Source organism: Collinsella sp. Sow4_E3, from assembly GCF_052116285.1.
Taxonomy (GTDB): Bacteria; Actinomycetota; Coriobacteriia; order Coriobacteriales; family Coriobacteriaceae; genus Collinsella.
This window is the reverse complement of the sequence record NZ_JBQKLJ010000016.1, coordinates 1-41,078: the sequence shown is the minus strand read 5'-3', so window position 1 is coordinate 41,078 and position 41,078 is coordinate 1. Positions and strand designations below refer to the sequence as shown.

The window sequence follows — 41,078 nt, the reverse complement described above, 5'->3', positions numbered from 1 at the left end:
CGACGCCGTGAACGGGGCCGCCGTGAACTTGGGCAGGTTGCCGTAGGACTCGGGGGTCTTCCGGGCCACCAGCTTCAGTTCCTTAGCCGTGGCGGTGTAGTCCGCGAACAGCGCGCGCTGTTCGGCCTTCGACACGGCTTCGGACGCGTCCCACGTCAGCGTGTCGGGCTGCTCGCACACACAGGACACGTGGGACTTGACGGTGCAGCGGGGCGGCACGATGGTGGCCTTGAAGCTGCGGGGGCCGGTGATGGTGGTGCTCATGGTGAGCGCTCCTTTCAACGGGGGGCCCAGCCCGTTGCCGGGCCCCCGGGGGGTTGGGGTCTTACAGTGTGATGATCTTGCGGAAGGGGAAGACGACCAGCCAGTCTTCGGTGTTGTACGCCTTGCGGGCCAGGTCCGCGGTGCGGGCGCTGCTCATCACGCCCCAGTTCTCGCCGTCCTTGCTGGCAAGCTGAATCGCGGTGAACTCGCGCTTGCTGGCCTTGTGGATGATGTGCTCGGTGCCGTCGGCCAGAACGAGGGCGTAGCGCGTGGTGCCGTTGGCGTTGGGGGTGGCAACGTACTTGGCTGTGGTGACCTGAGCTGTGGTGATCCACATTTCGGTTTCCCTTCGTCGGTGCCCCTTGTTGGGCTGATAGGTAAACCTTAGCACACTTTCATTGCAAGGTGTCAAACCGGGCCCGGATTCCGTTACCAAACCGTGATACTTACCAACTTGCCACGGGTTCGTTGTGTCGTGCTATGGTGGAACCGCTCCACCCCAACCGACGAAAGGAAGCACACCGTGGAAGACTTCTACACCCACGCCGTACCCATGGACGCCGCTGTTGCCCAACTGGCCGCTGCGTACGAAGACGCCAAGGCCGCGGTCAGGGCCGCTGAAGAACGCAAAGACTCACTTGCAAACCAACTCAAGGCCCACGCTGAGGCCGCCGCCTTGCAGTCGGGGCACCCGCTGGGCACAACTCGCGTCGTGCTCGAATCCGACACGCTCACCGTGCGTGTCACCCCCGTTGAGACATGGCGGCTTGATTCCACACGCATGAAGAAGGAAGCGCCGGAAACCTACGTGCGTTGGGCCAAGAAGTCTGTCAGCAACCGCCTTGAGGTTGCGGCGTCGTGAACCGCGACCCTAACGAAGGATGCCCTATGACTGACCTCCACCGATACCTGACCGACGAGGTGCGCGAGCGAGCCGCCGAGGCCATCGCGAGCCACAACTTTGATGTTCATGTGCCGAGCTGGTCGATCCGCTGCGAGGGATGTGACTGGTCCGAGCTGGGCGGCGTGGCCGAGCTTCACGATCAACACCTGGCCGACCTCGCCCTCTCCGCCGTCCTGCCCGGCATCATCCGACAGGCCAAGGCCGAGGGCTGGGACGAGGGTTACAACGCAGGCCACGAGGATGCTCGGGCCGTGCAGCCCACCTACCCACAGCCGACGCTCAACCCGCACGAGCAGGGAGGACAGCCGTGAGCCGACACAACCCGCCACGGCTCGAAGTCGGGCGCACCTACCAACTGGACGGGCGAAAGCGCCGTTGGCAGCTCGACGCCGTGGACGCTGAGACGGGCAAGCTCGTCCTGTCGTCGGGCACCACGCACCACGTGTTCTTGAGCCCGCCCGAAGCCCTCAAGCGACTTCGTGAGGTATGGACATGACGAGCCAAGCGCCCAGCGTGGCCGCGTTCATGGCGTCGGTCAACCCGTCGGCGGTCAGCCACTCGGGCAACGACGCCGAAGCCGTCAAGATTGCCGCTGAGCTTCGGGAAGTCGTGCGCAACGCGGCCAACAACGCCCCGCGCTCGCTACAGGTACACCTTGGGCCCTCAGAACTTGGCGTTGAGTGCGACAGGCAGGTCGTCCACAAGCTCACGGGCCAGCCCGACACCAACCACGTGGTAGACCCGTGGCCGTCGGTCGTGGGTACCGCCGTGCATGCGTGGCTGGCCGACGCCCTCACCGCGGCCGACCCGGCGCGTTGGATCGCTGAGAACCGCGTTACGCCGTTTGAGGGGCACGCCGGTACGGCCGACCTGTACGACGCGCGTAACCAACGGGTGATCGACCACAAGTGTTTGGGCTCAACGACGCACGACAAGTTGCGTACGCAAGGCCCCCCGCGGCACTACTACGTACAGTTGCTTCTCTACGCGCTCGGCTATATCCGCGCGGGCTACGTGGTCAACTCGATTGCCATTGCCGCGTGGCCCCGCACGGGGTCCAGCTTGGCCGGGCTGTATGTGTGGCATCACACCATTACGCCCGAGGATTGGGTGCTCATTGACCAAGTGCTGACGGAAACGAACCGACGCAAGGACTACGCCGCGTTGGTACAAGCGGGACAACTGGGGCTTGACCAAGTGCCGCGCACGCCCTCGGGCGGGTGCTATTTCTGCCCGGCGTACCGGCCTGAGTCCGCCCACGACGGGGGCCCCGGCTGCCCCGGTCAGAACACACCTAAGTAACAAGGGGACCAAACGTATGAACAACAAACCGTGGCAGCTACACACGGGTGACTGTGTGGACATTATGGCAGGACTCGACGCCGCCAGCGTAGACGCCGTGGTCACATCACCGCCCTACGCCATGCAACGCAAGGACAGCTACGGGGGGGTACCGGAAGCGGACTACCCAGCGTGGACGACTGCATGGGCCGAACAGGCGCGACGTGTGCTGAAACCGACGGGCTCGGTGCTTATCAACATCAGCCCCCACAAGCGCGGGGGACAACTCAGCGATTACGTGTTGCGGACAAGGTTGTCCTTGCGTGATGCCGGATGGTTCGAGTTGGCCGAGCTCGTGTGGCACAAGCCCAATGCGATGCCGACGGGGGCACGCAACAGGCCCCGGAGGTCGTGGGAGTCGGTGCATTGGTTCGGTGTGAGCCCACGGGCGTATGGCAACCCGCAAGCCAATGGGAAACCCAACACGTACCCTACGCGCGTCAATAAATCAGGCCAGCACATCAAGCACGGATGGAAGCACTACGAGGGTGGGTCAGGCGTGACGCCCGTCGTCTCACGTTGTACGGACGTACTCACACAATCCACAAGCAAAGAACAGACGGGCCACCCCGCGCCGTTTCCCGTGGGCTTGGCCGCTTGGTTGGCGCGGTTGGCATGCCCGCCGGGGGGTGTCGTACTCGACCCGTTCAGTGGTAGCGCGTCTACGGGCGTGGCGTGTCTCAACAACGGCATGCACTACATCGGCATTGACGCCGTGGGTGCGTACAACGAACGCGCAGAACGGCGCTTACAGGATACCTATGACGCCGTTACCGAACCGTTATCTTTGCCGAGTTGACACGGGCCGACGGGCGCGTGCTCGCCTGACCTACCCGGGCGGGGCTCACTCGTTGGGCCCCGCCCACCGTTATCAAACCGTTACACCTTCCAGCTTGACACCTACCAACGAAACCGTGATATGGTTTAACCACTCCACCGACGGAGTACCGACGAGAAGGACAAGAACATGAGCACCACCACGCTTGACCACAAGGCCCTTGTAGCGGAGAACAAGGCCGCTGGCCGTGAGCTTCCTCAGTACACGCCCGTTCGCCCCCTTGAGTACAAGCTCAAGACCGACGCCAAGGGCACCACGCGGGCACGCTTCTACTCCTTCCGCGCTCACCGCTCGTTCGGTATCTCGTTGGCCGTCGTCCGTCAGCTTGAGGCTGAGGGTCGGGCCGTCGAAGTTCCGTTCTTGGTCACTGATCCCATGGTTCTGTGATCTTGTCAGGGCCCGGCGCTAGCCTTGCTCGGGTCGGGCCCTTCCTTCAACACTTCCACCTTCCAACCCGACGCTGAGCCCCAATCCCGGGGCCAGCACAACCCCGTCCACGAAAGGACAACCACCATGAGTCAGTACCCCTACAACCCGGGCTTCCCGGGCCAGCAGGCCCCGGGCATGCCCCCGGCCTACACGCCGCCCGCTGCCCCTCAGGCACCGGCCTATGCCCCCCAGCAGGGCTACCCCGCTCAGGTTCCCCAGCAGGCCCACGCGTACGCCCCTCAGGGCTTCCCGGGCCAGCAGGCAGGCGGCATGGGCTGGCAGCCCCAGCAGGGCTACCCCGCCGCCCAGCCCGCGCCCCAGGGCCCCCCGCCCGCTCAGGGCACGTTGGACGCCTTCAACTCCCAGCCGACGGGTAGCCGCCCGCCCGGCCTGTCGTGGAAGGGCGTTGAGCCCGGCCAGCCGGGTAGTGTCTTCACGGGCACCGTGACCACCGACGTGACCGACCGCGACGTTTCCCAGGACACCGACCCCAACACCAAACAACTGAAGTTCTACCGCGACGGCCGGCCCATGTTCCATATGGCCGTCACGTTGCAGCTTGACCCCGGCACCTACGACGAAGCCACCTACACCAACGGGCTGGCAACGCTGTACGTACGTGGGCGGATGGCTGACGCGCTGAGCGCGGGCATGCAGCAGGCGGGCGTTTCCGGCGCTCCCAAGGCTGGTGACAGGCTCAGTGTCGCGCTCGTTGAGCGCCGCCCGGGCCGCGGCACCATCCCCGCCAACATCTACACCGTGGCGTATCAGCCCGGCGCGGGCTGGCAGGCCCCGGCTCAGGCCCCGGCTCAGGCCCCGGCTCAGGCCCCGGCTCAGGCCCCGGCTCAGGCCCCGGCTCAGGCCCCGGCTCAGGCCCCGGCTCAGGCCCCGGCTCAGGCCCCGGCCATGAGCGCCGAACAGGCCGCGTTGCTCGCCCGTATCCAGGGCGGACAGGCGTAGCCGACCAAAGACGAACGGGGGCCCCGCGCCGTGTGGGGAAGCACGCCGGGGCCCCCGTTCCCCCAACCGACGACAGACAAGGACAACCACCATGAACAACAACGTCAGCCACCCCGCCCACTACACGCAAGGCCCCGTTCACCCGGCTTGCGGCGAGGTCGTGGAGTGCATCACGATCACTGAGCACCACAATTACAACGTGGGCAACGCGATCAAGTACCTTTGGCGGGCCGACCACAAGGCCGACGCGCTCGAAGACTTAGCCAAGGCTGCTCAGTACATTCAGTTCGAGATTGACCGTCGCAAGTACGAAGCGGCTCGGCGTGAGCCTACGCTGTTCAGCGACGACAAGACCGAAACGGTAACCAACTCTCACGTGTGCATGGACGGCACCCGTGTACCGGGCACGTTCTGCGCTGGCCGGGCGCTGGCCGACATGCTCGGGCTTGAGGTCAGCACCGACTACCCGGGCCGGGCGGGCAACTGACCATGGCGCACGTGATCGAATACAACCCGGAAACTGGGGAATGGCTGGCACTCGTTGACCCGGCAGCTACCCCGCCCACGCGGGCCCCGCTAACGCCCGCGTCCAAGCAACTGAACAAGGCCCCGGCGGTGTTCAGTCTGCCCGCTACGTGGACAGGGCTCGTGCAGTTGCTCGCAACGCTGCCCGGCGCGGTGCTCGGTGACGACGCCGCCAAGCTGGCCGCTTCGCTGAAAGGTCACGTGCTCGAAGCTTGGGCGGGGGGCTTGACCTACAACCACCCGCCCGGGCTCACCCCCTACCCGTGGCAGGTAGCCGCCGCCGTGCAGTACGCGCGCACCGGGCGGCTCATGCTCAACGACGAGCCGGGCACCGGCAAGACCGCTTCAAGCGTGCTGGCCGTGGCCGAAGTCGGGGCCGCCGCGCTGCCCGTCGTCGTAGTCTGCCCGGCGTCGGTCGTGACCGCGTGGGTTGAGGCGTGGGCCACATGGGCCCCACACGTCAGCGTTGGGCGCTACATGGGCCCGAAGCGGGCCAAGCTACTAGCCGACGGGCTAGACGTGCTCGTGACGAGCTACGACACTATGGCCCGTGACGTGGACAAGCTCACGCACGCGCTGGCCGTCGAACGCGGGCACGTCGGCACCGTGATTCTTGACGAGCACCACCTCATCAAGAACCCCAAGGCGGCGCGATCCAAGGCGGCGCGCAAGCTGGCCGGCCACGCTCGCGGCACCATCGTTCTGAGCGGCACGCCGATTACCCATCACCCCGGCGACTTGTGGCCCGCGCTTGACGCTCTCGAACCGGGCGCGTGGCCGTCGCGTACCCGCTACCAAGCCCGCTACCTTGACGTGGTGCAAGGCGACTACGGCGACGAAGTAGTTGGCTTCCTGCCCCACCGTCGTGATGAGTTCGACCTATGCCTCATGCCGTTCCAACGCCGCGTGAGCAAGGCCGACGCGCTGCCGTGGTTGCCGCCCAAGGTGTACCAAGTGCGCGAAGTGGAGTTGCCCGCCGAATGGCGCAAGCTGTACAACTCCATGCGTGACGAACTGGTTGCCGCTCTGCCGGACAATGACGAGCCCCTGAACGCCATGAGCGTACTTGCTCAGTTGTCCTACCTACAGGCCCTAGCCGCTTCCCCGTGCGACGTGGAAGTCTCCACCACCGTGGACGATGACGGGCTAGAAACGAAGCACTACCACGCAAAGATGAAACCTGAGTCGTGGAAGGTCGCTGAACTGCTAGCCGTGCTGGAGGAACGCGAAGGCGAATCGGTGGTGGTGTTCAGCCCCAGCCGCCAACTGGTGGAACTGGCCGGCGCCGCGCTGGAAGACGCCGGGGTGTCACACGCCTACGTCGTCGGGGGCCAGTCCACGAAGGACCGTGACGAAGCCGTGCGCGCGTTCCAGGCCGGTGAAGTTAGGGTCATTCTGGTGACCACGGCAGCCGGCGGCGTTGGCATCACGCTGACCCGGGCACGGTGCGCCGTGTTCCTGTCGCGTCCGTGGTCGCTAGTCGAAGCCCTCCAGGCTGAGGACCGGGTGCACCGTATCGGGTCCGAGATTCACGACAGCGTGGATATAATAGATATTACAAGTCGTGATACTGTAGACGAGGCCATTAGGCAAGCGCTCGTGGGCAAGGCCGAACAGTTGGGTGACGTGCTGCGCGACCCCCGCGTGCTGCGCGAAGTGCTCGGGGGGAAACGATGAGCGCGCTCGGCTGGATGTTCTTGACGATGGGCCAACATGCACGTATCCGTGATCGGGTAAAGGCCCATTACGTAGTCACAGCCGCGGGCGAACTAGTGAAAACAGCCTGTGGCCGTGCCGATAAGCATGGCTGGTTTGGCACCCCCGGTAGGTGGCGCTTTGACGTACACCCCGATGATCGGTGCCACTGGTGCGCCGTTGTAGTGCTCGGGGGGAAACGATGAGTGAACGCGGCACAACCAACGGCAACGCCCGGGGCTCAAGCTACGAACGCCGACGCCGCCGCGCGTGGATCATGGAGGCATGGGCCAGCGACAAGCCCGGGCTGACCCGGTGCTACCGGTGCGGGTGCTTGCTGTTCAACCCGGACGACTACCCCGGCACCGACGGTGTGTTGTGGTGGCCCGTGGGTGAGTCGCTGAGAATCGCGGCCAACCCGCTGACCATTGACCGAATCGTGCCCGGTTGTCAAGGGGGCACGTACCGGCGCAACAACATACGCCCGGCGTGCGGGGTGTGCAACAGCGAGACAGGCGGGGCCACCCGTCGGAAGGGCACACCATGACACCCCCGGAAGTGGCCATCGTCGGCATTGACCCGGGGCCTGAGCCGGGCGTGGTGGTGCTGTGGTGCTCGGGCGGGTCCGTGGTCCGCGTGGACACCTACACGGACCCGTGGGCAGCGCTTCAGGCTGTCCAGGCCGCTACGGCCAGCCCTGAGCCCCACAACCGCCCGTGGGTGGCCGTGGAACGGTTCGTGGTGGGCCGCGGCACGGCGCGTAAGACTCGGGCGGGATCAATGGAGACGATCACGCAAGCCGAAACCGTGCGAGATGCCGTGGCCGCCCGTGGCTGGCCGTTGCAGTTCCTCCCGGCTGGCAGCGTGAAGCCGATTGTGACCGACGCCCGGCTACGACGCTTCGGCGTATGGGACGCGCTCGGTACACGCCACCAGCGCGACGCTGCCCGGCACGCGGTCTACATGGGCCTGAGACACGGCGCGTTAGACCCGGTGAGCTGACGTGCAGTATCTAGGTGGGAAGTCCCGATTGGTCGAACAACTAGCCGATGCCATGCTGGCCCCGTTGAACAGCCGGGCGCGTTACGTAGAGCCCTTCGTCGGTGGTGCATCGGTGTTCACCGCAATGGCCCCCCACTTCGCCCGGGCTGAGGCTGGCGACGTACACGAAGACCTGATGCTCATGTATCGGGCCCTGCTAGATGGGCGGGAACCTCCCGACACCGTTACCGAGGATGAGTACCGAGCGCTGCGGAAAGCTGAACCGTCGGCGTTGCGCGCTTTCGCGGGGTTTGGGTGCTCGTTCGGCGGTAAATGGTTCGGGGGCTACGCGCGTGATCGTAAGGGCGACCGCTCGCACCCCGCAGAGGCACAGCGGTTAGTGCTTCGTAGGGCCGTTGTGTTGCGTACCTTACCGGCGGTGAGCTTCCACCATCGGACCTACGACGCTTGGGACATTGGGCCCGGCGATGTGGTGTACTGCGACCCCCCGTACACCGGGACGACAGGATACAAGGGCACGCCGACCTTCGACCATGACCAGTTTTGGGACACGTGCCGTCGTTGGCACGAGCTAGGCGCGTCGGTGTTCGTCTCGGAGTTCACAGCGCCGGACGACTGGCGGGCGGTGTGGTCCTTGGAACGCGCCATCGCGGTGGACGGGCAGCGCGGCAAGGCGCATACTCGGGTGGATCGGCTTTACATGCACGCCAGCGTCTAAGTTGACACCATGCAAGCTATGTGTGCTAAGGTGGTCACACACCCCGACGAAAGGACACCACCATGGCACGCCATGACCGCGAACTGTGCGGCCTGTTTGCAGGCCACGCCAACACCGAACTGACCGACGAACTGCAGGCCCTGGAACCCAGCGCCGAACTTCTCGGCTTCGCCACGCACGCCCGGCCCGGGGCCGAAGGCTTCGACTACCACCACGCCGACACCCACGGGTGTGCCCTGTGCGCGCTGGTGGCCTTCCGTAAGGCCCACCCCCGCCGCCGGAAGGCGTGGGCCGTCTACATCGAAGCCACGGGCGCGCGCCGGATGTTCAGCCGGAAGGTGGCGCTACTAGACCCAAAGTTGACACCACACAACAGAATCGTGCTAAGCTAGGCGAAGCCGATAAGGCAACCGACGAAGGGACAAAGACCATGACCACCAACACCACCACCGCCCAGCTTGACAACGTGGCGTTCGGCTTCGCTGAGGGCACGCTGAGCCCGGACGGGGCCAAGGCGTACACGTGGCACGCCGCCAACGCCATGCTGGCGGGCATCCAGGCCGCTAACCCCGAAACCATCATTGCCGGGGCCTACACCAAGGTTGACGTGGTGGTTACGTGGGAAGACGGCGAAACCTACGCATTGCGCTACGACGTTGACCACAACGCCGTGAACCTCGGGCAGCGCATCGTTGACGGCGCGCGCGGGCTGGCTGACTTCTACCGCGAAAGCGGGGGCCGCGCCGAAGACGTGGAGGAGTTCCTGACCAACCGCGACTTCAACGGGGCCAACTGACGCCCCACCAACCGCACGGGCCCCGCTCAGCCGGGCGGGGCCCACCGACGAAAGGACAAAGAACCATGAGCAAGCTTGAGCCGACGATCACCATTCAGCCGGGCCAGCCGGGCGAAGGGATGAATTACAACGTCCACAAGCCGTTGCCGTACCCCTTCCACGTGAACACCGAAACCGGCGACGTGATGCCCGGCCCCCACACGGGCAACGAGTCGTGGCGGCTCGTGGGCTTCCAGCCCGACGCCGATACCCAAACCGTGACGTTGTGGCGGGAAGACTTCACCGAAGCCCCCGCGCGCGCCGTCGGCTTGTGCCCGGTCTTCGTGGACGAGCACGGCGGCATGTTCAACCCGACCGAACCCATTACCCGGGTCACGGACAACCGCTAGGGGGCTACCCCTAAGGAAGGGAAACACAACCATGAAGACCAACGAACGAATCCGGCGACTGTTAGACAACACCGAACTGAGCAACCCCCACGACGTGGCGGGCGCGTTGCTCAACGAGCTTGACAACACCCTGCCTATTGCCGCGCGCGCCGACCTGTACCGGGCCACGCTGGCCGAAGTGCTGCCCACCTACGTTGGGGTGGAGTTCTCCCGTACCCGCATGCTCAACCCTGTGGCCGTCGTCGTGGACGACGTGACCCCGGTACGTGAGCCCGCGGGGTCCGCGAAGGTGGCCGCGTGCCGCAACGATTGGAACGCGCGCAAGAACACCCCCGTGTGGCTGCCGAACGGCTGGAAGCGGCTGGCCGACTGCACGGCGGACGACCTTCTGGCGCTGGCCGCGACGCTTCGGGACCGCGCCGAGAAGGTGGCCGCGAAGGCCGCATGGTACGAAGCGCTGGCCGACGCGCTGCCCGAAGGGGCTACCGTCGCCGCGCTGGATACCGACCCCACGGCGGTGACCCGATGACCGCCACCCTAGAGACTTCCCCACGGGCCATGAACCCGGCGACACCCATTCTCCGCGCGCCCGTGGGGGGCAACACTTCCGACCGGGGCCAGCCTCATCGCGATGCCCATACAGCGATCGCCCCGGTCGGGCACAACTTCCCCGGGGGCCAGCAGGCAGTCGATACCCAAATTTTGACCGCCCCCGGGGAACCACAAGCCGCCAACACTTCCGACCGGGGCCACTGGCCCGGCGACACCCAAACAGCTCCCGCCCCGGTCGGGCACAACTTCCCCGGGGGCCAAGCTCCGCTCGCCACCCATACGACGTGCGCCCCCGGGGAACCACAAGCTACCAACACGGGCCAGGCAGAGCTCGATGCCCAGAAGGGCCCCGCCCGTGTTGGTTCAGACTCAGTGACGGGCGGGGCCCACACAGGCTCGGCACCCAATAACCGCGCGCCCCGCCCGTCGCTGTTCGATCCGACCCTGTACACGCTGGCTCAGTACCTGGACGACGTGGAGGGGCTGCGTAAGGCCCAAGCCAACCGCGCCCGAATCCTGACGGCCACTGAGCCCGACGAAGACGGCGTTGTGCGGGGCTTCGGCTACGACGAAACACACCCCGTGGTTGCCGTGGTCACGGCTCAGCTTGAGCAACTGGCCGGGCTTGAACACGCCGCGATTCTCGAACTGCAGCGGGTCATGCGCAGGCACCCCTTGAACGCGTGGCGCAAGACCGCCAAGGGGGTAGGGGAGAAGCAACTAGCCCGCCTACTGGCCGCCGTCGGTGACCCGTACCTCAGGGCCGACACGGGCCAGCCGCGCACCGTGTCACAACTGTGGGCGTACTGTGGCCTGCACACGCTGCCCGGGGACGGGGGCAACGAAGCCGCCCGGCGTCGCAAGGGCCAACAAGCCAACTGGTCCACCGACGCCAAGACGCGGGCCTACCTCATCGCCATGTCTTGCGTGAAGCAGACCGGTAGCGAGTACCGCGCCGTGTACGACGCCCGACGGGCACACACGGCCACCACGCGCCCGGACTGGACGCCTGGCCACTCCCACAACGACGCGCTACGGATCGTCAGCAAGCGGGTTCTTCGTGACCTGTGGCGGGCAGCGCGCGACCACTACAAGGAAGGAAACAACCATGATGAACAAGATTGACCCGACCAAGGGCCGACAGTTGTCCACGCACGACGTGGCGGCGCGGCTGGGCATCAAGCCCGCCACGGTCAGCGGCTACCGATTCCGGGGCACCATGCCCCCGCCCGACGGCAAGTTGGGCAAGACTGTGTGGTGGTGGGAAACCACCATTTCCGAATGGCGCAAGACCCGCCCCGGGCAGGGTTGGCGCAAGGGCGTTGAGGGGGCCCGCAATGGCTAAGGGAAGCGCTGCGGCGTCGTCGGCGCATGACTGGCTAGCCGCCCTTGTGGCCACGCGCCCGGGCGGGTGGGGCAGGCCCAAGGCGTACCCGTCGGCCCACCTGTTCGGCGCTGGCGACATGCTCAGCGTGTGCGGCCGCGCGCTGTACTTCGGTGAGACGACGGCGGAACCGGGACGCACCAAGAAGTGCCCAGCATGTTGGCGGGCCGAACTGGAAGGGGCCAACCATGGCCAAGTATGACGACAAGCCCACCGCCCGTGACCGCGTGGACGACAACGCGCAAGCCGTAAACGCCCGGCGCGACTGGCTGAATGCCCCAACCGCCTACGGGCTGTTGGCGGTAGCTGAGGCTGTGCTGGACTTGGCCGACGCCATACGCACGCACCGGGGCCCCGTGGTGGGGTCCACGCGCCCGCTGCCGCCCGCCAAGCCCACGGGCATTACGCCGTGCGAATGTGGACACGTACGCGACATGCACCACGACGACGGCGGGGAGGTGTACACGGCGTGCCGTGCGTCGTCATGCCCGTGTACCTACTACGTACCGGTGGTGCGCGGTGGCTAGTGAGTACACAACGCACGCCGCCGACAAGGCAGGCTTCACGCTGCGGGAGCTTGACGACTTCGTTGCCCAGGCCACAGCGGCCGGGGTGTCGTGGGACAGCCGCGTCTATGTACGCAACACGCGCTTCCCCAAGTCGCTTGGCGCGCCGGGCGTGCCGTTCGGCCAACTGAGCGCGGCACCCGACAAGTGACCGTTATCAAACTGTTATCTTTCTGGAGTTGACACCTAGCAATGTAAGTGTGCTAAGCTCTACACATAGCCACAAGGGCTACCGACGAAAGGACAAGAACATGACCGCCACCTACAGCACCAAGAACGAAGCCATCGCCGCGGAGATTGTCGCCGTCATCAACAGCGGCATGGCCGACGCCGACGACTACGACGTGGACGCCATCGCGGATGAGGTTCTGGGCGACTACGGCGACGGGTACGCCGTCCAGGTCGAAGACGACGACTTCTGGGCCATCGTGGCCAAGCACGCCAGGAACTGAGTCCTCCGCGCGAAACACCCCCCGGGCCGAAGCTCGGGGGGTGTTTCTGCACCTTGTCGGGTATCTCCAACCGGCGGTGTAACCGGGTGGTCTTAGAACGTGCCCGCGTTCAGCTTCTCTTGCAACTTGCGGGTAGTGGCGGGACCCCACTTGCCATCCAGCGTCGCGCCGACGTACCACTGCAAGCGCTTCACCCAATGGCTGTTGAAGACACCATTAGCAGCCCACCTAGCCCAACCCTTGGGGGCCCGGTACTGCAAGACCCGCTGCAACGCCGCGTACGTCTGCTTACCCAACACGCCATCGACCGGGAGAAGTCGCTTGCCGTCCATGGTGCGCGTCCCGTAGCGCGACCCCAAAACGGTCTGCAACGCCCGGATCGTCTGCGGGCCAAGCTGACCGTCCACCACCACCACCCGCGGCTTCGGCGCGGCACCCGTGGCCGGTACCGACGGCTTGGGCGCGGGCTTCGGGGCGGCCTTCTTCGCCGCCAGGTAGTCCCACCAGGTGCGCAGCCGATACGTCGAAACATGCCCCGGGCCCACGTCCGGCCCGTTGCCGACCAGCCCGTCGCGTCCGTTGCGGTAGCCGTGCTTCACGCCCTTGGCGTCGATGTAGGCAATCTGACGACGGGCCCCGGCCGACGGCGCGCCCCAACCGTTGGGCACACCGTGCAGGTGGTAGCTGGGGAAACCTTGAGCGCGCACGCCCCACTTGCCCACGTTGGTTGTGCGGAACGACAGGAATATGCCCACCTTGCGCCCAGCCTCAATAACCTTGGCCACTTGTTCGCGCGTCAGACCACGAACCGAGAAGTCCACGGCGTCGCCCGCATGAGTGCCCGCGCTGGCCGCTACCGCCGTGCCGTTGTAGCCGCCCTGTGTCACCACAAGGGGAACGTCAGGGGTCAGACGGTCAAGCTCAACAAGCGCGTCGCGGAACTCGGGCGAAAACTTGCCGCCCTTGTACCAGACATACCCGGTGTTGGCCAGCGTCGCCAGCGCGTACGTAGCCCCGCCCGTAGCGGGTGGTGTGTACAACGGGCGGCGCGTGGACCCCAGCCATGGGATCGACGGCGCGACGCGCTCAAGCCACTTCGCCAGCAGGTAGTACAGACCGCCCAGCACGACGGGCAGCGCCCCCTCTAGCCACGTGTTGAACGACGGCGGCACACTCACACCAAGGGGAGTGAGCGCCCACACGACGACCGAGACTACCCAGCCCACCAACATGGGCGTGAGCGTGCGGATGATCGCCGTAACCTGGCTGGGCACCACGGCCGGGTCGGTGTCGTCGGGAATGGGCTCAGGTAATAGCACCGTGTCATTCTCAGTGGTGCCCGGTTCCGGCGCGTCGTCGTGGTCGTCGGGAAACTCCACGCTCAACTCGTCGCCGGGGTCTAGCTTGTTGTTGTCGTCGTCCATGGGATCAACCCTTTCTAATTGTTCCTAGGCGGTTCGATGATGGATGAGGGGGTCGGGGCGTGCTCGGGGTGATCCAGCCACGACGGCGCGGGGCGTGGGATCGGCAACCCAAAAGGGCGCTCAGCCAACAACCGCCGGATATAGTTCCGGTCCTCGTGGCGCTCGCGGAACAACTGCCCTACCTGTTCTTCGAGGTGGTCAACCCGCCGGGCAAGCTCGCTGTACGGCGCGGCTTCGGACTCCACGCGCTTCGACCGCAGTACCTGAGCGCGGCCCACGAGCGCAACGAGCACGCCAGCCGCGGCGGTGATGGCGGTAAGGATAATCTGCGTGACCGGCTCCATCAGCGCTCCTCCTCGTGTGGCTGGTCTGGCCACCCGGCCAGCAGCAGGCACATGTTGATGATGGCGAGCCAGTACAGCAGGGCGGGGGCCGATGAGAAGGCGCCGGGAGGGTAGCCGGGGATGGCGAAGTGTGCCAACGAGTAGGCGTGGGATACAGCACGCTCCACGGGCATCAGGCACGCCACCAGCCAGCCCCAACGGTGCAGCCGAGTCGGTGCGAGTGCCAGCACGATCACGCCGGTGGTCACCCACAGCGACGCACGCAACGTCGCGGGCCACGCCTCGTACAGGATGGCCCTGCCAGGGTCGGGGAAACCAGCCCAGTCGAGCCACACGTCCCCGCCTCGCGCCAGTAGCATCACACCGACTGTCGCAAGCGCGACTCGTGCCCGTCGGGCCGTCAGCCACGTTGGGGGCTGTACCACACCTCGCACCATATGCCCTCACGCCCTCTCATACACGCCGGACAAGAACAACCTTTGCCCCGTGGCGGGGGTCGGGTTGGTGTTGGACAACCGCGCCCCCGCGTACTGAACTACCAATACTTGCTGGCTGATGGGGATTGCCGTTACCGGCTGTTCAGGGGTGTAGAAATAGCCACTGGCTGTTACCCGGGGCCAAGACCGCGACTGGAACGGTAGATCGAAGGTCCAGTAGGTCGTTCCAACGTTCGTGGTGCTCCCGCGCTCCCATAGGATGCTGAAGAACACCGTGCGCCCCAGCTGTTGGTAGCGCCCCTCCAGCGTGCCGTTGCCGATAGCCAAAGGCGTGTCGTTCGCGTCGCGCCACGCAACCGGCCACGTGTTCCACTCCGTGTTGAAGCTGGTACGCCAATTTTCGAGGTTGGTGGCGCGCCCCTCAACGGCCCCAACACGCGCCGTGAGGCTACTCACCCGCGAATCGGTGTTAGACAGCAACGACGCGACGCGTTGAGCCTGCGACGGGCTAGCGCATACTGTCAGCGCGCGCTTGTGCCACACACACCACACACGGTCACCAACTTCCAGCGGCCCCGCGGCGTTAGACGTGACCGGTAGCGCGGGCCCCGTGGCCATCCGCACCATGAGTACGGGCGACACAACCTCCACCGTGGCCCAGGGCAGTTCCAGTTGCTCAGGGGCACGGTTGATGAGTAGGTGCGCCAACGACGACGTGTTGAGTGCCACCTAGACCACCTCGAACCGACGTAGCGTTGAACTCATCATAGCCATGGGTTCCAACTTGATTGCTTGTTCAACGACCACCATGTGGTGCCCGGTAGGCGACAGCACCGCGTCGCCCAACGTCAACGGCAGCACCAAGTGCTCCACCGGCAGCCGAACCGCTGGCCGGGATGAGTCGCGCAGCTTGCGCCGCGCCAAGTCATCGACCACGGCTTGGCTCGTGGCGTCGGCCCCGTCCTCTACCTGCGTGATCCACCGACCGCGACGTGCGTAGCTGTAGGCGCTGGCCGGGTTGTTATTCTCGGCAACACCAACCAACGGCTGCACACCCTCGGACTCCTGCGTGGTTACCACATAACGATTGGGGATACCCGACGCGCTCAGCGACTCCGACCACTCGGGCGCGGTCACCGAGTACGCGCCTCCTCGGAAGTCCCACTGTACGGTCCGCTGGTCGGGGTCGATGTATGGCTCGGAGCGATACACGCCCTCGGCGTCGGCCCTCAGCGGCGTGTACCCGATAGCGGCCAGAAGGTCGTTAATGATGGTGAGCCGTGGCGTCCCGGCAGGCCACGATACCGCGGTGCGCGTGCGCTCGGATGACGGCGTGAGCGCGTAGCGGCGCTGGCCCCCGTTGACAATGAGCGCTTCGACCGCGCCAACCACGGGCCAGTTGACCGGCAGTGCGTAGTGGTCGCGGATACCATCGTCCTGCAGGATCGCCGTTTTATCGACCAGCGGCACGGTGACGGACACACCGCCGGGGTGTTCCCTCTCGTCTACTTCTCCCGACGCCAGAAACACACCCCACGGAACCTCGAAGCGCTGACCGTGGACTTCGGCTACGTAGGTGATCGCCACACGGTCAGCCAGCCAATCCACGCCCTGTAGGAAGTCGCGCCCGCTCGGCACCTCTAGCGTGAGGGTTCCACCGCCGGCCACAGCACGGAAAGCGTTGAAGTCAAGCGAGCCGCCAGTAACACCGTCGAGCTGACGCCTGTACACGTCCTTGTTGGTGAGCAAATCCACGCGCCACGCGGCACGACGCCCCGACGCCCCCCACAACTCGGCGCTAATCATGGTCCACCGCCGTCACACTGAATGACACGGAATCGTGGCCCCACCACGTTGGCTTCCACGACAACGCACCGTCGATCACACCCCAGAACCTGCGCCCTGCGGGGTCGCGGTAGTAGACATGTTGACCTAACACGGTCGCGGCCCACACCTCCTCGCCGGGCTCACCCTGCTGCGGGAGTGTGACACCCGACACGTCCACCGATAGGGCGGGCTCGTAATCCAGCGAGAACGCCGCCACCGGGCGTGTACGCCCCAGCACTCGGTGCAACTCCACGCCGGGTGTGTGCGATGACGGCACGGCTAGGTCGTACGGCAGCGATAGCGCCGCGCCGGACTCGGTGGTGAGCCACACACGGGTAGGCTCAGGCGGTGTTACCTCGACGGCATCGCCGTAGGCCACCGACGGCAGCAACGACACGGCAACCGCACGGTAGTGCAACGGGCCGAACAACGGCGGGTAGGGGTCGCCCACGCCCGCGTCGGACGATAGCCCGTCGGCTATAGTCTCCCACGTTTCGCCGCCGTCCGTCGAGCGCTCAACGCTCAACGTGTCGGTGCCGACGGTGCTTGTGTACGAGCCGTCGAAGTAGTCGCCGTCGTAGACGCCGTCGTAGACGCCGTGCCTGTCCCACCAGCCGGGGCCAACTATGACGTTGCCGGTGCCGTAGACGCGAATCTCCGCCTCGTCGGCGGGTGCGGTATAGACGGTGTTGCCGACGATGAGCCACTGCCCAGCGTAGCGAGCGGTGATGAGCAGGGTCCGGTTGGCGATTGCTCCAAGGCTGACGGTCACGGTGTCTCCTCTCTCTCTATGTTACTGCCCACAGCGCTGGGCGGTCAGGTGCGCGGGTCGACTGGCGGGGTGGGGTAGTCGAGGCCGTAGTGCGCCCGCGCCCACGGGGAGAGTCCGCCATAGGGGATGGGCCAGTCTCGGCGGTCATCGAGCGGTGAGCCGTTGAGGCTGATGGTGCCGCTACGAACGTCGGTGCCGTTGATGTGGACGCCGCCAAGCGCCTTGGTGTCCACCACGTCGCAGGACGAGTCGATCAGCCAGAAGTGGTCGGGGGTGTTGCGGCCACCCCACGCCGCGTTGCCCTTCCCGTGGACGTCGATCATGCAGAACGTCTGCGGGTGGACGTCGAAGTCCCAGCCGTGGGCATTGGTGCCGCCGGTCATGGTGGCATCGTAGAGGACGGTGAATCCCCAGTCGCCGCCGTCATGCCCATAGGTGACGAGCTGGGTGTCAGGGTTGGCCGGGTCGACCTTGGTTAGCGACATGCGGGCGAAGACCAGCGTCCCGCGCTGATTGCTGGCGTGGATGCAGTACTTCCCGTCCACCATGTACGCCCCGGTGTGGATGTCGACGCCCTCCCAGTAGACGAACTGGTGCGGCACGATCTCGCGGTTGATAGAGGTCGTCCCCTTCTGCACGTCTGCCGCATAGACGCCTATGAACGGCCCGATTGGGGTGATCGGACCGGGTTCGTCGTAGTGGCCGGGGTCCATGATGATATCGACCCGGTAGTCGGGGGTCAGGAACGGGGCGCCCTCAGCCGTCTTGCGCGCAGCCTGTATCTGCTTGGCTGCGGCCACAGCACTGGTGAGGGTGGCGTGCTCCCGTGTCGGCCCGACGTGGAGGGTGGCGATTGCGCGGGAGTCGGGGCGCATCGCCATGACGATGGGGTCGTCCACGACTGGCCGGGGGTCGGCTGGCTGCGGTTCCCCCGGCTGTGTCGCGTGGCGTCCTGCGAGGAGAGCGACCAGGATGCTCACGCTGAGGCCTCGATCCGGTAGGAGCGCAGACCGTCGTGGGGCTTGGGTTCGCCATCGCTGGGGCTGGATCGTGTCACAACACGAGGGCTCCCGCCCCTGTTGTAGCCCGTGATGGTCGCGGTGGTGTGCAGCTGCTCACCGATGTAGACCCGCACTGTGGCGTTACGGATCTCTAGGTCACCAGAGCCGTTGCCGTCGTCGGTGATGATCTCGATCATGCCCTCCCCGGCGAGAGGAACCGCGGGCGCGTCAGGCTCGACGGTGGTCACGACTGTGCCCTGGCCGTAGATGCTGACCGTGCCATTGCCCATCACGCGCGCAGTAATCCATCCGAGGCGTGCGGCGACATACGAATCGCCAGTATTGCCGAGGGACCACGCGAGGTGGTAGCGGAGTCGGTGGTTCAGTGGGGTGTTTTGCGGGGTGATCTCGACGTGCGATGACCAGATCTGGCCGCCCGGTGGAGGTGCGGCGAGGATACCGCCCTGCACGCTGGCGGTCGTCGCCGCACCATCCGCGACGGAGACATTGAGCGCCGGGCCGGTCTCCGGCACGAACCCGGTCGCGACGACGGTGCCGTCGGGGGTGGTGGCGAAGTCGTGGGCGGATAGGGTGGTCCACTCGGCGAGAGCAAGGGTGGTCTGCTCGACCACGCCGCCCATGCGGGCATTCCCTGCGGCGTCGCGGGTTTCGTGGCGGAAGGCGTAGGTAGTGGAGGCCGTCAGCCCGGCAACGCCGGTATAGGTGCCAGAGGTCTGCCAGTCGGTCCACGTCGCGGAGGTGCCCCACTGTGCGGTGGTCCAGCTTGCGGCGTCAGCCGCAGGGGCGTAGGCGAAGCGGAAGGGTTGGGCGTGCAGGGCCACGTCGTCGAGCGCGCCCTGGACGGTCATGCTCGCGGTGGTGGCGTCCACTGCGACGGTCAGAGTGCCGGCGGTGGGCGGGGTCGTGTCAACCACGGGACCGGGCTCAACCGTGCCGTAGTCGGAGAATCCGCGCCATGCGTTGCCCGTCCACACCCACGCGGTGACCGTGACCGACCCAGGGGCCGGGTCGACGGTGACGCCATTGACGGTGTGCCCGCCGGTGGCGTCCTGGGTGAGGATCAGCGTCACAGCCTGATCAGTCGGCCAGCCGGATGAGTCGACCGGGCCGGAGGCTGTGAGTGTGGCGCGCTGCACGGGGAACCCGCCACCGCCACCACCCCCACCAGCCTCCAGTAGGGACGACTCCACAGCCGTAGCCCACGCCGCCATCTTGTCGTGCCACGGTGCCTCGCCGAGTGCAGGTAGTGGTGGGAATTGCATAATCGTCTCTCCTTATAGTCCGTAGGGGTTTTCACCATACGGCGACAAGCCGTAGCCGTAGCCTTCACCGGTCACATACAGCGACCACGTTCCACCAGCCGCCCACGCATCCGACCGGACGCCGCCGACAGGTACCGAATCGGACTCGAAACTAGGGTTGGTCGCCCTATTGGTGACCGTCTTACCGCCGACGGTGCGCGTAGACGTGGACGCATGAGCCGCGCCCGTCCACGCGAACGTCTCGCCCGGAGACGCCGTAGGCACAAGCGCCACACTCGCGCCGCTATCCGACCACGACGCCGTAAGCGTGGGCGGCGCGGGCAGCAGGAACGACGTGGTAAACGTCACCGTCGCCGGTTCAGACACCAGCCCGTTGGTGTCGGTGACGGTCACCACAACCTGATAAGTCGCGTTGTCCAGCAGGTTGTAGCTGAACGCCCTAGAAGCCGCCACAGGGTCTTCTTCCACAGCCCGTTGCAGCGTGGCCCCGGCTTCATCCTGCAACTCAGCCACGAACCGAAGTTGCTGTGCGCCCGTCTGGATATCCGGCGTCCATCGCGCGGTCACACGGTTACCCGTCAGCACCGCACCATCGACGGGCTCGGTGATCGACACAACCGGCGAATCCGCCGCCGTGAACCACCCCACCGTCGACCAGGGGCCGAATGCGGCGTGCGCGCCCTTGGTGCGGACCTGCCACTCATACTCGCCCGTATCGGCTAGGTCCAGCGCCCTAGACGATGCCGTGGTACCCGAGAACGGAACCCACGCGCCCCCATCGACACGGTATTGCAGCTCGTAGGCTGTTTGCTTGGACGAGTCAGCAGTGCGATGTGTCCAAACGAACGTAACCGGTCCCTTGGCCGGGTCGAGCACACTGCCCACCGGGGTCACGAGCGTAGGCGCTAGTGGCGGGGAGAGTAGCCGCACCTCGTTAGACGTGGCCCGGGCACTGGTCAGTTGGACACCCACACCCGACGTGGACGCCTGACGCACGGACTCAACCTGGTAACGCCACACCTTGGTGGGGTCGGGGCTGCTGTGCGTGTACGTACCTGTGTTAGGCACCGTCGCCAGCAGGGTGTACGCCCCACCCGACGCCGACGCGTACACCTTGAACTGGTCGTTGAACGGGGACCTATCCGTCCACGACACCACGATGGATGACCCCGAACGGCCAGCGGACACACCCGTTGGTGCCGCTGGTGTTGTGTAGGCCACCGTAGCTTGTGTGGTGTACGCCGACACGCCGCCTGGCCCCTCGGCCCGGACCCGCGCACGGTACCCGCTGTTCGGTTTGGTGGTGCCCGTCGTCCATGCCGTGGCTGTGGTGTGGCCCAGCAACCCCCAACCGCCCGTGGATGCGTTGTAAATCTCTAGCCGGTAACGCGTGACCGACCCCGACGACGCGCCCCAACTAATCTTGTGCGACGTGTCGCTGATACGGGTCATGGTCACCGCGCCGGGCTGCCCGGGCGGGTTCTGTGGCTTGGCGGGGATAGTGGCCGTAGCGGTTACGCGGGCCGTCGCGCCGACGTACTCCACGCCCGACAGTTGCGCCGTGACACTCACCGTCGTAGGGCTCGTGGACACGGGCACCGCGCGTGACAGTGAGTGCAGTGAGCGCGACGAATTGGACGACAGGTTAAATGGGCGGGAACCGGAACCCGAGCCCAGCGTGCCAGACCATGACAGCGAGTTGTTCTGGTCGTTGACACCGTACTGCACGCCGACATAGATAGTGGCGCGGACGGTTACAGCGGTATCGGACGACTTAGGCGCCGGCACCGACGTGTAATCGACACCGACACGCATACGGCGCGGGGAAGTGCCCGCCCACGAGCCCCACTGAATTGCCATTTAGCCCACCCGTCCTTGTGCCTTGATCCTGTCCGCCGACTTGAAGAACTCGACCACGCCGTCTAGGTCATCGGCCTCAACGGTTACATACATTGTATCAATGTGTAGCGACTCATCGTGCGTGCCCGCGCCGCCCAGCAGCGCGCGCGTGGCCGCCGACGAGTGGACCGTCTCGCCGCCGCGCATGTACCGAAGCTGGGGCCCCTCGACCAGCTCTGGGAACCCTTGCCCCAGTTCGCCGACCCATGCCCAACCGGGCGCGGCGTAGTTAGTCCCCGTAGCGTACCCCCGCGACGACATTACCTTCTTCAGGCCGCTGTTGCTGTTGTCCATGCGGTACGTCTTTTGGGCGAATAGGTCCGTGATACCCAAAACGTCTAGCTGCCTAATAGCCCAATCCTTGGCAGTTTCGACAACCTTAAACATGCCGTCGCGCAGCAGCGTACCCCACGGGCTGTTGAGACCGTCACGAAGCGCCTTCACTACCTTGTCGATAATGTTAGGGATGTCGAACACGCCGCCGCTACCGGGCGTAACGCGCGGGCCGTTGTCACGCCCGCCTAGGCCGTCGCCGCCGCGTAGGTAATCCTGTGCCTGCCAGACAGCCGAACCGGCGGCGCTACCGAATCCGGGAAGCGGCACGCCGTGAATGTGTGGGGCCCAGTTGCCCTTGCCGGTGCGGTCCCACGCGGCAATACCCGACGCGCGTAGCGCCGTAATAATCGCCGTGGTAATGGGGGTCATGTCCAGCGCGTCACCTTGGTGGGAGGTGCCCGAATAGCTTGTGCGCGGGCGGAAGCCACCCTGGCTAATGTTAAAGCCCACGCCCGCCATGGCCTCAGCGGCACGGATAGCCGCCGCAAAGCGCTCGGTGAACCGCTTACCCTTGTAGGACACAATGCCGCCCCCGGCGTGCGCGTCGAACTGGTCCCGGAACCGCGCCGGTGACATACCGCCCAGCACGGCCCTGTTGAGCCGCAACAGCCGGGCCTTCTCGTAGTCGTCCAAGGCTTCGGTCACGGTCACGCCTTCACCACGACGCATCCAAACAAGTTGGTCGTCGCCGTCGGCGTAGCGGCTCGTACCGGGAAGGATGCCTCCGCCCGCCATGGCAGCCCGGGGCCTACCAGCGGACGGTACTCTAATAGGCCGCGCTTCGGCCAAGTCAATACCCGGGATAAGGTTCAGTGCCCGGCGTAGCCCTTGGTTCCATACCACCTCAATGATGAAGTTGACCGGCTTAGCGGCTGCCGCCTGTAGGCCCGACCAGATAGACGCCCAGTTTTCGGCAAAGCCGCTCACAGCGTCGCCCATGAGCTTGAAGGTAGGGCTGACCACCTTGTCCCATAGCCACTTAATGACCGGGCCCACATAGTTCTGAATGAAGTCCCACAAGGCGTTCAGCGCCGGCTTGGCGAAGTTGTCCCACATACCCCTAATCGCTTGCCCGACCAGCTTCATGAGGGGCAGCACCACGCGATTAGCGAAGTCCTGAAAGACCGGCACGACGTTCTTCGCGATGAAGTCGGCCACGGCGCGAAGGATGGGCAGTACCTTGTTGTTGAACATGGCCCAGAGGTCTTTCAGCACGGGAACCACCGTGTCGGCAATGATGCCCGCCACCTTCTGCCAGTACGGGATGACGTAATCGCGCACATACCCGATGACGTTCTTCAGGATTGGCCACAGCACATCACGCAAGTACGCGCCCAGCCCGTCGAACACGGATTGTACCGCCGTGAGCGGGCCCGTTCCGTCAGACCAACCGCCAAAGAAGTCCTCAAGATAAGGGATCGCAACGTCGTTGATCCACGTCATGCCGTCGCTGATGAGCCCGAACACCTTTTCGGCCACCGGGGCAACGAGCACGCTCATGCGGTTCTGGAAGATCTGCCACTGCTCGGAAAAACTGGCGGTGTCGGCGCTGGCCTGCATGATCGTGTCGCCGCTGCCCGTAGCGGCGGCGGTCAGGTCGTTCAGGTTCAGCTTGCCCTGTTGTAGCGCAGCCATGAACTGCGGGGCGTTTTTGGTGCCGAAAAGCTTAGCCGACAACTCGGTGGCCCCGGCCGTGTCCCCCGTGGCCAGCATGTTCTGAATCTCGGTGGTGGTGCGGCTAAACGCTTTTTGGGGCTCTTCGCCGTCCTTTGCCAGCGTGACAAGTGCCTTGCCCAGGCCCGCGGTCATCTTGGAAGCGTCGAGACCAGCCTTGTCCAGACCACCGACGAGAGCAGCTGTCTGATCGAAGTCGAAGCCCAGCGCCTGGACCGCGGGGCCGGCCTTCTGGACGATGCTCGCGAGCTCGTTCATGCCAACCCCGGTGTCCTGGCTGACACGGTACAGGGTATCCATGGCCCCCGTGGCCTTCTCACCCTCAATGCCGAACACGGCGAAGGACGCGCTGACCTTTTTCACGTCGATGGCTTCACCCGTGAGCCGGCCGGCTTCCAGGACCTGCCCGGTAAAGGTCTCCAACGTTGGTCCGGTCAGGCCCATACGGGTGTTGATGTCCGCCACGGCGGTGCTGATGTCCCCGAAGTCGGCGGGAACCTTGGTGCCTACATTCTTGGCGCTGGCAACGAGTCCGTCAAGGGCTTCACCGGTGGCCCCGGTGCCCACGCGGATGGTGTCCGTCATGTCATCGAAGGTGCTACCGAGGTCATACAGGGCCTTGCCCGCCAGCACGACGCCGCCCGCTACCGCGGTGACCCCCGCTGCCATGGCCAGGCCGAACTTCCCGCCGGCTTTTTTGCCCGACTTGCCGGCCGCCTCGTCGGCGCCCTTGCCCAGCTGGTCCGCGAACTTGGACATACTGGGCAGAACGTCAATCCATACAGCGTCGCCCACCGTCGGCCCCTTTCACCGTTGTTCAAGCGCTAGCGTACCGTCACCGGGGCCTCTGTGCTTCTTCGGCGCGCGCCTGCGCGGCCTTGGCCTCAGCTACTAGGTCCGCGGCTTCGGTGTGCTCAGCGGCGCGCCTAGCGCGGCTCATGCCTGTTTCTGGCCTGAGCGCCGGGGTGGGCGTGTTGGGTTTAGCACCGCCCAGCGCTTCAAGGTGATGCACCACCACTTGCAGTGTGTCCAGCACGTCTAGCAGTGATTGGTTGGTACGACTCATCTCAATGAGCGCGGGGGGCGCGGCCTTTCCCGGCTTGTTGCCCATGTGCTTGAGAATCGCGGCTGCCGTCTCGTCGTCGTCGGCTCGGGCTGCCCAGAATGCCGTCCCGCTTGGTAGCTGCCACAACAGCGTTTCAAGCTTACGCCAACTGAGCTTGTGCCGGAAGAAGTCCAGCAGGTCTAGCCCGAACCGTTCGTGTAGGTCGTACTCAATCGCTGCGCCGTAGCGTTCGACTAGCTCAACCAACCTGACGAGACGGCTAACTACCCCCCCACGGGCGTGTACCCCATGGCCAACAGCCGCTTCACTTCACGGGGCTTGGTCGCGCGCACGGTGCCGCCACCGGGGCCCTGCAACTCGATTTCCTCGTACATGTCGAAGTGTTCCATGAGGTCTTCAACGAGCTTCGGCATGGCCTTATGGCCTGCCTTGTCCACGAGCGCGGACACGTCTTGGTAGGCGTCGCCGGTGAGCCCCAGCAGGATGAGGTCTAGGTCACCGGCTCGCATGCCCTGAGCAACGCGCTTGATACGCGCGCCCGTAGGGTTGGTTATGCGAATCTCGCCGTCAGCGGTTTTGAGTACGAAGTCAGCGGCTTCGGCTTCGCGCGCGTAGTTGTCCCATGTGCGCGTTACTTCATTGGTTGCCACGGTAGTAGTCCTTTCGTCCGGGCGTCGGGGCTCAGTCGGCCTTGGTGTCGGTGGGGGCCTCAGCCTTGTTGGCGGGGGCCTGAGCGGCCTTGTTGGCCGGTCGCTGCGCTGCCTTGCGCGGCTTGGGGGTCACGTCGGTGTAGCCGCGCGTACGAACCAGTTGGTCACGCTCGGCTTCGTCGCTCGTGGCGTAAGTACGCCCGTCGGGCGTCTTGAGCTTGTACGTCTTGGGGGTGGCCATGGCCGGTTTCCTCTCGTCTGCGCGTGCGCGCGCTTCCTACTGTAGTCGCGTCTCTACGGTGTAGCTAGCTACTACGCGGTAGACGCCGGGGTTGCGGTAGTGCAGTTGGGTAGGGCGTTGGGCCGTGCGTACGGTGTCGATGAGCACGCCGGCAACTGACCGCCCGGCCTGCCTGTGCATCCACGCGCGTAGCTCGCTGGCCATATCCATGGCCACTTCCCGGCTGGCCGCGAACGTCTCCACGTCCACGCGGGCGGCGTCGGTCAGGCCGTTATCTGCGCCCCCGATTGCGTGTAGGCGCGTGAATCGGTCGGGCCCACCTTCAAGCGGGTACGTCTCGGTGCCTATCTCGCCCCGGTGACCGTCGGCAACCAACCGTGTGATAAGCGCGCCTTCAATGTCTGGCCATTCCATGGTTGCTACCCGCCCTTCGGGGTGTTGTGCCGCGCGGCCAATCGGCCGAGCACGCGCCGCTTGGGCTCGTTGTAGTCGCCCCACTCATCTTCTTGGGGCACGCTCACACGTGCATACGGTCGCCCGCCCGGCCGTGTGCCCTCGCCCACGGTAACGTCCAGTTCGGGGGGCCCCGTCTTGTAGCGGTCGGCCACGTCAACGTAGTAGTCATCCCGGGCCACTTCGGCGTTGACTTCGCGCGCGATTTCTTCGGCTTTATCGCGCAACGCGGCGCGTACGCCGGGGGCTTGCATGGCGTTGAGCATGAACTCCTTAGACAGCCTCAGTGACGGCATGGCCTTTAGCCCTTCACGCGTTCGAGGTTGGCACGACAATAGCCTTCAATGGCCAACCCTGATGGTTGGTACAGGGGCTCGCCCACGACGTGGAACGTGCCGATAACGGGCAGCGACACTTCATCGCTACCCGCAACGTCGGCGTAGAACTCGGGGGGCCACTGAACCATGTAGGTTTCAACGTACTGTACGCCCGTCGTGTTGTCCTCGCTCGAAGCTTGGTGTGTGTGCCAGCACGGGGCCTCAACGCGCACGTCGGGCCCGTACACGGGGTTGTTGTAGCGGTCGCGCCCCGTGACCGTGCCGCGCTTCACGATGACGCTCGGCACGGTGTACAGGTTGCGCGTCATGGCCGGGGCCCCAGACGATACCGGGCCAACGCGCCGCCTGAGGCCAGCAACGCGGCGGTGCTTGTGTAGGCCGTCGTGCCCCTGTAGGTGACCGCGTGGCCGGGCAGTGACTCGCTGGCCACGTCAGCCGCGCCGGGGCCCGCCAGCAGTCGCACAAGGCCCGCCACGAGCGACTTAGGCACCATCTCGTAGCCGTGTCGTACGTCCACTTCAAGCATGCGCCGCCCACGGGGGAAGCCCCCAGCGCGTCGAATCGTGCTCGACTCGGTAGACCAACCCGTTCGGATATCCCACCCGTTCAGCGGCACCATTTCTGAGCCGTTCCAGTACCGAACCGCGGTAACGTCGTTGAGCGCCAGCGTGGGCAGTACGATCACCTCAGCGCCGTTACTGTCAAGCGTCAGCGTCTCGGTTACTTCGGGCGCAATGTGCCAACCACAGTGAGCGCGCACGTCATCGGCTATAACGTCTAGGTCGTCCTGTGAGGGGGCCCCGGGGCCCGCTGGCAGGTCTTGGACGGTGACTAGTGGCGGGTACGCCATTGGTGCCCCCCTCCTTTCAGGCTCGTGGTTGCGGCTTACTCCACAACCTCAACGTCGGCGTCGTCGGCGTTCGACTCGTCGGCGTCGGTCGTGTCGTCGGCCTTCGCGGCGGTGCGTCGCGTGCGCGGCTGCCGGGCGGCAAGGTCGCGGGGGGTGGTGGGGTTCTTGCGCTTGGTCGCCGTCGGCTTCCAACCCGCATCCTCGTAGCGCTGGCGGTCGTCCTCGTCCAGCAGCATCGTGAACTCGTGGTCGTCGCCCGGGCGGGTCAGCTTGTACTCAGTGTTGGCCATGGTGGCTCACTCCTTAAGTCGGGGGCCCGGTGTTGGGCCGTGCCTAGCCCCAAGCATAGCGGGGCACACCGTTTAAGGCATGCACGAAGCCCCCTGAGTCTTGGCAACTCAGGGGGCTTGCAGTGTGTAAGCCGGGGCGATTCTTGACTGGGTACCGCATCCGAAATGGCCCCGGCTTAGGTCAGCTTACACCAACCTGCGGGGCTACGCGGGCAGGAAGCCCATACCCGCAACGTCAAGGCCGGGCCCGCCCCAAATCTGGCGGTGGGCCGTCTTGATTGCCGGGTCCTCGTAACCGGTCATTGTGACGGTGTAGGCCTTTTCAGCAGACTCGCTGTTCTCCTGATCCTCAACGCCCGTAACCTGAGCGTTGGGAAGCCAGTCAAGCCAGTAAATCGCGTCGGCCCCGTCGCCATCTTTGCACAAGATGAACACCCGCCAGTCAAGCGCCTGCGGGCGGCTCGGCTTGTCCACGACGATGTTGCCCTGAGCGTCGGCCTTGACCGCACTAAGGTCAACGCCGCCGTGAAGCTCCATGGCAAGCCTGTTGCTCTCCTGCATCGTGAAGGAAACCGTGGTCACGTCGGACGTAATGTCGCGGCGCGTCGGCTGAGCGTAGCCCCACGACTCAACGTCGCTCGTGTTGGTATCCCGAGCCAGCTTCACGGCGCTGGCCTTGGACAGAACACCCACGTCCTTGTACCCGGACGGCACGATGAGCCCGCCCTCGGCCGTCCACACCTGCGTTACGGGCGGGTCTCCGCCGGCGTAGCGCTTGACGAAGACTGCGCCCGCAAGCGCCTTCCTGATGTTCTTCACGTTGGGGGTTCGCACGTTGTCGAATGTCTTAACACTCATGTCGTCACCCTTCCTTTCTCGCCGTCAGCCCTTAGACCGTAAGGTCAAGGTAGACGAAAGCAGCGGGGTACTTCACCTGCAGGCCCTCGCGCTTACGAAGTCGCGTGGTGATCTTGTCGTTGATGAAGTCATCCACGTTGCTGTTGGTGGACTCCACGCGGATACCGCCCTTGGTGAACAGCTTGGCCGACTTGAACGCGCCCACGAGCACCTTACCGGCAGGGATGGCCGACGTGACGACGGTACGAAGGCCCCACACGGGCGGGTTCTCCATGACGCCACCGTTGCCGTACTGGCCCTGGAAGTAGCCCCCGCCGAAGTACTGGCCGTTGCCGTCCTTGTTGAGCCGGAGGGCTTCGTAGTCTGTCGGGTGCATGACGATACCGTCAGCGCTCATGCCCGTGGCGGTCTGCACCTTGCCAATGGCCTTGAGGATCGCGTCAGGCGCGGTGTCCGCGTCTTTGGTGGCGGTCTGAATGCCGGAACGCTGCGTGATGCCCCTGAGGTTCGGGCTCGTGCCGTTGCCGAACAGCAGCGCCTGCTCCTCCTTCTGGCCAAGGTCGTAGACGGCGGTGCTGTTGATTTCGCTTACCATGTAGGGCAGGTCTTCGGCCATGTCGTCGGTGACCTTGAACCAACCGGCGATTTCGCCCAGCGCGTCGGTAACCCACGTGGGATCGGCCACATGAAGCTGCGGCTTGGTGCCGCCCTCGGCAACGTAGCCGGTGCCACCCTCAAGCGCCCCGAAGACCGCGTACTTAATCGCGCTGCCGGACACGGTGCCCGACTGCAACAGGTCCGCGATAACGAGACGGTCACGCTTGGGCATGACGAAGTTCGTATCAAGGTCAGTCACGAGCGGGCCGTACGCGCCGGTAGCGCCCCCGACGGTCTGCGTGTCGGTCGCGGCCTTCTCGAACAGCAGTTCTGGAGCGCCCACGGTCAGACCGGTAGGAATGTCCTTGGGGCTATTGAGCCCCTTCGCCTTGAGGTGGTGCGCCCAATGGTCGCCCAGAGACTTCGCCTTGTAGGGCTCGTCGTCGGCTGCGCCGGGATCGTCCAGCGGGCCCCCAGCGGTCTTGAACGCCGCGAACAGCGCTTCGTCACCGGCGGCGGCCTCAATGAGACGGTCGCACTCCTTGACTTCGGCCTCAAACTCAGTGAGCTTGGCCCGCTCGTCTTCGGTCAGGTCGCGGTCCTCAGCCTTCACGGTGTTTAGAATCGTCTGTGCCGCCTTGATAGCTGCGGCTCGCCTTGCCTTGGGCCCCATGTTGGGTACCGTCCTTTCAGGCTAGTTGTCTGTGAACGTACTTGTGTACGCCCACAATGCCGCCAAGGTGTCAACGGACGGTGCCGCCTTCTGATCCTCAGTCGCCGTGGCTGCCTTGACCGGGCCCGTTTCCGGGCTGGGTTCCTCAACAGGGGCTTCCTTGTCTTCGTGCGTACCGCTGGCCTTACCATCGGCTATTGGTGAACCGGGCGTGCCGCCCGTGTCCGCCAAGATTGTATCAGCGCCCGTGGCCACGGAAGCTAGAACCGACTCAATGGAGTTGAGCCCTTCCAGAATCTTCGCCGTGGCTTCGTTCAAGCGCCCTTCGTTGGCCGCGCTGAGCACACGCCCGGCCTTGAGGCCAAGGTCGTTCAGGCGCGACTTGATCGCCATAATGTCCGTCTCAGAGTTGGCCCCGATGGGCACAACGGACACTTCCAGCAGGTCAAGCTTGAGCAAGTGGTTGCCGTCGTTGGCCTTGCGTTCCTCAAGAACACGGTAGGCAAACGACATATCGGTAACCCGTCGGCCCTTCAACAGCTTGTACACCTGTTCAGCCGTGGGGTTGGTCAGGTCAAGCTCACCTTCAACCCTCAGGCCGCGCTCATCCTCAACCGCCTTGGTCGGGTCGATGCTGCCAATGTTGCTGAACGGGTCGAACATGTCGTGGCCCCACAACAGGGGGATGGGGTCGCCCTTCGCCTTGAGCTCTTCCAGCGTGTCGGCAAACGCTCCCGGCTCCACAATATCGCCGTAGCTATCCACGTTGCCGAACACGCTCGCATAGCCGACGAACGCGCCTGGCTTCAAGCCGTCTTCGTCGCCCGCCTGCTTGATCCTGAACGCCGCGTGCTTCACGCCCACGGTGTTAACGCCGCTCATCGTGCGCCCCTTCCTGTCTCGGCCAGCATACCTTTACCACGAGACTTCAACCGCACACTGACACGCCCGTTATGTACCTCGTAGATCACCACGAAACGGCCACCTCACATTGACAACCAGCCACTTCGTCAGGGTCACCGAATGACGCGGGCCAGTCAAGTCCGTTGCTGAACGTGTCGTCAATGGGTACCGTTTCGCCGTCCATGGCGGCGTGAGACTCACGCGGGTTGGCGCTCGTGACAATCCACGTCTTGGTTGCCCTCTTGCCGCCGTTCTGCCGGGCGGCTTCGGTGATGCCGAAGCCGGTAGCGAAGCCCGCGACCACTGCGCCCCACGTGTGGGCGTGCCCGTCGGCTTCGTCCACTAGAACCTTGTCGTACGGGTTGGGCGGTTCGCCGTCTTCGTCGTCCCAATCGTCTAGCGCGTCCACGGCGTCTTGTAGGCGCTTGCGCGTCCCCTCGTTGATCGCCTCAGCCTTGCGGGCGCTCGATTCCGTCAAGTACGCCACGGTGCGCGCTTCGTCGTATGCGTCGGCACCTAGCCCGTTGTCCTTGAGCGCGTCGGTAGCGGCCCTGAGCGCTTCGGCGCGGCTGACGGCCAGCAGGTCAGCCGTCAGTTCCTTGTCCCAGCGCTCAGAGTCCCACGGCAGCTTGTCCTTCTTGCCCCGTAGCACCTTGTGTTGGTGCTCGAAGAACTTGGCCAACACGGCGGCTACGGCGTCGGTAGCCGCCGTGCGTGCCCGACGTGACTTCACCGGGGGCAGCGCGGCGCGCTTGGCCGTCGGCAGTGGCGCTGCGGTAGCCCTGTCGGGCGCGCCGGGTGTCTCGTTCTGTGTGCCACTGTCGCGGGGGCTGGCTTGCCCACCCACCGTAACGTTGAGCGGCACAACGAGTTGGTCGCCGCCCTCAATAGCCGGGAGGTTCTGCCGGGCGCGCGCTTCGTTGGGGGTGAGCCACGGGGCACCAACCGACGACGAAAGCACGGCGGCCTGTTCCTCAAACGAACCGGCCAGCTTCTCAGCAATGTTGAACTCGGCGTAGAACCGCGCCGGGTCAAGCCCCATGACTGGCAGCAGTTGCTTGTTGATCCGCTCGGTAACCTGCCGAAGGATCGGCCCCAACGTGTCGGTGTACAGCATGCGGCTGAACTCTCGCACGTTCGAGTATGTCGCGCCGTCGGTGTACCCAATCATGGTGGGGTTGACGTGGTACACGCTGGCCACGGTCTGCAGGCTGAGCTTGGCCGCCTCTACGAACTGTTGCTCGCGTGCGTTGAAGTCCACGCGGGTGAGCTTCATGCCGTCTTCCAGAATGGGCGTACCGCCCGCGCCGGGGCCCTTGCCCGTGTACTTGGCGTACCAATCCTCGCGGAACGCGTCGCGCGCTCGGTCACTCCACGGCTCAGCGTCCACGGGGCGTTCAAGCACGGCAGACACGCGGCCGCCGTTTTCCCAAATTTGGGAGCGGTAGCGCGCGGCCTCGATCTGTTCTAGCAGAGTCGCCTTGAGCGCTTCGACCTTGCTCGAACTGCCAATGTAGGCCGTCGGGCTGTAGCCCCCGAAGCGCACAACGCCGGGTGAGCCGTCGATGCTGGCCGGGATCGTATGTACCTTGCCTTGGAACGCAACGTTGAACCGGCTGGCAAAGAACGGGGAGTCGTCGCCGGGCCACTGGCTGACCCACGTAGGGGGTAGGCGTAGCAGTCGGTAGCCCGTCGGCACTCGTGAATCCTGCATAAGCCACCAATAGGCCGCGTCGTACAGGGCAAAGTCGCCCACGGTTGCGTACACAAGATCGTAGGTGGTTATAGCGCCATCCACGAACCGGAGCAACTGCGCCAGCGCGGAATCGTCCGCGCGCACGCGCCCGCCGTCGGGCATGCGCTCGTAGACGTGTAGGCCAAGCTGCGCGACGTTGCGTGCTAGGAAGTCCACCACAACGCGCAAGTGGGGTTGCGTGCGCCACATTTTGGCGGGGTTGAGCGTGCTCGGGTTGTAGCCAAGTGTCGCAACCACTTGTTCCCACGGCGCGCCGTTGACGTAGGTGACGGTGGGGCTATGCCAGCGCACCAACTCACTCATGGGTCACCCCCGCCTTGCTTAGTCGCGTTCGGCTCATCATACCGTCAAGACCCTTCCAGTCTCGTAGGCTGACGCGCGCGCTACGTTCGTCACACCCCACACCGCTAGCGTAGCGGCTTCCAACGGGCTTGCATCGTAACCGTACCGCTCCCACACCCAGCGGTCTAGGATAGGCCGTTTCTTGGCTTCGCCAACCGAAGCGTCAAGCTCGGGCTGACCGCCGTGCTCAACGGTGCCGTTACGTACGCCGTCCCACAGCCCAGCGCATGCCGCCTTCCACTGTTGAAACGACGCCTTGACTAGTCGGCGTGACGGCTTAACCATCTTCTCAAGCTCAGCCGTGAGCACGCCCGAAGGGCCCCCGGGATCGTAGACCACACGGGTACGGGGCCGTTCCTCCAACAGTTCCTTTAGCCGGGGGGCCACCCACTGGAAGCCCAGCCCGGTAGCCACCACACGGCACGCCGTGCGCTCACCACGCGGGCCCGCGCCCACAATGGCGGCGCTCGTCAGGTCAGCGGCTACGGCCACGCCCACGGTGTTCAGGTCAAAGTCCGCCGGGGTAGGTAGGCCGATGTGCTCGTTGTCGTCAGCGTCGAAGTACCGCGCCGTGGCGGCACTCCAAACACCGTCACCGAACACGTCTGTTGCGTCAGCTTCGTCCCACCAACCTAGGTACTCACGCCCCCACTCAGCGGGCGGGATCGACTCCCGTAGGTTGCGCATGCGCTCCAAGCTCAGTCCCGTACCGTTGGGCCGCACACGCCCCAACAGCGGGCTTGCTCGCGCCCACAGTTCTTCGTCGTCCATCGCGCACCCAGGCACGTGCAGCGGGTTTCCGGGCGGGAAGTGTAGGCACTTCCGGCCGGTACGGTCGTCGTCGTGCGCGCACTTCGGGCGCTCGGTGCCCCACTCAGCCCAGCCCAACGACGTTGAGCGCCCGGCGCGCCCGGCGTCGCGCTTGGCCCTGAGCGTGCTTGAGCCCGCCAGGCCGGGCGTGGAAGCGTAGACGGCTTGAGCGTCGCGGCGCGCGGTCAGCGTGGGCATGAGCGCGCCCAACATGGCGTCGGTCAGGTACAGGGCCTCGTCAAGAACGATCCGGTCACCCGTAAGACCGCGGCCGGCGCGCTCGGTGCGCGCGCTCACGTCCAGCTGTCGCCCGTCGGCGGTCAGAATCTTCTCAACGTCCTTGCCCGTGTGGATGCCGCCGCTTCGGTCGTCAAGCAACTTACCGCGCAAGTTCGGCGCGGCCTTGATTACCTCAGCCAGTTCGTGGAAAGACTTGATAGCCGTTTCCTTCAGGTGGGCGTTCCAGTTGACGTTACGCACGTGACCGACGGGCACCACGAACAGCCAGCCTATGGCGCACATAATGAGCGTGCCCGTCTTGAGTTGCTGGCGGGGGCCGATTACGCCGTACTCGAACGCCGCGGGCAGACCGTCGTGCCCGTAGGCAAACACGTCGTCAAGGATTAGTTGCTGTTCGGGGTCGGGCGCGTACCCGGCTGCCCGGCACGTCTTGCCCACGAGCGGGCCCAGCGTCACCGCACGCGGGGGGCTCGTGTGGTACGCCGGGGGCAGTAGCGCGTAAGGGTCAGGCCGCGGCATCATGCCGCCCCCAGCCCGGCCAGCAGTTGCGCGGCTTCGTCTTGGACAGCGGCAACAGGGTCGCGCGCGAGGTCTACGGTTTCGTGGTCGCGCATGAAGTCCTTGTAGGCGTCTCGGAACGCCTTGCCCATTCCGGTGAGGCTGCCGGGCGCGACGCTGCCGGGGTTGTCCAGAATGCGGGCCATGCCCAGCAGGTGGACCGCCAGCGGGTCTTCGTCGTAGTCGTCAATGCCCGCCGCCTCGAACCGTCGGCGCGTGGTTTCCTCCAGCCGCCCGTGAAGTTCCGCGGGGGTCTCGGGCGTGTCGTCGGCGCTCGGGTTACGCGGTGCGCGCTTCGTGGGCTCAGTCTTGGCGTCGGTGCGCCGGGCGTCGCGGAACTTAGCCTGTCGGCACGCCGGGGAACACACAACCGCCGTCGCGCGCCTGCCCGCCATGCTGCCGCCGCAGACTTCGCACCGTGCCCGATTTCCCATGTAGCACAGAATAGCCCAACCGTTACAGCGTTGGCGTAACGGTATGCCGACGCGGCCAACAGATAGTGAGAACCGCTTTCATTTAGGGCCAGCCGCCCGACGGTGACGCCCTTTTCGCGGCGCTAGGTGTCCGACACTCCATCGGGCGGAATGCCCGCTACCCCACGGCCAGCGGTGCGAACGCCCCCCCTAGCACCTTTTCGCTGATTACACAACAAGTGTGCAAGTTGAGTGTTCGCGTACGTGTGCGCGTACTTCGCCGCACCGTGAACACGTCACCATCCGTAATCCTTCCCGGGCACGAACCTAGCCTTGGGCTTGTTGGAGTTGACCGCGCCCGCGCTCCGGTTGCATGAGCGGTGCTCAATGCCGTTGTAGCCCGCTCGGTCGTCGGTATGCCCCAAGTCCCAAGCCGCCCAACAGGTTCCTTCACACTTGACCGCGGGGCACTTGGGCGCGTGCGGCTCGGGCGGGCTCAGCGGCCACTCATAGAAGACCGGGTAGCCGCAACGGGCGCACGGTACTTGCCCAGCGTGCTTGAGCTTGCGGGCTTCACGCTCACGCCGCTTCTTGTGCGCCAACCCGTAACCGCGTGAATCCCTATCGCTTCGGGGGTTCTTCTTGGGCCTCATGACTCAACGCTACCCCACCGGGTGGTGGGCGCGTCGGCTTCGGCCACGATGGGGATAGACGGCTCAAGTGTGGTGGTCATGCATGCCACCAAGTCTTCCGCGTATTGGTCGGCGTGCTCAGCATCCACTTGGATGACCATTTCATCGTGGATGGGGATGATCGTGTGGCCGGGGTGCATGGCTTCCCACCGGAACATGGCATCCACCAGCAGCTCGCGCCCATAGCCCTGCACGACCATGTTCAGGGACTTGTGGGGCTGGTCAGCGTTGAACCACGACGTACGCCCCGACGGGTGCACCCAGCGGGTGAGCTTGCCTGTCTCCACGGCGCGCCGCAGTCCGCGGTCGTAGTCGATCAGCTGCGGGGTGATGGCCTTCAGCGCGTCCACCACAGCTTGGGCCTTGTCGCCGTGCGCGCCCAGTTGCTTGGCCATGGTGGTGAGCCCCGCGCCGTACAGGTAGCCGAACACGGCGCGCTTGGCGTCGTATCGCACCGCCTTGAAGTCGGGGTCTTCGGGGCTGAGCCCCCAAGCCAGCTTCACCACTTCGCCGTGTAGGTCGATGCCTTCGCGGACCATGTGGGCCAAGGTGGCGTCCCCGGTGATGGCGGCGGCAATGCGGACCTCCACGCTGGAGAAGTCGGCGGCGATGAAGGCGTGCCCGTCGTCGGCCACGAACATGGCGCGCATGCCGCCGTCGCGGGGCACCTGCTGGATGTTGGGCCGGACGCTGGACATGCGGCCCGTGGCTGCCGCGCCGAGGGTCAGGATGGTGGGTCGAGCCCGTCCGTCGCCGTGTGTGCACTGCAAGCTGAAGGGCACCAGGTAGGTGCCCAGAAGCTTCGCATGCTCACGGTAGGCCAACAGGTCTTGGGCCAGTTGGCGGGCGGGCCCGTCGTGTTCGGCCAGCCGCTCGATGGTGGCGGCGGCGGTGCTGGGCTTGCCGGTGGCGGTAGCGGGCAGGTCCGCGCCCAGCGCAATGAAGGCTTGGCCCAGCTCGGTGTTGCTGCCCGGGTCATCCACGCCGTGGGCCTTCAACGCGTCGGCCCACTTGTCGCGCTCGGCTTCATGGTGGGCCTTCAGTTCGGCCACCCGTTCAGCGTCCAGCCTCAAGCCCCGCTCAGGTAGGCGGGCAAGTACACCCTGTAGCCGTCGTTCCCGGGCCATGAGCGTAGCCGGGGGGTTGGGCAGGCGCGTGCGCACGTCGTCGGTGTCCAGCACGTCGGACGCCGCGTAGGTGACCATGACCGGGTGGCCGGGGTCCACTTCGTGCCAGCCGTTGCGCTCGGGCGGCGTGGTCACGTCGGGGTTGGTCAGCCACTTGTTGGCGCGGAAGTGCGCGGCGCGGGCCTTGTCGGCTTCGGGGGCCACAGGGGCTTCCAGCAGCTTGGCGGACAGCGCCTTCAGGCCCAGGGCCTTGGGGTTCTTGTGCAGGCCGGTCAGGTCAGCGGGGGCCAGCGCGGCCAGCACGGCGGTGTCGGTGGTCTTGTCCCACCAGGGGGCCGAATCCCGCCCGGCGGCCAGGGCCACCAGCGATACGTCCGCGGTAGCGCTGTGGGCCTGTATCTCGCTGGCGGCGTCCAGCACGTCGGTGGCCAGTGCCACGTGGTCGGGGTCGGCGGCATCCAGCACCACGGCGTAGTCACGCGTACCCAACTGAATCGTCTTGGGTCGGTAGTCCCGGTGCCCGACGGGGTAGCCGCTGGTCTCCACATCCAGGGTGACGCGCTGCCCGGCCAGGGTTGACAGCAGGGCCCGGGCATCGTCCAGCGCCACCGTGAAGGGCTGCCCACCGCGCTGCATGACCGCCGGGAGCGACACCCCCGCCGCGGGGTCAGTTTCGGGGGCCGTGTGACCCTTTGGGGGGTGGTTTGTAAACTCTTTATTTAACGCGCGCGTACGATTACTAATAACTTCTTCTTGATTATCTGACTCCTTAGGGGTCGAAAGGGTCACAAGGGTCACGCGGGTTCCAGAAGCGGGCTTGACTACGGGGTTTGTGTGTGACCCTTCAGCGGCGGGAAGGGTCACCGATGGGTCACCGTTCTGGGCCAAAAGGGTCACGCCCTGCGCGGGCACACGGGACGAATCGAACGTATCCTGAGAATATGAGAGATTCTCAGGTTCCGCGCCGGAAGTGCCTTCTGAAAGGGTCACACCCCCATTTTCGGGGCCTTCCGGGGCCTGTTCCGGGGCGGCTTCGACACCCGCCGGGGGGGCCCACGGACCCATGGCGAAGCCCCCGCCGTGGATGACTTCCAGGGCCCGCACCTTCCCGGTTCGGGTGTGCTCAGCCGGGTACCCCATGGCCGTGAGCCGTCGGCCCCAGGTGTGCAGACTGGGCAGCCCAGACCATTTCACGCCCATGCGCGTGGCGTAGGCCGTGAAGTCGTCCCACAGGTCCATCGACTTCGTGGGGCCCCCGGGCTTCACGCGCTCATCCATCCACGCCAACAGGGGGTCTTGCTCACGCGCCAGGGCTTCCAGGTCGGCTTGGACGCCCAGCGGGTTGTCCGCCGTGGTCCGGTCTTCCAGGTACGCCGCCGCCTCATGGATGAGCCGCGCCACCACGCCGGGCAGTTCGGCCTTCCAGCGCTCGGGGCTGCCCACGATGGCCAGCATGGCCGCGCGCACGGCTTCGATGTCCCCGGCTGACTCAACGGCGCGCACGCGACGCCGCAGGCCGCCGTCAGCCACCTGTGGGTACTCGTTGCTGGTCATGAACAGGGTGTGGGTGGGCCGCCACGTCACGTTGTTCTTGTACAGTTCCCGGCCTTGCATGCTGGCCCCGCCGGTCAGGGCCTTCAGCTTCTCCAGGGCCAGTCGGTTGGTCCGCGGGCCCTCGTCCACGAACGCCAGCCGCTTGCCCAGTAGGGCCCGCTCTTCGGTGGTGTTGGTGGTGTTGTCCAGGATGAGCGCCGACGGGTAGACGGCGTAGCTTCCCAGGGCTTCGCCTACCAGCTTCACCGCGCTGGTCTTGCCCGCGCCGGGGGGCCCGTACAGGATGGGCAAGGCCGCGTCCGCGTGGCCGGTGGTGGCCACCCCGAACAGCCGCATGACCCACGCCCGCTGTTCGGGGTCGGGGAAGGCCGCCGCCATGAAGGTGTCCCACAGTGGGGTGGCGATGTCCGCCGGGTAGGCCGCTGCCGTGGCCAGGTGGGGAGTGTTGGGGTCGATGTCCAGCCGGGGGGTCAGTCGGGGCTTCGACGCCGCCAAGTCCCACGGCACGCCGCCCGCCCACAAGATGTTGGGGTCGGCGTCCAGGCTCGCCGTGTCGGCGCGAAGCCACGGAAGCGACGGGGCCGACGACAACAGCATGGACGCCACGGCACCGTTGCCCGCGTTCGACTGAAGCCGCTTGCGCCGGGCCGCCTGGTACTTGGCGTCCGACCCGTCTGGGGCCGCTGGGTCACCGGGTGGGCAGATTGCCGCCATGCGCGTGACCGCGGCCTTTGCGCCGGACGCCCCGTTGCCGGGCTCGCTGCGCCACACGTGGTTCTTGTCGTCGCGCACCAGCCAGCCTTGGGCATCATGGGCCCACCGGTAGGCCGGGTGGATGGCCTGAGCCACGGCCACGGCCAGTTCCAGGTCCGTACCAGCCCCCGCGGGGTCGAACACGTCGGGGATGGTGGGCAGTACGGGCACGTACACACCTTCGACAGCGTCGGTCACCCAGGTGCCGGTATCGCCCGGGCGTTCGCACAGGTGCCCGCCCACGGGGTCGGTCTGGCCGGGGTGCTTGGCTGCCGCCTTGCCCACGGCGGTGCTCACCATGCGCTCGAACTCACCGGCCCGGCTGGGGTCGTGGCCGATGGCTTCGTGCCACGCGGCTTCGAACTCCGCCAGTGCCACGCTGAAGCCGCTGTGGCCTTCGGCTGCCGTGCTCACGATGAGCAACGCGCCCGCCGTGGCCGCGTCGTGCCGCCCGCCGGCCCCGGCCCCGCTGAGCTTGGACAGCGCGACACCCAGGGCTGTCTTCATGGCCCCGCAGATGGGCCGGTCGTCGGTCACGATGTCGGACAGCAGCTTGTTGGTGTCGGATGCCGACGCCGCCGGGCCGATGTCCGCCGCCGCGCCAGCTTGGAGGTGGGCCACCCACGCCGGGGGTAGCTCGGCCAGTTCTTCGACGCGTGGGGGTCGGTTCATGCCAGCCCAGCCCGCCGGAATCCCGCCCACTTCGGGCACCCACTTGTACCACCGGTATTCAAGGGTGGTGCCGTCTGACCCGTGGGCCACCGATGGCCACACCACGGCGTAGCGGTGGCCGCGCTGGATGACCTCGACGGACTCACCCAACACACCGGCCAGCCTGCCGCCGGGGTAGCGGTAGAAGCGGATTCCTGAGCCGGTGCGGGGGTGCCGCCCGGTGCTCATCCAGGTGTCTGGCAGCGCGCCCAACTGGGCTTCAGCGGCCTGAAGGGTGGCCAGGCCGTTCTTGCTGCCGTACTGGTCCACGTCGATGCCCACCACGCCATCGGGCAGGCGCAGCGCGTAGTTGCCCGCGTGGTTGCCCCACGCGGCCAGCTCGTCGGGGCCGGGGTCTTTGCCGTGGTGGCCGGTGTAGCCGCCCGGCGGTGGGGTCTTGGCCCCGGCTGGGAGGGGCAGCACTGACCCGAACTGGTATGTCGCCGCCACTTGGTGGTATAGCATGGGGGTTGCTTCTCGGTTCACGTGGAGTAGTCCTTTCGGGCTGATACGACAGGGCCCGCTGGCTTGAAACTGGCGGGCCCTGTTGTCGTTGTTACCGGGCCGATAGCCGCTGGGGGTCACCACTGTACGCCCCAATGGTGGGGTTGGGCCCTTACAGGGCTTCAATCCGCCAGCAGTCGGGGCCCCCGTTGGCGTTGACCATGGCCAGCAACGCCGGGAAGTTCCCGGGCTGCACCGTCCACACAATGCCGCCGTGGCCCTTGCCCAGTTCGGTGACCCGCACGGGGCCGCCGTGGGCGATACCAAGCAGTGCCGGGCGGGTGGTGGGGGTGGAGGTGCTGGCCATGGCGGCCCCCTTTCGGGTTGGGCCCCGTGGTCCGGGGCGGTGTAACCACCTTAACACACTTTCGTTGCAAGGTACAAACTGGGGGGTTTCTAGGTGTTGAAGATCAGGGCCACCCCGCCGACGGCCACGACGGACGCCACCGTGATGATGTAGGCCCCACACGTCTTCCATTCCCGGGCGTGGGCGGCCTGTGCAGCGTAGAGAACGAACGTCCCGATGCTGTAGACGGCCAGCAGAGTGAGGGCTACGTGCATCACGCGTTAACCCCCACGAGCAGGTCGGCTTCGCGCACGCTGTAGAAACCCTGGCCCTCCACGTACACCCAGAAGGACCGGGGGTTGGGGGACAGGGACCACACGGTGCCGTGGGCGATGGTGGCGCGGTCGTCTTGCACCCCGCCCGCCACGGGCGCGAACACGTTGGCGTTGTACGGACGGAACCCGACTTCACGGCCAAGCCAGTGACGCTCCGACGCCGTGAACGGGGCCGCCGTGAACTTGGGCAGGTTGCCGTAGGACTCGGGGGTCTTCCGGGCCACCAGCTTCAGTTCCTTAGCCGTGGCGGTGTAGTCCGCGAACAG

At 65.8% G+C, this 41,078-nt stretch carries 52 protein-coding genes and 1 pseudogene; 22 read left to right on the top strand and 31 right to left on the bottom strand.

The features are described 5' to 3' along the window. Positions 1 to 264: hypothetical protein (locus ACTQ48_RS09070; protein ID WP_441570695.1), on the bottom strand; the 264-nt coding region annotated here is incomplete at its 3' end. 61 nt (positions 265 to 325) lie between these two features. After that, a complete protein-coding gene (locus ACTQ48_RS09065) occupies positions 326 to 601 on the bottom strand; it encodes a hypothetical protein (RefSeq protein ID WP_441570693.1) in 276 nt (91 codons plus the stop codon). A 186-nt stretch (positions 602 to 787) separates the two neighbouring features. On the opposite strand from ACTQ48_RS09065, the gene ACTQ48_RS09060 reads away from it, so the two are divergent. The 22 genes and pseudogenes from ACTQ48_RS09060 to ACTQ48_RS08955 all read left to right on the top strand — a co-directional run bounded on the left by ACTQ48_RS09060 (position 788) and on the right by ACTQ48_RS08955 (position 12,815). Next, positions 788 to 1,126, top strand: coding sequence for a hypothetical protein (locus tag ACTQ48_RS09060; RefSeq protein ID WP_441570691.1), 339 nt, complete (start codon positions 788 to 790; stop codon positions 1,124 to 1,126). A 26-nt stretch (positions 1,127 to 1,152) separates the two neighbouring features. Beyond that, positions 1,153 to 1,479, top strand: a complete 327-nt coding sequence (locus ACTQ48_RS09055; RefSeq protein WP_441570690.1) for a hypothetical protein — start codon at positions 1,153 to 1,155, stop codon at positions 1,477 to 1,479. Continuing rightward, positions 1,476 to 1,664 carry a hypothetical protein gene (locus ACTQ48_RS09050; protein ID WP_441085765.1) on the top strand — a complete coding sequence of 63 codons (189 nt, stop codon included), beginning with the start codon at positions 1,476 to 1,478 and terminating at the stop codon, positions 1,662 to 1,664. Before ACTQ48_RS09055 ends, ACTQ48_RS09050 begins: the two co-directional genes overlap by 4 nt. After that, the gene (locus tag ACTQ48_RS09045) at positions 1,661 to 2,470 is read left to right on the top strand and encodes a hypothetical protein (RefSeq protein ID WP_441570688.1); all 810 of its coding nucleotides are present in this window, start codon (positions 1,661 to 1,663) and stop codon (positions 2,468 to 2,470) included. The genes ACTQ48_RS09050 and ACTQ48_RS09045 overlap by 4 nt, the downstream gene beginning before the upstream one ends. Positions 2,471 to 2,486: 16 nt before the next feature. Further along, positions 2,487 to 3,308, top strand: coding sequence for a DNA-methyltransferase (locus ACTQ48_RS09040; RefSeq protein WP_441570687.1), 822 nt, complete (start codon positions 2,487 to 2,489; stop codon positions 3,306 to 3,308). Positions 3,309 to 3,476: 168 nt separating this feature from the next. Beyond that, on the top strand, positions 3,477 to 3,734 hold the full coding sequence (locus tag ACTQ48_RS09035; protein ID WP_441570685.1) for a hypothetical protein: 258 nt from the start codon (positions 3,477 to 3,479) through the stop codon (positions 3,732 to 3,734). A 126-nt stretch (positions 3,735 to 3,860) separates the two neighbouring features. Beyond that, a complete protein-coding gene (locus ACTQ48_RS09030; protein ID WP_441570683.1) occupies positions 3,861 to 4,736 on the top strand; it encodes a hypothetical protein in 876 nt (291 codons plus the stop codon). 91 nt (positions 4,737 to 4,827) lie between these two features. After that, complete coding sequence (locus ACTQ48_RS09025; protein WP_441570681.1) at positions 4,828 to 5,223, top strand: DUF3310 domain-containing protein; 396 nt, start codon at positions 4,828 to 4,830, stop codon at positions 5,221 to 5,223. Between the two features lie 2 nt (positions 5,224 to 5,225). Beyond that, positions 5,226 to 6,938 carry a DEAD/DEAH box helicase gene (locus ACTQ48_RS09020; protein WP_441570679.1) on the top strand — a complete coding sequence of 571 codons (1,713 nt, stop codon included), beginning with the start codon at positions 5,226 to 5,228 and terminating at the stop codon, positions 6,936 to 6,938. A 220-nt stretch (positions 6,939 to 7,158) separates the two neighbouring features. Beyond that, positions 7,159 to 7,503, top strand: a complete 345-nt coding sequence (locus ACTQ48_RS09015) for an HNH endonuclease (protein WP_441570677.1) — start codon at positions 7,159 to 7,161, stop codon at positions 7,501 to 7,503. Continuing rightward, positions 7,500 to 7,958: a hypothetical protein gene (locus ACTQ48_RS09010; protein ID WP_441570675.1), complete on the top strand. Its 459-nt coding sequence runs from the start codon at positions 7,500 to 7,502 to the stop codon at positions 7,956 to 7,958. The genes ACTQ48_RS09015 and ACTQ48_RS09010 overlap by 4 nt, the downstream gene beginning before the upstream one ends. Position 7,959: 1 nt before the next feature. After that, positions 7,960 to 8,151: pseudogene (locus ACTQ48_RS09005) on the top strand (DNA adenine methylase); the annotation flags it as partial. 186 nt (positions 8,152 to 8,337) lie between these two features. Continuing rightward, positions 8,338 to 8,676: a DNA adenine methylase gene (locus tag ACTQ48_RS09000; RefSeq protein WP_441570697.1), complete on the top strand. Its 339-nt coding sequence runs from the start codon at positions 8,338 to 8,340 to the stop codon at positions 8,674 to 8,676. A gap of 62 nt (positions 8,677 to 8,738) precedes the next feature. After that, positions 8,739 to 9,068, top strand: a complete 330-nt coding sequence (locus ACTQ48_RS08995; RefSeq protein WP_441570673.1) for a hypothetical protein — start codon at positions 8,739 to 8,741, stop codon at positions 9,066 to 9,068. A gap of 38 nt (positions 9,069 to 9,106) precedes the next feature. Further along, positions 9,107 to 9,472, top strand: coding sequence for a hypothetical protein (locus tag ACTQ48_RS08990; RefSeq protein ID WP_441570671.1), 366 nt, complete (start codon positions 9,107 to 9,109; stop codon positions 9,470 to 9,472). Between the two features lie 65 nt (positions 9,473 to 9,537). Next, positions 9,538 to 9,861: a hypothetical protein gene (locus tag ACTQ48_RS08985; RefSeq protein WP_441570669.1), complete on the top strand. Its 324-nt coding sequence runs from the start codon at positions 9,538 to 9,540 to the stop codon at positions 9,859 to 9,861. A 31-nt stretch (positions 9,862 to 9,892) separates the two neighbouring features. Next, on the top strand, positions 9,893 to 10,390 hold the full coding sequence (locus ACTQ48_RS08980; RefSeq protein ID WP_441570667.1) for a hypothetical protein: 498 nt from the start codon (positions 9,893 to 9,895) through the stop codon (positions 10,388 to 10,390). Between the two features lie 395 nt (positions 10,391 to 10,785). Beyond that, positions 10,786 to 11,538: a hypothetical protein gene (locus ACTQ48_RS08975; RefSeq protein ID WP_441570665.1), complete on the top strand. Its 753-nt coding sequence runs from the start codon at positions 10,786 to 10,788 to the stop codon at positions 11,536 to 11,538. Then, the gene (locus ACTQ48_RS08970) at positions 11,522 to 11,758 is read left to right on the top strand and encodes a hypothetical protein (RefSeq protein WP_441570663.1); all 237 of its coding nucleotides are present in this window, start codon (positions 11,522 to 11,524) and stop codon (positions 11,756 to 11,758) included. Before ACTQ48_RS08975 ends, ACTQ48_RS08970 begins: the two co-directional genes overlap by 17 nt. Positions 11,759 to 11,985: 227 nt before the next feature. After that, positions 11,986 to 12,324: a hypothetical protein gene (locus tag ACTQ48_RS08965; RefSeq protein WP_441564003.1), complete on the top strand. Its 339-nt coding sequence runs from the start codon at positions 11,986 to 11,988 to the stop codon at positions 12,322 to 12,324. Continuing rightward, positions 12,317 to 12,514 (top strand): hypothetical protein, encoded by a 198-nt coding sequence (locus ACTQ48_RS08960; RefSeq protein WP_441564005.1) that lies wholly within the window; start codon positions 12,317 to 12,319, stop codon positions 12,512 to 12,514. Before ACTQ48_RS08965 ends, ACTQ48_RS08960 begins: the two co-directional genes overlap by 8 nt. Positions 12,515 to 12,563: 49 nt before the next feature. After that, entirely contained in the window at positions 12,564 to 12,815 is a 252-nt protein-coding gene (locus tag ACTQ48_RS08955; protein ID WP_441570662.1) for a hypothetical protein, read from the top strand. A 92-nt stretch (positions 12,816 to 12,907) separates the two neighbouring features. Here ACTQ48_RS08955 and ACTQ48_RS08950 read toward each other — a convergent pair whose 3' ends face one another. The 29 genes from ACTQ48_RS08950 to ACTQ48_RS08810 all read right to left on the bottom strand — a co-directional run. Next, entirely contained in the window at positions 12,908 to 14,239 is a 1,332-nt protein-coding gene (locus ACTQ48_RS08950; RefSeq protein ID WP_441570660.1) for a peptidoglycan-binding domain-containing protein, read from the bottom strand. Positions 14,240 to 14,253: 14 nt separating this feature from the next. Then, the gene (locus tag ACTQ48_RS08945) at positions 14,254 to 14,583 is read right to left on the bottom strand and encodes a hypothetical protein (RefSeq protein WP_441564010.1); all 330 of its coding nucleotides are present in this window, start codon (positions 14,581 to 14,583) and stop codon (positions 14,254 to 14,256) included. Continuing rightward, positions 14,583 to 15,008, bottom strand: a complete 426-nt coding sequence (locus ACTQ48_RS08940; protein WP_441564012.1) for a hypothetical protein — start codon at positions 15,006 to 15,008, stop codon at positions 14,583 to 14,585. The genes ACTQ48_RS08945 and ACTQ48_RS08940 overlap by 1 nt, the downstream gene beginning before the upstream one ends. 18 nt (positions 15,009 to 15,026) lie before the next feature. Further along, positions 15,027 to 15,749: a hypothetical protein gene (locus ACTQ48_RS08935; RefSeq protein ID WP_441564014.1), complete on the bottom strand. Its 723-nt coding sequence runs from the start codon at positions 15,747 to 15,749 to the stop codon at positions 15,027 to 15,029. After that, on the bottom strand, positions 15,750 to 16,826 hold the full coding sequence (locus tag ACTQ48_RS08930) for a hypothetical protein (protein WP_441570658.1): 1,077 nt from the start codon (positions 16,824 to 16,826) through the stop codon (positions 15,750 to 15,752). Then, positions 16,819 to 17,619 carry a hypothetical protein gene (locus ACTQ48_RS08925; protein ID WP_441564017.1) on the bottom strand — a complete coding sequence of 267 codons (801 nt, stop codon included), beginning with the start codon at positions 17,617 to 17,619 and terminating at the stop codon, positions 16,819 to 16,821. Before ACTQ48_RS08925 ends, ACTQ48_RS08930 begins: the two co-directional genes overlap by 8 nt. Positions 17,620 to 17,663: 44 nt before the next feature. Beyond that, the gene (locus ACTQ48_RS08920) at positions 17,664 to 18,518 is read right to left on the bottom strand and encodes a hypothetical protein (protein WP_441564019.1); all 855 of its coding nucleotides are present in this window, start codon (positions 18,516 to 18,518) and stop codon (positions 17,664 to 17,666) included. Between the two features lie 77 nt (positions 18,519 to 18,595). After that, on the bottom strand, positions 18,596 to 19,903 hold the full coding sequence (locus ACTQ48_RS08915; protein WP_441570656.1) for a hypothetical protein: 1,308 nt from the start codon (positions 19,901 to 19,903) through the stop codon (positions 18,596 to 18,598). Between the two features lie 12 nt (positions 19,904 to 19,915). Next, positions 19,916 to 21,763: a fibronectin type III domain-containing protein gene (locus ACTQ48_RS08910; protein ID WP_441570654.1), complete on the bottom strand. Its 1,848-nt coding sequence runs from the start codon at positions 21,761 to 21,763 to the stop codon at positions 19,916 to 19,918. Beyond that, a complete protein-coding gene (locus tag ACTQ48_RS08905) occupies positions 21,764 to 24,607 on the bottom strand; it encodes a phage tail tape measure protein (protein WP_441563955.1) in 2,844 nt (947 codons plus the stop codon). A gap of 40 nt (positions 24,608 to 24,647) precedes the next feature. After that, positions 24,648 to 25,124, bottom strand: a complete 477-nt coding sequence (locus ACTQ48_RS08900) for a hypothetical protein (RefSeq protein ID WP_441085643.1) — start codon at positions 25,122 to 25,124, stop codon at positions 24,648 to 24,650. 17 nt (positions 25,125 to 25,141) lie between these two features. After that, on the bottom strand, positions 25,142 to 25,528 hold the full coding sequence (locus ACTQ48_RS08895; protein WP_441085642.1) for a hypothetical protein: 387 nt from the start codon (positions 25,526 to 25,528) through the stop codon (positions 25,142 to 25,144). A gap of 31 nt (positions 25,529 to 25,559) precedes the next feature. Further along, positions 25,560 to 25,769 (bottom strand): hypothetical protein, encoded by a 210-nt coding sequence (locus ACTQ48_RS08890; protein WP_441085641.1) that lies wholly within the window; start codon positions 25,767 to 25,769, stop codon positions 25,560 to 25,562. A gap of 36 nt (positions 25,770 to 25,805) precedes the next feature. Next, positions 25,806 to 25,973 carry a hypothetical protein gene (locus tag ACTQ48_RS08885; protein ID WP_441570652.1) on the bottom strand — a complete coding sequence of 56 codons (168 nt, stop codon included), beginning with the start codon at positions 25,971 to 25,973 and terminating at the stop codon, positions 25,806 to 25,808. Positions 25,974 to 26,188: 215 nt separating this feature from the next. Beyond that, on the bottom strand, positions 26,189 to 26,518 hold the full coding sequence (locus ACTQ48_RS08880) for a hypothetical protein (RefSeq protein WP_441085639.1): 330 nt from the start codon (positions 26,516 to 26,518) through the stop codon (positions 26,189 to 26,191). A gap of 5 nt (positions 26,519 to 26,523) precedes the next feature. Next, positions 26,524 to 26,868 (bottom strand): hypothetical protein, encoded by a 345-nt coding sequence (locus ACTQ48_RS08875; protein WP_441085638.1) that lies wholly within the window; start codon positions 26,866 to 26,868, stop codon positions 26,524 to 26,526. After that, positions 26,865 to 27,320, bottom strand: coding sequence for a hypothetical protein (locus tag ACTQ48_RS08870; RefSeq protein ID WP_441563959.1), 456 nt, complete (start codon positions 27,318 to 27,320; stop codon positions 26,865 to 26,867). The genes ACTQ48_RS08875 and ACTQ48_RS08870 overlap by 4 nt, the downstream gene beginning before the upstream one ends. A gap of 125 nt (positions 27,321 to 27,445) precedes the next feature. Next, entirely contained in the window at positions 27,446 to 27,700 is a 255-nt protein-coding gene (locus ACTQ48_RS08865) for a hypothetical protein (protein ID WP_441085636.1), read from the bottom strand. Between the two features lie 204 nt (positions 27,701 to 27,904). Then, positions 27,905 to 28,558, bottom strand: a complete 654-nt coding sequence (locus tag ACTQ48_RS08860) for a phage tail tube protein (protein ID WP_441085635.1) — start codon at positions 28,556 to 28,558, stop codon at positions 27,905 to 27,907. Between the two features lie 31 nt (positions 28,559 to 28,589). After that, positions 28,590 to 29,828 (bottom strand): phage major capsid protein, encoded by a 1,239-nt coding sequence (locus ACTQ48_RS08855; RefSeq protein WP_441141103.1) that lies wholly within the window; start codon positions 29,826 to 29,828, stop codon positions 28,590 to 28,592. A 21-nt stretch (positions 29,829 to 29,849) separates the two neighbouring features. Next, the gene (locus ACTQ48_RS08850) at positions 29,850 to 30,710 is read right to left on the bottom strand and encodes an HK97 family phage prohead protease (protein ID WP_441085633.1); all 861 of its coding nucleotides are present in this window, start codon (positions 30,708 to 30,710) and stop codon (positions 29,850 to 29,852) included. Between the two features lie 85 nt (positions 30,711 to 30,795). Continuing rightward, on the bottom strand, positions 30,796 to 32,790 hold the full coding sequence (locus tag ACTQ48_RS08845; protein WP_441085632.1) for a phage portal protein: 1,995 nt from the start codon (positions 32,788 to 32,790) through the stop codon (positions 30,796 to 30,798). A 36-nt stretch (positions 32,791 to 32,826) separates the two neighbouring features. Further along, the gene (locus ACTQ48_RS08840) at positions 32,827 to 34,401 is read right to left on the bottom strand and encodes a hypothetical protein (protein ID WP_441570650.1); all 1,575 of its coding nucleotides are present in this window, start codon (positions 34,399 to 34,401) and stop codon (positions 32,827 to 32,829) included. Continuing rightward, positions 34,398 to 34,832 (bottom strand): hypothetical protein, encoded by a 435-nt coding sequence (locus ACTQ48_RS08835; protein WP_441085630.1) that lies wholly within the window; start codon positions 34,830 to 34,832, stop codon positions 34,398 to 34,400. Before ACTQ48_RS08835 ends, ACTQ48_RS08840 begins: the two co-directional genes overlap by 4 nt. A 314-nt stretch (positions 34,833 to 35,146) precedes the next feature. Then, positions 35,147 to 35,503: a hypothetical protein gene (locus ACTQ48_RS08830; protein WP_441548092.1), complete on the bottom strand. Its 357-nt coding sequence runs from the start codon at positions 35,501 to 35,503 to the stop codon at positions 35,147 to 35,149. After that, a complete protein-coding gene (locus tag ACTQ48_RS08825; RefSeq protein ID WP_441570648.1) occupies positions 35,500 to 40,152 on the bottom strand; it encodes a DNA polymerase in 4,653 nt (1,550 codons plus the stop codon). The genes ACTQ48_RS08830 and ACTQ48_RS08825 overlap by 4 nt, the downstream gene beginning before the upstream one ends. A gap of 151 nt (positions 40,153 to 40,303) precedes the next feature. Next, complete coding sequence (locus ACTQ48_RS08820; RefSeq protein WP_441570646.1) at positions 40,304 to 40,498, bottom strand: hypothetical protein; 195 nt, start codon at positions 40,496 to 40,498, stop codon at positions 40,304 to 40,306. An 89-nt stretch (positions 40,499 to 40,587) separates the two neighbouring features. Then, on the bottom strand, positions 40,588 to 40,755 hold the full coding sequence (locus tag ACTQ48_RS08815; protein WP_441570645.1) for a hypothetical protein: 168 nt from the start codon (positions 40,753 to 40,755) through the stop codon (positions 40,588 to 40,590). Beyond that, positions 40,752 to 41,078: hypothetical protein (locus tag ACTQ48_RS08810; RefSeq protein WP_441570643.1), on the bottom strand; the 327-nt coding region annotated here is incomplete at its 5' end. The genes ACTQ48_RS08815 and ACTQ48_RS08810, both read right to left, overlap by 4 nt.

Bases quoted from the DNA above. Each gene is read 5' to 3' on its own strand.
- ACTQ48_RS08845 (WP_441085632.1), bottom strand. From the start codon at position 32,790: ATGAGTGAGTTGGTGCGCTGGCATAGCCCCACCGTCACCTACGTCAAC.
- ACTQ48_RS08915 (WP_441570656.1), bottom strand. From the start codon at position 19,903: ATGCAATTCCCACCACTACCTGCACTCGGCGAGGCACCGTGGCACGAC.
- ACTQ48_RS08830 (WP_441548092.1), bottom strand. From the start codon at position 35,503: ATGAGGCCCAAGAAGAACCCCCGAAGCGATAGGGATTCACGCGGTTAC.
- ACTQ48_RS08970 (WP_441570663.1), top strand. From the start codon at position 11,522: ATGATGAACAAGATTGACCCGACCAAGGGCCGACAGTTGTCCACGCAC.
- ACTQ48_RS08880 (WP_441085639.1), bottom strand. From the start codon at position 26,518: ATGCCGTCACTGAGGCTGTCTAAGGAGTTCATGCTCAACGCCATGCAA.
- ACTQ48_RS09040 (WP_441570687.1), top strand. From the start codon at position 2,487: ATGAACAACAAACCGTGGCAGCTACACACGGGTGACTGTGTGGACATT.
- ACTQ48_RS08945 (WP_441564010.1), bottom strand. From the start codon at position 14,583: ATGGAGCCGGTCACGCAGATTATCCTTACCGCCATCACCGCCGCGGCT.
- ACTQ48_RS08930 (WP_441570658.1), bottom strand. From the start codon at position 16,826: ATGATTAGCGCCGAGTTGTGGGGGGCGTCGGGGCGTCGTGCCGCGTGG.
- ACTQ48_RS08820 (WP_441570646.1), bottom strand. From the start codon at position 40,498: ATGGCCAGCACCTCCACCCCCACCACCCGCCCGGCACTGCTTGGTATC.
- ACTQ48_RS09020 (WP_441570679.1), top strand. From the start codon at position 5,226: ATGGCGCACGTGATCGAATACAACCCGGAAACTGGGGAATGGCTGGCA.
- ACTQ48_RS09030 (WP_441570683.1), top strand. From the start codon at position 3,861: ATGAGTCAGTACCCCTACAACCCGGGCTTCCCGGGCCAGCAGGCCCCG.
- ACTQ48_RS09035 (WP_441570685.1), top strand. From the start codon at position 3,477: ATGAGCACCACCACGCTTGACCACAAGGCCCTTGTAGCGGAGAACAAG.
- ACTQ48_RS08875 (WP_441085638.1), bottom strand. From the start codon at position 26,868: ATGACGCGCAACCTGTACACCGTGCCGAGCGTCATCGTGAAGCGCGGC.
- ACTQ48_RS08950 (WP_441570660.1), bottom strand. From the start codon at position 14,239: ATGGACGACGACAACAACAAGCTAGACCCCGGCGACGAGTTGAGCGTG.
- ACTQ48_RS08985 (WP_441570669.1), top strand. From the start codon at position 9,538: ATGAGCAAGCTTGAGCCGACGATCACCATTCAGCCGGGCCAGCCGGGC.
- ACTQ48_RS09055 (WP_441570690.1), top strand. From the start codon at position 1,153: ATGACTGACCTCCACCGATACCTGACCGACGAGGTGCGCGAGCGAGCC.
- ACTQ48_RS09025 (WP_441570681.1), top strand. From the start codon at position 4,828: ATGAACAACAACGTCAGCCACCCCGCCCACTACACGCAAGGCCCCGTT.
- ACTQ48_RS09045 (WP_441570688.1), top strand. From the start codon at position 1,661: ATGACGAGCCAAGCGCCCAGCGTGGCCGCGTTCATGGCGTCGGTCAAC.
- ACTQ48_RS08835 (WP_441085630.1), bottom strand. From the start codon at position 34,832: ATGGCGGGCAGGCGCGCGACGGCGGTTGTGTGTTCCCCGGCGTGCCGA.
- ACTQ48_RS08980 (WP_441570667.1), top strand. From the start codon at position 9,893: ATGAAGACCAACGAACGAATCCGGCGACTGTTAGACAACACCGAACTG.
- ACTQ48_RS09015 (WP_441570677.1), top strand. From the start codon at position 7,159: ATGAGTGAACGCGGCACAACCAACGGCAACGCCCGGGGCTCAAGCTAC.
- ACTQ48_RS08850 (WP_441085633.1), bottom strand. From the start codon at position 30,710: ATGAGCGGCGTTAACACCGTGGGCGTGAAGCACGCGGCGTTCAGGATC.
- ACTQ48_RS08995 (WP_441570673.1), top strand. From the start codon at position 8,739: ATGGCACGCCATGACCGCGAACTGTGCGGCCTGTTTGCAGGCCACGCC.
- ACTQ48_RS08865 (WP_441085636.1), bottom strand. From the start codon at position 27,700: ATGGCCAACACTGAGTACAAGCTGACCCGCCCGGGCGACGACCACGAG.
- ACTQ48_RS08825 (WP_441570648.1), bottom strand. From the start codon at position 40,152: ATGCTATACCACCAAGTGGCGGCGACATACCAGTTCGGGTCAGTGCTG.
- ACTQ48_RS08840 (WP_441570650.1), bottom strand. From the start codon at position 34,401: ATGATGCCGCGGCCTGACCCTTACGCGCTACTGCCCCCGGCGTACCAC.
- ACTQ48_RS08855 (WP_441141103.1), bottom strand. From the start codon at position 29,828: ATGGGGCCCAAGGCAAGGCGAGCCGCAGCTATCAAGGCGGCACAGACG.
- ACTQ48_RS08885 (WP_441570652.1), bottom strand. From the start codon at position 25,973: ATGGCCAGCGAGCTACGCGCGTGGATGCACAGGCAGGCCGGGCGGTCA.
- ACTQ48_RS08890 (WP_441085641.1), bottom strand. From the start codon at position 25,769: ATGGCCACCCCCAAGACGTACAAGCTCAAGACGCCCGACGGGCGTACT.
- ACTQ48_RS08990 (WP_441570671.1), top strand. From the start codon at position 9,107: ATGACCACCAACACCACCACCGCCCAGCTTGACAACGTGGCGTTCGGC.
- ACTQ48_RS09065 (WP_441570693.1), bottom strand. From the start codon at position 601: ATGTGGATCACCACAGCTCAGGTCACCACAGCCAAGTACGTTGCCACC.
- ACTQ48_RS08910 (WP_441570654.1), bottom strand. From the start codon at position 21,763: ATGGCAATTCAGTGGGGCTCGTGGGCGGGCACTTCCCCGCGCCGTATG.
- ACTQ48_RS08965 (WP_441564003.1), top strand. From the start codon at position 11,986: ATGGCCAAGTATGACGACAAGCCCACCGCCCGTGACCGCGTGGACGAC.
- ACTQ48_RS08860 (WP_441085635.1), bottom strand. From the start codon at position 28,558: ATGAGTGTTAAGACATTCGACAACGTGCGAACCCCCAACGTGAAGAAC.
- ACTQ48_RS09010 (WP_441570675.1), top strand. From the start codon at position 7,500: ATGACACCCCCGGAAGTGGCCATCGTCGGCATTGACCCGGGGCCTGAG.